Here is a 57671-nt window from a genome sequence, read left to right as displayed (position 1 = left end):
GACAGTTCCGCGAAGGACGTGGCGTCAGCACTCGAAGCCGGAGGCAAGGTGACGGTGTGGGCGTGGGAGCCCACCCTGAAGAAGGTCGCCGCCGACTTCGAGAAGAAGTATCCGAAGGTGGACATCGAGCTCGTCAACGCGGGCACGGGCGACAAGCAGTACACCGCGCTGCAGAACGCCATCGCCGCCGGCTCGGGAGCCCCCGATGTGGCCCAGGTCGAGTACTACGCCGTCGGCCAGTTCGCCATCGGCAAATCCCTGGAGGAGCTCTCCCCCTACGGCGCGTCCGCCCACGACCAGGCCTTCACCACCGGCCCCTGGAGCGCGGTGAAGTACGGCAAGGGGATCTACGCCCTCCCCATGGACTCCGGGCCCATGGCGCTGTTCTACAACAAGAAGGTCTTCGACCGGCACGGCGTCCCCGTGCCGACCACCTGGGACGAGTACGTCGAAGCGGCGCGCGCCCTGCACAAGGCGGACCCGAAGCTCTACATCACCAACGACACCGGGGACGCCGGCGCCACGACCAGCCTGATCTGGCAGGCGGGCGGGCGGCCGTACAAGGTGGAGGGCACCGATATCGGCATCGACTTCGGTGACACCGGGACGGCCCAGTACGCGGGTACCTGGCAGAAGCTCATCGACGAGCGACTGCTCGCCCCGGTGAGCTCCTGGAGCGACGAGTGGTACAAGGGCCTGTCGGACGGCAGCATCGCCACCCTGTCCATAGGCGCCTGGATGCCCGCCAACTTCGCCTCCGGCGCTCCCGCCGCCTCGGGGGACTGGCGCGTGGCACCGCTTCCCCAGTGGACCAAGGGCGCCAAGGCGGGTGCGGAGAACGGCGGCAGCTCCCTCGCCGTGCCGAAGGCCTCGAAGAACAAGACGCTGGCCTACGCCTTCATCGAGTACGCGACCACGGGAGCCGGCGCCACGGCCCGCGTCTCCGAGGGCGCCTTCCCCGCCACGCGGGCCGACCTGGAATCGCAGGCCTTCCTGGACACCCCGTTCCCCTACTTCGGGGGACAGCAGGCCAACCGGATCCTGGCCGACGCGGCTCGTGACGTCTCCGCGGGCTGGTCGTACCTGCCCTACCAGGTGTACGCGAACTCGGTCTTCAACGACACCGTGGGCAAGGCGTACGTCTCCTCGACGACGCTGGGCCAGGGACTGGAGGCCTGGCGGGCCACCAGTGCCAAGTACGGCACCGATCAGGGCTTCACCGTCGCCAAGTAGCAAGGCCCGCAGAGGATCGGCGGCCGGGCGGGGCCATGGAGCCCGCCCGGCCGCCGAGGCTCCTCCGGGTGCTGCTTCGGCTCACATGACCCGCATGATGTTTGGATATGTTGGTTCAGTTCCCTTTCTGATGGATTGCAGGCAGGATGTTCCACGTGAACTACCACGCCGCGCAGGGCCGTTACACCTCCATGACCTACCGTCGCGCCGGACACAGTGGTGTCCGGCTGCCTGCCGTGTCGCTGGGCCTGTGGCACAACTTCGGCGACACCGTGCCGCTGGAGGTGCAGCGGGCAGTGCTGCGCCGGGCCTTCGACCGGGGCGTGACGCACGTCGACCTGGCGAACAACTACGGCCCGCCGTACGGGAGCGCGGAGCGCAACTTCGGCTATCTGTTCGCGCAGGACTTCCGGCCGTACCGGGATGAGCTGTTCATCGCGTCCAAGGCGGGCTACGACATGTGGCCCGGGCCGTACGGGAACGGAGGCGGCCGCAAGTACCTGCTGGCGAGCCTGGACCAGTCGCTGCAGCGGATGGGTCTGGCGTACGTGGACGTGTTCTATTCGCACCGCCACGATCCCGAGACCCCGCTCGAGGAGACCATGGGGGCGCTGGACACGGCGGTGCGCTCCGGCAGGGCGCTGTACGCCGGCATCTCCAACTACCCGGCCGAGCGGCACCGCGAGGCGGTGGCGATCCTGCGCGAGCTGGGCACGCCGGTACTGCTGAACCAGGCCCGCTACTCGATCCTCGACCGCACCCCGGAGGACGGGCTGCTGGACGCGGTGGGCGACACCCGAACCAGCCTGATCGCCTACTCACCACTCGCGCAGGGCCTGCTGACGAACCGCTACCTCTCCGGCGAGGTGCCCGTCGGGTCACGGATGTCGGTCGGACACTTCCTCAAGGAAGAGGCGCTGACCGGCGCCAAGCTGGAGCGGCTGCGGACCCTGGCCAAGCTGGCCGAGCGTCGCGGACAGAGCCTGGCACAACTGGCGATCTCCTGGGTGCTGCGCGACCCCCGGGTGGTGTCGGTGATCATCGGCGCGAGCAGCGTGATCCAACTGGACCAGAACCTCGACGCGCTGCTCGGCGGGCCGCTGTCCGAGGAGGAGCTGGTGGAGATCGATCTGCTGAGCCGCTGACAGAGCCGTGTGGTCGCGGACGGGATCGGGCGGCTCACCCGCCGAGGAGTACCGTCGCCCGCTCCGTGCGCAGGTGGAGCGCCCCGCGGCCCGGGCGCTGCGTCGACACCAGTCCCGCGTTCCGTAGCGCGCCCAGACGCTGGGAGACCGCGCTCGGCGTGACACCGAGGCGGCTCGCGAGGGCCGGGGTCGTCAGAGGTTCGGCGAGGGCGGTCGGCAGCGCGGCGCGCGTGGGACCGAGGAGACCCGCGGCCACACCTCGGCGGACACCACCGCCTGCCAAGCGGCGAGGAGTACCCCGAGGGCCGCGATCCGCAGCACGCCCCAGCGGAACGCTTCGCGGAGGCGGCCGCGCCCGGGGGACGGGGGCTTCGGCCGGATCCGGGCCGGGCGGCGGGAGGTGGTCCGGCCCGGCCGGCGCGGTCGTGAGAGCGGTCACGCGGCGGCCGCCCGGTCAGGGCGCGCAGCCGCGGGGCCGCTTCCTCGCCGACCCGGAACACCTCTTCGAGGTGCGGGTAGCCGGAGAGCACGAACTCGTCGATGCCCAGGGCCCGGTACTCGGCGAGCCGCGCGGCCACCGCGTCGTGCGCGCCGACCAGCGCGGTCCCGGCGCCCTCACGGACCAGGCCGATGCCCGCCCACAGGTTCGGGGCGACCGTGAGACGGGCGGCGTCCGCGACCCCGCCGTGCAGTGCCGTCATCCGGGCCTGCCCGGTGGAGTCCATGCCGGCGAACCGCTCCCGGCTCGCCCGCACGGCCTCCGGCTCGATCCCGGCGAGGATCCGGTCCGCCTCCGACCAGGCCTCGGCGGGTTCCCGAATGTTGGCCCATTTCGTTCCGCATTCCGGGATCGCCGGTGAGCTCGAAGAACGTGCCGACCGTCAGCCGGAGCGGAGGCCGCGCCCCGGAACGCCGTGCCGAACCGCGGGCGGCGCCGGAATGCGGGCGGCTTCCGTCACCGCGCGGTGGTCACAGGAACCGGCGGATGGGGGTGACAGCAAGCTCTCGCAGGCGTTGCGCCGCAGAGCGGTGGTTCCAGCGCGCCGGATCCATCTGCTCGCTGACCTGCAAATCCTCGTCGAAGTGGCGATCGAGGGTCGCGGTGAAATCCTCGTCCAGGACCGCGAGCATGACCTCTTCGTCGTGGTCCAGGGAACGGCGGTTGAAATTGGTGGAGCCGATGAGTGCCGCGATCCGGTCGACGGTGATGACCTTGGCGTGCATCATCGTCGGCTGGTACTCGAATATCTTCACCCCGCAGGCGAGGAGGTCCGCGTAGAAGTTCTGACCGGCCAGCCGGCAGACCCGCTTGTCGGTGTGGGGGCCGGGCAGGAGTATCTCGACCTCGATGCCCCGACGTGCTGCTGCGCACAGCAGCTCGATGAAATAGGCGTCCGGGGCAAAGTAGGCGGTGGACAAGCGGAAGCGGTGCTGGGCGGATTCGATGGCGACCCGCATCAGGGTCTGCATGTCCTGCCAGCCGATGCTGGCCGAGCCCCGGACCACCTGCACCACTGCGTCGCCCTGGGGTGTGTGGCCGGTGAAGCGGTCCCGGTCGTCGAAGAGGGTGTCGTGGCACTCGGCCCAGTTCTGTGCGAAAGCGGCGGCGACGCCGTCCACGGCCGGGCCGCGTACCTGGACGTGGGTGTCGCGCCACTCGTTCTCGTTGCGGGCGTTGCCGCACCATTCCTCGGCGATGCCGACTCCGCCGGTGTAAGCCGTCTGTTCGTCGACGACGAGCACTTTGCGGTGGCAGCGGTGGTTCTGTTTGAGCGGGGACAGGTGGAGGGGCTTGCGGAACCACGCCACGTCGGCCCCGGCGTCCTCCATCAGATCGAGCAGGTCCTGCTCGATGAGCCGGCTGCCGAAGCCGTCCAGCAGCAGCCGTACGCGGACGCCCGCACGGGCCCGGTCCGCCAGCGCCTGGGCGAACTCCCGGGCTATCTCGCCGCGCCAGTACACGAACGTCATCATGTCGACGGTGTGTTCGGCGGCGCGGATGCTGTCCAGCATCGCCGTGAAGATCTCGTCCCCGTTGCGCAGGGCGAGCAACGAGTTTCCTTCGGTGGCGGCGATGCCGATCAGCCGCTCGAGGCGGCGCCGCATTCGCTGTTTGCGCTCGGCCACCGGCAGTACCGGGGCGATGGTCGTCGCGCCGGCCAGTGGCGCCCCGCTGGTTGCACTCGTCATGACTCCACCTGACCGGTCCGGAAGACGCCCCGCACGTCCGGCAACCGCCGGGGCGAGCCGACTGTACACAGCCACGGACCGGGTGCGGGCATGGGCCTCCTCTCCCACGCATCGTGCTCTTGCTGTGGTTGCCGGCCTGCCGATATCTGTCACCGCGGTACAAGGCTTTAGCGGCCCGGGTGAAGAGGGTTTTTGGTGCAGTGGTGAGGGCTAATCGCTTTACCATGCAAGCCGCTGCCCCATGGTATTGTCGATCTCGGTTGCAGTCGCGGTTCTCAAAATTCCAAAGCGCCTCCGGTCGGTCTCCGCCTGAAAACGGAATGTTTTGTATTCTCGGGCAATTTTCCGGGTGGGCATCATTCCGGCGACACTGTGGCCGTGCAGTGCGGATTCCGCTGCACCATATGCATGGTGCAACTGTGGCCCGCGTCCTTCGGGGTGCGGGCCACAGCTGCGGGGTGTCAGCGGATTTCGACCAGGGCGCCCCCCTGCTTACCCCGCCTCTTTGCAAGGCGTGAGCGCGCACCGCTCTATTCCGGCAGCAGCGCTGACGCTCCAGGCCAATGACAGGATGACCGGATGGATATTCTCCGCAGGAACAACGTGAAGGTGATCGGCTCACCCGGCAGGCCCGTGGTGATGCTGGCGCACGGGTTCGGCTGTGACCAGAATATGTGGGGTCTGGTGCCCCCCGCGCTGGCTGAGGAATTCCAGGTGGTCCTCTTCGACTACGTCGGATCGGGCGGCTCCGACCCGTCCGCTTGGAGCGCCGAACGCTACGGGTCCTTGGATGGTTATGCCCGCGACGTGGCCGAGGTGTGCGAAGCCCTGGACCTGAGGGACGTGGCCTTCGTCGGGCATTCGGTCAGCGCGATGATCGGCGTCCGCGCGGCGGCCACCGTCCCCGAGCGGTTTTCCTCCCTGGTCATGGTCGGCCCTTCCCCTTGCTACATCGACGACGACACCTACCGAGGCGGCTTCAGCGCCGAAGACATCGACGAACTGCTGGAATCGCTCGAGTCGAACTACCTCGGCTGGTCGGCCGCGATGGCGCCGGTGATCATGGGCAACCCCGAACGTCCGGAACTGGGGGAGGCGCTGACCAACAGCTTCTGCGCCACCGATCCGGCCATGGCCCGCGTCTTCGCCCGCACCACGTTCCTCTCCGACAGCCGCGACGAACTGAAGTCGGTGAAGGTACCGACGCTGGTACTGGAATGCGCCCAGGACGTGATCGCGCCGCGGGAGGTCGGCGCCTACGTCCACGCGGCCGTCCCCGGAAGCCGCCTGATCACCCTGGACGCAACGGGTCACTGCCCCCAGCTGAGCAATCCCGAGGCCACCACGTCAGCCATCCGCACGTTCCTGCGGGAGCTGCGGTGATGGGCTGCACCGCCCGGAACCCGGAGCGGCCGGAGGACGAAGAGTCGGCCACCGACGCGGTGTTCTCCTCCCTGCTGGAGGACAGCGCCGAGGAACTCTACGAATCGGCCCCCTGCGGCTACCTGTCCACCTTGATGGACGGCACCATCGCCAGGATCAACAGAACGCTCCTGGACTGGCTCGGCCTCACGCGCGAGCAAGTCGTGGGCCGCAAACGCTTCACCGACCTCCTCACGATCGGCGGCAAGCTCTACCACGAGACGCACTTCGCGCCGCTCCTGCGGATGCAGGGGAAGATCGGCGAGATTGCGCTGGAGCTCAAGGCGTCGGGCGGCGGGCGCCTCCCGGTCCTGGTCACCTCCAGCGTGAAGACGAGCGGCGACGGCGAGCCGATGCTGATCCGCACCACCGTCTTCGACGCCCGCCAGCGCCGCGCCTACGAAGGCGAACTGCTCCGGGAGCGTCAGGTGGCGGAGGAAGCCCGCCGACAGGCCGAAGCCGACCGGGAGCGACTGAGGGAAGCACTCGCGGTGCTCCAGCAGAGCCTGCTCCCCGCCGCCCTGCCCGTGGTGCCCGGCATGGAAGCGTCCTCCTACTACCACACCGCCTCCGTCGACCGGCTCGGCGGAGACTTCTACGACCTGTTCCCGCTGGACGACAAGCGCTGGGCGTTCTTCCTCGGAGACGTGTGCGGCAAGGGCCCCCAGGCGGCCGCGGTGACCTCCCTGACCCGCTACACCCTGCGCGCCGCAGCCCTCCACGATCCCGATCCCATAGCCGCGCTGTCCACCCTGAACACCGTGCTGCACGAGCGGTTCACGAGCGGGGACCCGCGCTACTGCACCGCGATCTTCGGTGTGATGGAACCCGACCCCGGCGCCGGAACCGTTGCCGTGCGCCTGGCGTCCGGCGGCCATCCCCCCGCGCTCGTCGTGCGTGCCGACGGCCGGGCCGACTACCTCCCCACCCCCGGCGGCCTCCTCATCGGAATCCTGCCCGCCCCGCACTTCACCCCCGCCGAGACCACGCTCGGCCCCGGCGACTCCCTCCTCCTCTACACCGACGGCCTCACCGAAGCCCGTGTCGGCGAAAACCGCGAACTCTACGGCGAAGACGCCCTGCGCACCTTCGCCGCCGGCCTCGCCCGTGCCGGGACGCACGGGTTGATCACCGGCCTCACCGGTCTCCTGGACGGCTTCGGTGAAGGCCTGGACGACGACACGGCTCTCCTGGCCCTCGGCGTGCCCCGTCCGGTCCCTGGTGCGCGAGAGCGCGATCTGACATGAGCGCCCTGACGATCACCACCCGAGACGCCACCACCGGCCCCGTACTGGAAATCGCCGGTGACCTCGACTACGACCAGGCCCCCCGCCTTCGACAGCTCGTGGCGACTCTCAGCCTGGAACCGGGACAATGCCTCGTCCTGGACCTCTCCCGCATACGGTTCTGCGACTCCAGCGGCATCACCGCCCTCCTCGTCGCCCGCAACCACGCTGTCGCCGCCCACGCCGACATTGCTCTGGTGGCCGTCCCCGACAACACGCTCCGCATCCTGCGCATCGTCGGCCTCGACCGGGTCTTCACCATCCACCCCGCCCTCGACACGGCCACAGCACACGGACCGGCGGCCAGAGGTACGTCAGAAGCCTGATGGTGTTCCATCCTGGCCGAAGCCGCACGTTCATGACGCCGTTCGGGGGTATGTGCCATGTGGGCACCTGCGGCTCCGGCGTACCTCCTTGGGTACGCGCCACCGCCCCTCACGTACGGAAAGTGACTCCTGATCATGAATTCCTCACAGACGGTGCGTCCCCCTCCCGCACCGGCGGAGCTGGGCAGCGACTTCGCCCGGCTCTCGAAGAAGATCCAGGCGGCAGGCCTCATGAGCCGCCGCCCCGGCTACTACGCCCTCCGCATCACCGCCGTCACAGCCCTCTACGCCGGGGGTTGGACGGCTTTCGTACTGATCGGCGACAGCTGGTGGACGCTCCTCGCCGCCGGACTCCTCTCCCTCGTGTTCGGGCAGGTCGCCCTTCTGGCACACGACATCGCGCACCGTCAGGTCTTCCGGCTCCGCAAGCCCAGTGAACTGTCCGGGCGCATCGCCGGGAACCTCGGCATCGGCATGGGATACGGCTGGTGGCAGGACAAGCACACTCGGCACCACGCCAACCCCAACCACGAGGACCTCGACCCCGACCTCGATCCGGACATCCTCGTCTGGACCCAGGACCAGGCCCGGGTCGCCACGGGACTGCCGCGGATCCTGGGCCGTCACCAAGCGCTCCTGTTCTTCCCGCTGCTCACGCTCGAGGGCTTCAATCTGCACGTGTCCGGGGTGCGGTCGCTGGCCGACCGTTCCCTCAAGAACCGTGCGTGGGAAGGTGTCCTTCTCCTCATGCACCTCTCGGCCTACCTCGGTGCGGTGTTCCTGGTGCTGTCGCCCGGGAGGGCGATCGTGTTCCTCGTCGTCCACCAATGCCTCTTCGGTGTCTACCTCGGCTCGATCTTCGCCCCGAACCACAAGGGCATGCCGGTCCTGCGGGGCACCGACCGCCCGGACTTCCTGCGCCGTCAGGTGACGACCTCCCGCGACGTACGGGGCGGCCGCTTCACCGACATGGTTCTCGGCGGCCTGAACTACCAGATCGAGCACCACCTCTTCCCGAGCATGCCGAGCCCGCACCTGCGCCGGGCCCAGGTCATCGTCCGCAGTCACTGCCGGGAACTGGGTGTCAGCTACCTGGAGACCAGCCTGATCGGCTCGTACCGGCAGACGCTCGCCAGCCTTCACGATGCCGGCGCCCCGATCCGGCAGCGTCGTCGCCGGGCTTGAAGGCGTGAAGAAGCCTTCATCCGAGGCATGACGGCCCGCCGGGCGCCTCCCGAACCGAAGGCCCGGCCGGCAGGCTTCCGTCAGCGGCGCGCGGTTCGGTGGCCGAACCAGTGGCCTCGACCGCGGGGGGCGTCGGCCACCGGGGCGCCGGTCTCGGCGCGGGCGTCGTCGGCCAGCGGGGCACCGGTCTCGGCGCGGGCGTCGTCGCGTTGCTTGATCAGGTCGTCGCGCTCGCGGTCTGCGACAGTGGCATCACGGCGTGAAGCGCCGAGCTCCCGTCGGGCCTGCGCCGAGCGACGGGCCGAGCGACGGGCCGAACGGCGAGCGCCCATCATGACCAGCGTCAGACCCAGGAGGGCGACGGCTCCCACGATGATTCCGGTCAGGAAGAGGGATCCGGTCGAACCAGTGGCGTGGTAGCCGAAGATCGAGAAGTCGCCGCCGACGCCGAGATCGTGTCCAGCGCCGGTGTTGCCGAACACTCCGGCCACGCCGACGACGATGGCGGCGATCAGAATGATGAGCCCGAGGATGAGGATCATGGAACTTCTCCTTGGATCCGCGCCCGGACACATCGCCGGACACGGCTGGCGGCTACCCAGGCTGTGAACCGTCAAGCCAAAACGGGGGACACCGAGTGGACCTCGACGGCCGCCGGCACCACTTGGCAGCGCCTTCAGGGAACGCGCAGCGCCAGTACCACGACGTCGTCCCCGGGCGCAGGGTCGGCCGGCCAACTGCTGATCCGGCGGAGCAGTTCGGCCGGCGGACGGTCACCGTGGGTGGCGAGCAGGGCGACGAGTTCTGCGATCGAGGCGTCGATGTCGCGGCCGCGGCGCTCGATGAGCCCGTCGGTGTAGAGCAACAGCGTCGAGCCCGCGGGGAGGTTTCGCCGGGCCTCGGTGCGGTGGAACGGCCCGAGGCCCCTGTGGAGGAGGATGTCGTGCTCCACCAGGAGGCTCACCCGGCCGTCGGGGGTACGCAGCAGCGGCGGCGGGTGGCCGGCGTTCGACCAGGTCAGCGTCCAGCCGGGACCGCCGTCGGCGAGGTCGAGGCGGGCGTGGACCAGCGTGCCGCTGGCGTCGATGGGCAGGACCGAGCAAGCGGCGTCGAGCGCGGTCAGCGCCGTGGCCGGGCTGTACGGCGGGTGGTCGAGGGTGGCCTGGCGCAGCATGCTGCGGATCTGGCCCATGATCGTGGCTGCGTGCATGTCGTGGCCGGTGATGTCGCCCACCGTGACCATGAGGGCTCCGGGCGCACCGCCGGGTGAGGCGGGCGGCAGTCGGTAGGCGTCGTACCAGTCCCCACCGATCATGTCGCCGACCGCGGCCGGCTGGTACAGGGCGCTGATCTCGACGTGATCGGTGAGGGGAAGATCGGTGAGCATGGCTTCCTGGAGCTCCCGGGCCACGGAGATCCGCTCGTCCAGGTACAGGGCGCGCTCCACCGCCTGCGCGACGTAGCCCGACGCTGCGGTGAGCGTGGCACGCTCCGTGACGCCCACCTCGTGCCGCGTGGCCCAGCAGACCGCGAGCACGCCGAGCAGGGCGCGGCTGCCCCAGAGCGGCAGACACAGCACGGTGGTGAAACCCATGCGGTCGAAGAAGCCGACCGCCTCTGGGCCGTACCCGGCGACGAGCGCCTCGCGGTCGGGCACGAAGACCGCCTGCCGTTCCCGCATGGCCCGAGTGCTCGGGAATGCCGCGCTCAGGGGCAGCGTGAGGACCTCCCGTTCCACAGAGTGGTCGACGTCCGGGTCGGCAACCAGGTGCAGCTCGTCCTTGTCGGCGACCAGCAGGCCGACGTACGAGGGCTTCCCGACGCCGACGAAAAGGTCCCGCACCCGGCGTCGGACGTCCTCCAGCCCGGACGTCTGGGCCAGCTCCTCCGAAGCTCGCAGCAGCAGCTCGGCATGGTCCAATGCGGCCTGGGCCACGTGCTCCAGGCGCTGCGCGTCGCTCCGGGCGCGCTCCGCGTCCCTCCGGGCGCGCTCGGCGGCGGCCCGTGCGGTCTCCAGCACCTTCTGTGCGGACCGGCTCTGCGCCGACAGGATGCGCAGGCACAGCTCGGCGGAGCAGGCCGCGGCCAGGTCCTTCAGGTCGGTCAGCTCGCCGCCACCCCACGTCCGGGCCTCGTGGTCGACGGCGCACAAGGAGCCCAGGACCAGCCCGTCGGTGTCGGTCAGCGGCATTCCGGCATACGCGATGAGTCCGAGATCCTCGATGGCCGGGTGGGTACGGAGCCGGTCGTCGGCGCGGGCGTCGGGCACGACCAGGGGCTGCCCGGAGGTCACCACGTACCGGCAGAGCGCATGCGCATGCGACAGCGGCAGCGCCCGGCGTCCCGCCCACGGCTCCGGCAGGCCGATCATGCCGGGCAGGATCTGCCGGTCCTCCTCGACCAGCGAAACGAAAGCGACCGGCACGCGCAGCAGTCGTGAAACCAGCCGGGCGAACCGGTCCATTCCGGTGTCCGATTCTGCCGAAAGACCGGCCAGCCTCAAGGCCCGTCGCTGTGCGCTGCCCGGGTCCGCTCCGGATAACCGCACCTGTTCCGGCATCTGTCCTCCGGTCGCGCTGTCCAGAAGCCCTCAACCGCATCCTAGAACAGCGGGGGGCTGCTTCGCCGTCATACGGTGACAGGGGTGAGGGACGCCGGGGAGCGGCTCCCGAGCAGTCGGGCAGGCGCGAGGTGCTGCGGGAGAGCCTGCTGCGGCCTGCTCCGTCCCGTTCGACGAAGGGCTCAGCGCTGACACGCCACAGCAGCCTGCGGGGCCTGCACGTTCTGCCGGGCCCGGAGGGCGCACCCCGAGCCGAGATACGTGCTGCGCCCTCCGGAGCCGACACGACCACTTCGGCGAACGGTGGGACGATGGCAGGACAGCGGTAGAGGCGCTCGTACCCGTGCGCCCGTCCCGAGAGAGACTGTAGGCCAGGCCATGACGAAGCAGCCGAAGCCGTCCCAGCCCGCCCACGGCAAGGGTCCGAGTCGCCACGAGGGCACCAAGCAGCACGGCTGGTCGCCGGACGTGGACGAGACCCGTCAGCAGGACAACCCGAGTGCCCACCGTTCCTTCCATCCGGACGAGTACGCCCCGGACGAGGGGCCCGGCCGGACGGTTTCCAAGGAAGAGGCCGGAAACCCCCACGGCAGACCGGTGAAGAGCAGGGGCGCACGCGGGGAGGACCAGGGCAAGGGCTCCGGGGAGAACGGCATGCACGACCTGGGCACCCGGGGCCGGTCGCAGCGGCCCAGCGGAACGAAGGACGCTTCCGCCTCGACTGGCGTGGATCCCCAGGACCCGCCCGGCAAGCGCGGCCGCGGGTAGCGCAGCGCAGCTCCCTGGCCGCAGTCCGACGCTTCGCGCCGGGCCGTCGCGAAGCGCGACGAGGAAGAGGCGAGGAAGAGGCGCCGAGCCCAGTGGCGTCCGGAGCACGGTGCGTCCGAGTACGAGCGCCGTATCGGGCCAACGAAGGGCCCCGGCCACCGATCCGGGTCGCCCAGATCCGGGTCGCCGGCCGATCCGGGTCGCCGGCCGCCGGTCAGGAGACCGCCGGGCGAGGGGCAAGCGCCCTCGGCCGGTGCACCGTTCAGTGCGCGCGGCCCCGGCACCTGTCCGTCTCCGGTAGGAGGACTTCTCTCATGGCCGTCCGAAACCAGCTGATCAACCGGTCCCCACAGGCCGTGTGGGCGGTGCTCGCCGATCCGGACCTGTACGGGGAGTGGGTGGTGGGCCCGTCCGAGTCCACACCGCTCGATCAGCTCTGGCCGAAGGTCGGATCCCGGCTCCGCTACACCGTGCGGCTCGGCCCCTGGTCGACCGCTGGGGTCACGACCGTACGTCACATGGAACGCGGCAGGGAGCTGGAGTTGGAGGCGTCGTTCAAGGCTCTGGGCACGGCGAGGATCTTCCTCCAGCTCCGGCCGTGGGGCGAGGAGACCCTCGTCGTCTGCGACGAGCACCCCCTGCGCGGCCTGGGCGGCACCCTTCACAACCCCGCCGTGGAAGCCCTGCTCCAGCTCCGGCACCGAGGGATGCTGGCCCGCCTGGCCAGGATCGTGGAAGAGCATCACGCAGAGGCCCGCCATGCCTGACGCGGTGGTGATCGGCTCGGGCCCCGACGGGCTCGTCGCCGCGAACCTCTTGGCCGACGCAGGCTGGAGCGTGGAAGTCCTGGAGGCGCAGCCGGAGCCCGGCGGGGCCGTGCGCAGCGACCGGGGTTGGTACTGGCCGACACGTCGGCGCCGGCCCTGTACCGGGAGCTCGTCGGCGAGGAGCACCTGCCCGCCCGGCTCGTGCGGGACCTGGAACGCTTCCAGTGGGACTTCGCCACGTTCAAGGTCGACTGGGCACTGACCGGCCCGGTGCCGTGGACGGTCCACGTGGCCGACGGCGTCGACGGCCTGACCCGGTTCGCCTCGCAGATCGCGATCAGATGACCACCGCGGATCCCAGCCGCTCACCGGCCGGCGCGGAGTCGGCCCGGGCCTACACCCACCTCCCCCAGCACATAGCCTCCGACGCCGGCCCCGACCGCATCACCGGCCACGCTACGGTCCGTAGTCGAAATGATGCGAAATGCGACCATATGTGTCAGCGTAGCGGAGGAGGCGTCCTTGCCTCCCCATTCCGAAGGAGTTGCCGTCATGGGCGGTACGCAGGACAAGCGCCAGGAGCCGGGCAAGGGCCGTGAGGAACAGCAGCGCCCGCAACGTCCCGGCCAGGACCCGGTGCACCCCGAGCCCGCCCGGCCGTCCCGTCAGCCGGGCCGCGAGGAGAAGACGCACCGTCGCGAGGACGACCTGCTGCGCGAAGAGGACCTGCGCGGCGAGAACGTCTGACCCGAGCGCCACCCCACGCACGCAGAGCCCGGCCGGAGCCCGTAGTCACCCCGGCCGGGCTCTGTCACGTCCCGGCCCGACGCGCTCCGCGTCACATTGCGAGGCTCCAGCGCCGAGCGCAGAAGCCCACTTGTGGGGGACGTTCCCGTCACCGGGTGGACGGGGCGTCAACACGGGGGAACGGCCGGGGCGGTGTCCTGCCGCGCTCCGCGGCGTGGATGTAGCAGGCCGTGTCACCCGGTGGAGCGGTTTTGCCATTGTCCACGGAGCGTGATGTCTTGATCACCATCAGTTGTTTCCGGCTGGGCGGCGGAAGGATCCACACATGCGCACGGTTCGAGAAGCGGTCCTGGATGTACTGAGGGCCCGCGGCATGACCACGGTGTTCGGCAATCCGGGCTCGACCGAACTGCCCATGCTCAAGCGGTTCCCGGAGGACTTCCGGTACGTACTCGGCCTCCAGGAGGCCGTCGTCGTCGGCATGGCCGACGGCTTCGCCCTCGCCTCCGGCACCACCGCCCTGGTGAACCTGCACACCGGCCCCGGCACCGGGAACGCCATGGGTGCCATCCTCAACGCCCGCGCCAACCGCACCCCCATGGTGGTCACCGCCGGCCAGCAGGTCCGCGCCATGCTCACCATGGAGGCCCTGCTCTCCAACCCCCAGGCGACGCTCCTCCCGCAGCCCGCCGTGAAATGGGCGTACGAGCCCCCGCGCCCCGCGGACGTGGCTCCCGCGCTCGCCCGCGCCGCCCACCTCGCCGAAACCCCGCCGCACGGGCCGGTGTTCGTCTCCCTCCCCATGGACGACTTCGACGCCGAGCTCACCGAGGCCGAGGACCGCGGCGCGCAGACCGCGGCCGCCCGCCGCGTCACCCACGCCACCGGCCCCGCCCCGGAGACGGTGCGGCACCTCGCCGACCGCATCGCGGGAGCCCGCTCAGCCGTCCTCGTCGTCGGAGACGACGTCGACGCGTCCGGCGCCTGGGACGCGGTCGTCGCACTCGCGGAACGCACCGGCCTGCCGGTCTGGGCGGCCCCGGTCTCCGCCCGAGTGGCCTTCCCCCGCAACCACCCGCAGTTCCGCGGTGAACTCGTCCCGGCCATCGGCCCGCTCACCCAGCAGCTGACCGGCCACGACCTCGTCGTGGTCATCGGCGCGCCCGTCTTCCGCTACTACCCCTACATTCCGGGCTCCTACCTGCCGGACGGCGCCGAGCTGATCCTGCTGACCCGGGACGCGGAAGAGGCGGCCAAGGCCCCCGTCGGGGACGCGGTCGTCGCCGATCTCGCGCTGTCCGCCCGGGCCCTCACCGACCGGCTCGCCGATGTGCTCCCGCCCCGCGGGCCGGCCCCCCGGCCCCACGAGCGGGTACGGATCCCCGAAGGCCCCGAGGGCGTGCTGACCCCCCTCGCAGCCATGACCGCCATCGCCCAGGGCGCCCCCGACAACACCCTCTGGGTCAACGAGTCGCCCTCCAACGTCCCGCAGTTCCACGAGGCCACCCGGATCAGCACCCCCGGCTCGTACCTCTTCTCCGCCGGCGGTGGCCTCGGATTCGGTGCGGCGGCCGCCGTCGGAGCACAGCTGGGCGCCCCCGACCGGCCCGTCGTCGCGGTCATCGGCGACGGTTCGATCCACTACGCCGTCCAGGCCCTGTGGACCGCCGCCACCTACAAGGTCCCCGTCACCTTCGTGGTCCTCAGCAACGCCCGCTACGCGATCCTCCAGTGGTTCGCGCAGATCGAGCACGCCCAGGGCGCCCCCGGCCTCGACATCCCGGGCCTCGACATCACGGCGATCGCCACCGGCTACGGCGTCCGCGCGCACACCGCCCACGGCGCCGGCGAACTCACCAAACTCGTCCGGGACTCGGCCGCCCAGCAGGACGGGCCGGTGCTCATCGACGTACCGATCACGACCGAGCTCCCCTCCCTCTGAGCACAGTCCTCCCCACCGTCAGCGCCAACGCCGTGGCCGGCACCGTCACGACCGCCGCCACGAGCACTGTCACGAGCACTGTCACGACTCCAGAAGGCCCGGTATGCCCACCGCCCCCACACCCTCCGCCCCCGGCAACCCCGCCACCGGCTCCGCCCTGCTCCTCGACCGGCTCCGCGCCGGGCTCCCCGCCGACGCCCTGCGCACCGACCCCGCGGCACTCGCCGCCCACACCCGCGACGCGGCACCCTTCTCCGAAGCGGGCACCCCCGCGGTCGTCGCCCTCCCGCACGACGCCGATCAGGTCGCGCACGTCCTGCGCACCACGTACGAACTCGGTGTCCCCGTCGTCCCGCAGGGCGCCCGTACCGGACTTGCCGGCGCCGCGAACGCCATCGACGGGTGCGTGGTCCTGTCCACCGCCCGGATGGACCGGATCATCGAAATCGACCCGGCCAACCGGCTCGTGCGCTGCGAGCCCGGAGTCGTCACCAAACACCTGAACGACGCCGTCGCCGAACACGGCCTGACCTACCCGCCCGACCCCGCCTCCTGGGAGCGCTGCACCATCGGCGGAAACATCGCCACCGGCGCGGGCGGCATCTGCTGCGTGAAGTACGGGGTCACGGCCGACTACGTGCTCGGCTTGGACCTCGTCCTGCCCGACGGCCGGCGTACGCGTACCGGACGCGACACCGCCAAGGGCGTCGCGGGCTACGATCTGACGCGGCTGATCGTCGGCTCGGAAGGCACCCTCGCGGTCGTCGTCGGCGCCACCCTCGCGCTGCGGCCCGCCCGCCCGGCCGCGCTCGCGCTGCTCGCGCAGTTCCCCAGCCTCACCGCCGCCGGGGACGCCGTCGCGGCGATCACCGCGGCCGGCCACATCCCCTCCGCGCTCGAACTCCTCGACCGGGCCACGTCCCAGGCCGTCGCCGACCACGGGCACGCCCTGCTGCGACCCGGCAGCGCCGCCACCCTCATCGTCGAGAGCGACACGACCGACCCCGCGGGCGACCTCCTCGCGATGGAACTCCTCTGCAAGGAGGCCGGAGCCGAGCACCTCCACACCGCCTCGACCCCCGAGGAGTCCCGACAGGTCATCGAGGCCAGGCGGCTGGTCACCCCGGCCCTCGGCGCCTTCGCCGCCACCCTCGGCGGCCAACCCACCGCGTTCATCGAGGACGTGGCCGTACCCCGCTCCGAACTCCCCAAGTTCATCGGCACGATCGAGGAGATCGCCCGCCGCAACCGGCTGCGGATCTTCACCCTCGGCCACGCCGGGGACGGCAACCTCCACCCGACCGTCGTCTTCGACGAGTCGGACCCGGAGGAGTTCCGCCGGGCCCAGGTCGCGTACGACGAGATCATGGGCGCCGGGCTCGCCCTCGGCGGCACCAGCACCGGCGAACACGGCATCGGCACCCTCAAGCGCGACTGGCTCGCCCGCGAACTCGACCCGGTGAGCCTGGAGTTGCAGCGCGGACTCAAGCGGCTCTTCGACCCGAAGAACCTGCTGAACCCCGGGAAGGTCGTCGAGGCGTGACCGGGACCGAGAGCCGGGTCGACACGGCGACCGGAAGCGCGAGCGGGAGCCCGACGGACGACCCGACCACCCCCGCGGCCCTTGGGGCCCCCACCGCCCCCGCGCCCTCCACCGCCCGCCAGGGCCGAGCCGGCATCGTCGAGACCGCCCGCTTCGTCGCCACCCACACCCTGCCCGTCTTCGTCCGAGGTGTCGTCAGCCCCCGGTTCAAGGTCGTGTCGGCGTACGCCGCCCTCGACCAGTACGGCTGGTCGGCGGCCACCCTGCGCGCCATGCGCGCGCGGCACGGCGGCGCCCCCGTCACCGTGCGCGGGCTCTCCGGGCGGATGCTGGTGCTGTTCGACCCGGCGGACATCCGGCAGTTCTTCGAGGAGCCCGTACGCACCCTCGCCATGGACGCCGAGGACAAGCTCAAGGGCCTGAACGGCGTCGAGCCCACCGGCGTCATCTGCTCCCACGGCGACCTCCGCGAGGACCGGCGGAAGGTCAACGACGAGGCCCTCGCCTGGGGGAGCCCCGTCCACCCCGCCTGCGCGCAGTACCAGACCGTCGTCGAGGAGGAGAGCCGGCCGCTCACCGGCCACCCCGTCCTCGACTTCGAGGCGGTGCGCCGCTGCCTCGGCCGGATCTCCCGCCGGGTGGTCCTCGGCGACCGGGCCGCGGACGACGGGGAGCTGGCCGGCTGGCTGCGCACCCTGCGCGACGAGGGCAACTGGATGGGCCTGCGCAAGAGCCGGGCCGAAGCCAACCGGGCGGTCTACGCCAAAGCCTCGGAGCGGATCGCGGCGTACGCGGCCGACGCACCCGCCCACGCCCTCGCCGCCCGGGCCCTCGCGCACCCCGCCCCCCAGGGCACCGACCCGCTCGGCCAGGTCCACCACTGGCTGCTGGCCATCGACGTCGCCGCCCCCGTCGTCGCCCGCACCCTGCTGCTGCTCGCCGGCCACCCGGCCGAGCAGGACGCCGCGCACGCGGACGCGGTCACCGCCTCGCCCGGTCTGCCCCGGCTGCGGGCCTGCGTACAGGAATCGGTGCGGCTCTATCCGATCGTCCCCGACCTGGTACGGGTCACCCGCGCCGAAACCGAATGGCGCGGGGTGCGCTACCCGGCCGGGACCTCCGTCCTGGTCCCCATCGGGTTCCACCAGCGGGACTCCGCCCGCGTACCGGCGGGCGACCTCTTCGTACCCGGCCGCTGGCTGGAGCCGGACGCCGACCGGGACACCCGGATGGCGCCCTTCGGCCACGGCGGCGGACGCTGCCCCGGCGACCAGCTCGCCCTGCTCCTGACCTCGGCCGTCTGCGCGCAGGTGCTGCGGAGCCACCGGATCACCGGGGGCCGCCCCGCCGTCGACCCGCACCGTCCGCTGCCCGGAACGCTGGACACGGCCGCGATGCGGCTGCGGCTGGCCCACCGCCGAGACCCGGAATGAGTCCCCCCGTGCCCGAACTCGTCACCGTCCCCTCCACCGCATCAGCCCCCGTCGGCGGGGAACCGGACATGGCCGGCCTGCACCGGCTCTGCCGCGACCTGGCCGAGGCCGCCGACGCCGTGCGCGAGGCCTCCCGGCACGCCTCCGAACTGGCCCTGGGCACCCGGCTGCCGCTGGCCGCGCTGGGCGCCTCCGGCCGCGCCCGTACCGCGCTGCGCACCCTGCTCCGTACGCTCAGGGACCCGAAGGGCCTGGGATGGGCCGCGGACGGCCGCGGGATCGCCCGCGCCGGCCGGCTCGCCGGAGTCCTCACCAGCCGGGAGAGCCTGGCGGTCAGCCTCGCCGTCACCGGTCTCAAGGCCCGCATCCGGGCGGCCGCCGTCGCGCATCCCGAGCTGCTCAGCGACCCCGACACCGCACACGTGCTCAGGGCCGTCGAGCAGGACCGGCAGCGCGAGGCGGTCCGTACCTTCAAGCGGATCATCGGCAGCCAGGGCGCCGAACGCGCCTTCGCGCTGCTCGCCCCGTCCTTCGCCGACATCCTGGCGTGGAACGCGCTGACCGACGAGAACCCCTTCAACGACGAGGCCGGCTGGGAGATCGCCACCGGCCGCACCCTGACCGCCGCGGAACCGGTCATGGGCGTCAGCAGCCGGGTCTGGGCCTTCCTGGACCGCGGGCCGGGCCGCGCCGAGCCCACGCCCCCGGAGCCGGCTCTGCTGGAGCGCCTCGACACCTCCGGCACCATCGGCGGGTACCTCCGCAACATCGGGACGGTCGGCACCAAGGGCATCCTGCTCGTCCAGCGCGTGACGGGCCCCGACGAGATGACGCGGTACGTGGTCCAGCTCGCCGGTATGTCCACGGACGGGGTGCGGAACGAGAGCCCGCAGGACCTGCTCGGCGCGGTCCACGCGGTGGCCAGGCCCAGCACCCCCTATTCCAGGGCCTCCGCACGGGCCCTGCGGCTGGCGATTCCCACGGGCACCGAGATCGCGCTGGTCGGCCACAGCCTGGGCGGGATCACCGCGATGAACCTGGCCGCGGACCGGGAGTTCTGCGCGCTGTACCGGGTCACGCACGTCGTCGCCGTCGGCTCGCCCATCGACGGGAAGCGGCCCGCGGACCCGGCAACCCGGGTCTGCTCGCTGATCAACGAGCACGATGTCGTGCCGAGCCTGGAGGGGCGCTCCTCGGTCTCCCCGTACGCCCTGCCCGCGCAGTTCACCGAATTCACCTGGACCGACGACACGCACGCCTTCCCGCTGTGCCACGCGGCCGAACGGTACGAGCACAACCTCCGGTTCGACGTGCCCGAGGTGAGCGCCCATGTCGACGCGGAACTCACCCGGTTCCGCGGCCGGGTCACCGACACCCGGCTCTTCCGGCTCTACGACCGCTGAGGACCTCACGATGACCGACACGACGGACACGACGGACACGACGGACACCGCGGGCAGGAAGGACGCAACCCGCACGACCCGCACGCCGCGAACGGCGGGGACCGCCGCGCGCCCGGCGCCCCTGCCCGCGCAGGCCGAACGCCCCGCCCCCGCCCCCTACGGCCCGCCCGGACTCCTGGAGCGCCTCGGCTCGGCCGCCTTCGACCGGATCAACCGCTCGCGCGACTGGTGGGAACTCCCCGGCCCGGTCGGCATGTTGAACCTCCGTGTGCTCCGCGACGACCTGCGCCGCAAGAACCTGTACGACACCTACGGCGCGGGCGGCGAACGCCCCCGCCGGGCCTCGCGCAGCCTCGCGCCCTACCGCTCGTACGACGGCTCCGGCTACGACCCGCACGACATCGACATGGGCAGGGCCGGAACGCGGCTCGACCGCAACGCGCCGCTGCACATGGTCTTCCCGGACTCCGACGAAGACCTCATGACGCCGAGCCCCCGCGAGATCAGCAGGCAACTGCTCGCCCGCTCCAACGGCTTCACCCCCGCCCCCAGCCTCAACCTGCTCGCCGCCGCGTGGATCCAGTTCCAGAACCACGGCTGGGCCAACCACGGGGACAACGAGGAGGCCGAGCCCTTCAGCGTCCCGCTCGCCGCCGCCGACGACTGGGCAGGCGGCGGGTGCCCGATGCGGGTGCACCGCACCCGCCCCGACCCGGTCGCCCACACCACCGCGGACGCGCCGCCGACGTACGAGAACACCGTCACGCACTGGTGGGACGGTTCGCAGATCTACGGCTCGGACGAAGCCCGCTGCCGCTCCCTGCGCACCGCCGAGCACGGACACCTCATCGTCCGGGACGGCCGGCTGCCCTCCGACCCCCGCCCCGACCTGGCCTGCCTCGACGCCACAGGGATGAACAGCGACTACTGGACCGGCCTCTCACTGCTCCACACGCTCTTCGCGAAGGAACACAACGCGATCTGCGACCAGATCCGTTCCCACCACCCCACGTGGGACGACGAGCGGCTCTTCCACACGGCGCGGCTGGTCAACACCGCCCTGATGGCGAAGATCCACACGGTGGAGTGGACCCCGGGCGTCCTCGACACCCCCGTACTGAAACGCGCGATGGACGCCAACTGGTACGGCGTGCTGCCCCGTTGGGTTTCCAAGCGGTTCGGCCGGATCGGCAGCGGCGAGATGCTCAGCGGCATCCTCGGCTCGCCGACCGACCACCACGCGGCGCCGTACTCGATGACGGAGGAGTTCGTCTCCGCCTACCGGCTGCACCCGCTCATCCCCGACGAGGTGACGGTGCGCGACCACACCCGGGGGGCCGTCCGCGAGGTCATCGGATTCGACGACATGCAGGGCGAGACCACCCGCAGCGCCATCGACGCGTACGGGATGAGCGACCTGCTCTACACCTTCGGCACCGAGCACCCCGGCGCCCTCGTCCTGCACAACCACCCCGACGCGCTGCGGGACCTCGCCCGGCTCTCCGGCGAGCGCATCGACCTCGGGACGGTCGACATCCTGCGCGACCGCGAGCGCGGCATCCCGCGCTACAACGCCTACCGGCAGATGCTGCGCAAGCGCCCGGTCGCCTCCTTCAAGGAGCTCACCGGAGGTCATCCGGGGGACACCCCGCTGCTCAGGGACCTGTACGAGGGACGGCTCGACCGGGTCGACACCCTGGTCGGGAACCTCGCGGAGCCCCGCCCCGCCGGGTTCGGCTTCAGTGACTCCCTCTTCCGGATCTTCATCCTGATGGCCAGCCGGCGGCTGAAGAGCGACCGCTTCTTCACCACCGACTACCGGCCCGAGGTCTACACGGCCGAGGGCCTGGAGTGGGTCGACCGCAACTCCATGGTCACCGTACTGCTGCGCCACCACCCCGAACTCGCCCCGGCCCTGGCCGGGGTCACCAACGCCTTCGCCCCCTGGAGGTCCCTGTGACCACGATCCCGGCCGCCCGATCCGAACACCGCCGCGACCCCGCGGCCGGCCTGCGCGCCCACTCCACGGCCCTGCGCGCCCACGCGGACCGCCTGCGCGCCTCGGCCGAGGCCCTCACCTGGCAGGGCCCGGAAGCGGAAGCCTTCCGCCGCCAGGTCGAAACCCTGGCCGCCCGCTGTACGACGGCGGCGGACGGCCTGACCCTCTCGGCGACCCACCTGGAGGCGTACGAGCGCCCTCGCTGAGGCCTCCTGCTCGAACCCGGCGGTCGGCGCATGTCGTCCGCCGGGGCGGGTACGGCCCCACCTGTACAGACGCACGAGAGGTGTCGACGTGATTCGAAAAGTGCAGGCGGTGGCGCTGGACTGCGGCGATCCGGTTCGGCTCGCGGAGTTCTGCGCGGGATTGCTCGGAGGCCGGGTCGTCGCGGACCCCAAGGATCCCGACTGGATCGAGGTGCACGGGTTCGAGGGAACACCGCTGGCCTGCCAGCGGGTGGACGGTTACCGACCGCCCGAATGGCCCGGCCGGCAGCACCCGCAGCAGCTCCACCTGGACTTCGACGTGGACGACCTCGACGGTGAGGAAGAGCGCGCGCTCGCTCTCGGCGCGACCGTCCTGGTGCGCACGGACCAGCTACGCCCGGAGGCCAACTGGCGGGTCTACGCGGACCCGGCCGGCCATCCCTTCTGCCTCTGCCTCCACTGACCCACCCGGGATACCCCACGCGATCACGTCCCGCGCACGTGTGGGGTGACCCGGTTCCGGGCCGGGCGTGCGCCGGACGGTCGTGAGCGGTCGAGTGCTCATGCGCTCCCGTGCAGTGCGGTCAGTACGCGGTCGGGCGTCAGGGGCAGTTCGCGCAGGCGGTGTCCCGTGGCATGGGCGACGGCGTTGCCGATGGCGGCGGCCGTGCCGACGATGCCGATCTCCCCGATTCCCTTGCTGCCCATCGGGTTGAGGTGCTTGTCGTGTTCGTCGATCCAGTGGGTCTCGATGTCCGGCACGTCGGCGTGCACGGGGACGTGATAAGCCGCCAGATCGCTCTCGGTGAAATCGCCGAATTCCGCGTCCATGGTGCTGTGTTCGGTCAGCGCCATGCCGATCCCCATGACCATGGCGCCCTTGAACTGCGAGCGCGCGGTATGCGGGTTCAGGATGCGGCCGGCGGCGAAGACGCCGAGCAGGCGTCGCACCCGTACCTCTCCGCTGACCGTGTCGACCGCGACCTCGGCGAAGTGCGCGCCGAACGCGTGCCGGGCATAGGGGGACTTCTGCTTGGCCGACTGCGTGGTGTCCGCCGACGCGGACAGGCCCTCGGCCGGCAGTGGCCCGCGGTGGCTCTCCAGCCGTGCGGTCAGGGCGGCGCAGGCGTCGTGGACGGCCCATCCCCAGGACGCCGTGCCGGAGGAGCCTCCGGCGAGAGACGCCGCGGGCAGCCCGGTGTGCCCGATGGCGACGGCGACACGGCCGACGGGGACCCGCAGGGCGTCGGCGGCCACTTGGGCCAGGACGGTACGGGCGCCGGTCCCGATGTCGGTGGCGTTGATCTCGACGAGGTAGCCGCCGTCGGGACGCGCGTGCGCGCGGGCGCTGGAGGGGGCGACCAGTACGGGATAGGTGGCGGAGGCCATCCCGGCGCCGATGAGGTACGGGCCCTCGTGCCGCGGGGCGCGCCCGTTCACCCAGCCGAACCGTTCGGCGCCCTCGCGCAGGCACTCCACGAGGTGGCGGCTGCTGAAGGGACGGCCGCTGTCGGGTTCGGACACGGGTTCGTTGCGTACCCGCAGCTCGATCGGGTCGATGCCGAGGGCGTCGGCCAGTTCGTCCATCGCCGATTCCAGGGCGTACATGCCGGGGGCCTCCCCGGGCGCGCGCATCCACGACGGGGTCGGCACGTCGAGGGCGACGGCGCGGTGCGTGGTGCGGATGTCCGGTACGGCGTACATGACGCGCGCGGGCACGGCTGCCTGCTCGACGAACTCGCGGACACGTGAGGTGTGGGTGGTGACCTCGTGGGTGAGGGCGGTGAGGCTTCCGTCGGCGCGGGCGCCCAGCGAGATCCGGTGCAGGGTGGGTGCGCGGTGGCCGACGGTCGCGGGCAGGTGGCCCCGGGGAAGTGCGAACTTGACGGGCCGGCCGTAGTGGCGCGCGGCCATCGCGGCCAGGACCACGTGGGGGCGCGGGGTGCCCTTGGAACCGAAACCGCCGCCCACGTGCTCGGATACGACCGTGATGTCGTCCTCCGGGAGCTTGAACAGGGAGGCCAGCGCGGCGCGGACGGGCCCCGCCCCCTGGCTGGAGTCGTGCACGGTCAAGTGGTGGCGGCCGGCGTCCCAGTCGGCGGTGGCGGCGTGCGGTTCCATGGGGTGGTTGTGCAGGGGCGGCACCGCGTACGCGCAGTCGACCCGCACGGGGGCGGTGGACAGGGCCGTGTCCGGGTCGCCCTGCTCCCGGTGGCCGGGGTGCCCCCCGTTGGCCTCCTCGGGGGTGTAGACGTCGGGGTGGTCCGCGCGGAGGGTGACGTCGTGCGGTTCGCTCGCGTACGTGACCCTCACCTCGGAGGCGGCGGCGCGCGCCCCTTCGAGGGTGTCGGCGACCGCGAGGGCCACGTACCAGCCGCGGTGGGGGACGCGGAGGTCCTGGAGCACTTGCAGCGTCGGGTCCTCGGAGGCGCCCAGGCGCGGCGCGTTGAACGGGGTCAGGACGCCGATGACGCCGGGCAGGGCGGCGGCCGCGGTGTCGTCGACGGCGGTGACGTGGCCGCTGGCGACGGTCGCGGGCACCGGCCAGGCGTAGGCACAGCCGGGCGGGGTGTGCTCGGCGGCGTAGCGGGCGGCACCCGTGACCTTCTCGCGTCCCTCCCGCCGGGGCGCGGGGCTGCCGAGGGCGTTCGTGGGGTGCATGACGCTCCCTGTCTGGTCGAATCGGTGCTGATCGGTGCCGGATCGGTGTGGATCCGTGCGGGCGGAGGCGGATGGCTACGGCAGGCGCGCGGGGGGCTGCCCACCGGAGGCGCGCGCCAGGGCCGTGAGCGCGTCACGGGCGAGGTTGCGGGCGAGCCCGACCTTGAACGCGTTGCCGCGCAGCGGCCGCGCCTGCGCCAGCTCGGCGTCCACCGCCCGGTCCACGTTCTCGTCGGTGAGCGGCGCACCCGCCAGCAGCTGTTCGGCGACGGTGGCGCGCCAGGGCCGGTGGGCGAGTCCGCCGAAGGCGAGGGCGACGTGCCGCACCCGGCCGTCGGCGAGTTCCAGTACGGCGGCCACCGACGCGAGGGCGAAGGCGTACGAGGCCCTGTCGCGGGCCTTGCGGTAGAGGGAGACGGCCTCGGGGGCCGCCGGGGGCAGGACCACGGCGGTGACGATCTCCCCGGGGTGGATGACGGTGTCCTGCTCGGGGCGGGCTCCGGGCAACCGGTGGAACGCGGTCGCCGCGACGTGCCGGCGTCCCTCCTCTGCGCCGTACAGCTCGATTCCGGCATCCAGCGCGGCCAGTGCCACCGCCATGTCGGAGGGGTGCGTGGCGACGCAGTGCTCGGAGTGGCCGAGGACGGCGAGGTCGCGGTGCATGCTGTCGAGGGCGCCGCAGCCGGTGCCCGGTTCGCGCTTGTTGCAGGGTTTGGACACGTCCTGGAAGTACGGGCACCGGGTGCGCTGGAGCAGGTTCCCGCCGGTGGTGGCCACGTTGCGCAGCTGCCCGGACGCACCGGCGAGCAGGGCCTGGGACAGGGCGGGATATCGGCCCCGTACGAGGGGGTGCGCGGCCAGATCGGCGTTGGGCACGGTGGCTCCGATCCGGAGTCCTCCCGTGGGCAGCTCCTCGACCTGGTTCAGCGGGAGCCGGGAGATGTCGATGAGGGCGGTCGGCGTTTCGACGTCGTGCTTCATGAGGTCGACGAGGTTGGTGCCGCCGCCGAGGTAGCGGGAGCCCGGGCGGCGGGCGTGGGCCTCCACGGCTTCCCGGAGGCTGGTGGCCCGGACGTAGGCGAAGGGCTTCACGCGATCACATCCGGACTCGGAGGGGTTGCCGGCGCGGAAGGGGCGGTGATGCGGGCGCCGTTCATCTCGGCGCCCACCTCGGCGACGGCTTCGACGATCCCGTTGTAGGCACCGCAGCGGCAGAGGTTTCCGCTGAGCCGCTCACGGATCTCCTCGGCGGTCAGGGTGACGGGGCCGACCGGTGCCGTCGGGCCGGTGACGTGCGAGGGGTGTCCGTCGGCGGCCTCCCCGAGGAGGCCGACGGCGGAGCAGAGCTGCCCCGGTGTGCAGTAGCCGCACTGGAAGGCGTCGTGTGCGAGGAAGGCCCGCTGGAGAGGGTGCAGCGTTCCGTCCGCGTCGGCGAGACCTTCGACGGTGGTGACCTCGGCCCCGTCCTGGGCCACGGCGAGCAGCAGGCAGCTGTTCGCGCGCCGGCCGTCCACGAGGACGGTGCAGGCGCCGCACTGGCCGTGGTCGCAGCCCTTCTTGGTCCCGGTCAGCTCCAGGGTCTCGCGCAGGGCGTCGAGCAGGGTGACGCGGTGGTCCACGTCGAGGTTGCGGTCCGTGCCGTTGACGCGGAGCGCGATCCTCGAACGGTGACCGCCGTCCGGGTCGGGTCCGGAATCGGCCTGATGCATGGGATGTGCTCCGCTGGCAGCCACGACTGTCCTTCATGTCCGTTACGGGTGGATATCCTCTCGGCTGCCCAGCCTCGGACATTCCACACGCTCCGGCATCCTGGGCGCGCCGTCGCGCGCCGTCCGTCCCCTCGGTGGGGGATCGGTACCCCCGTACCGCCGTACCGCCGTCCCTCGTACGCCGTACCGCCGCGAAGGGCGACCCGGGGCGCCCGCCGACACGGTCGGCGCGTGATCCGATCCCCGTACCGATGTCCGATGTCCGGCGGCGGCCCCGGCTCAGCCCACGAGATCCGGCGCCCGCAGCACGGCGGACGGGATGCCCCACGCGTCGACGAGGTCGACCGCGAGGGGACGTACCTTGCGGCAGAGATCGTTCACCTCGCGGCTGATCGCCTTGGAACGCTGGACGGTCAGCCGCCCGTGCTCCATGAACCAGGCCCGGTCCGCCTCGATCGTGGACAGGGCGAACAGATCGCACAGGAGGGCCAGTGCCGCCTTCTCGCCCCCTTCGGGCAGCGTGCGCACCTTGTCGACGAAGGCCTCCGTCACGAGCCGCTCGACGTGTGCGCGCGCGAGCGCGATGACGTGGTCCTGCACCTGCGAGAAGACGGCGCCGGGAGAGCGCTTCTGGTCGATCCCGCGTTTGATCCGCCGGGCCAGGCCGGCGAGCATGTGTTCCTCACGGAAGCGGACCATGGCGAGCTGGTACTCCGAGTCGAGCAGGCCGGCCTCCCGGTCCCACTCGTCGCCGCCGGGCAGCAGGTCGCGTACCCGCTCGAGCAGTTTGTGGGCCGACGTCCGCTCGAGGACCGTCTCCACGGCGAGGTTGGTGACGTAGCGGACCATGCCGAGCTGGTCGAGGTCCTCGAACTCGCTCGCGTGATCGGTGAGCAGCCCCTTCGCCACGAGCTGCAACAGGACGTGGTTGTCGCCTTCGAAGGTGGTGAAGACGTCGCTGTCGCTCTTGAGTGCGGCGAACCGGTTGACGGCGAGATAGCCGGCGCCGCCGCACGCCTCGCGGCACTCCTGGACGACCCGGGTGGCGTGCCAGGTGCCGAGCGCCTTGATGCCCGCGGCCCGTGACTCGAGCCGGCGCCGCGCCCGCGCCTCGTCCTCGGTGCCCGAGAAGACCTCGTGCAGCTGCGTGCGCACGACGTCCTGCGCGACGTGCAAGGCGTACGTCCGGGCGATGAGCGGCAGCAGGCGGCGCTGGTGCAGACCGTAGTCGAGGAGCACCTGCTCCTCGGTGTCCGGGGCCGCCTCGAACTGCCGGCGCCGCACGGCGTACTTCGTGGCGATGGCCAGGGCGACCTTGGCGACGTTGATCCCGGCTCCGGCGACGCTGACCCGGCCCTGCACCAGGGTGCCGAGCATGGTGAAGAAGCGCCGGTTGGGGTTGTCGATCGCGCTCTCGTAGACGCCCTCGGGGGTGACGTCGGCGAATCTGTTGAGCAGTGCCTCGCGCGGCACCCGTACACCGTCGAACCAGATGCGGCCGTTGTCCACGCCGTTGAGCCCCATCTTGCGGCCGTCGTCCTCGATCCGGACGCCGGGCGCCGTCGTTCCGCCCACCCGGAGGGGGACGACGAAGGCGTGCACGCCATGGGACCGGCCGTCCACCTCCAGCTGGGCGAAGACGACGGCCAGTTCGGCGTGGCGGGCGGCGTTGCCGATGTAGTCCTTGCGCGCGGAGTCGTCGGGCGTGGTGATGACGAACTCCCGGCCCGCGGCGTCGTACCGCGCGAGGGTACCGAGCGCCTGGACGTTGGAGCCGTGCCCGGTCTCGGTCATCGCGAAGCAGCCCATGAGCTCCCCGGTGATCAGGTCCGGGAGGTAGGCCTCGTGGTGGCGCTCGGTGCCCAGATGAAGGATCGCGCCGCCGAAGAGTCCGAACTGCACGCCGATCTTCACCAGGACCGACAGGTCGCCGAAGGCCAGCGTCTCGAACGCGGCGATCGAGGCCCCGACGTCACCGCCCCCGCCGTACTCGGGGGGAAAGCCCATGCCGGTCTGGCCCGTCGCGGCCATCCCGACGACGACCTCGCGCACCCGCTCGCGAAACGCGTCGATGCCGAGCTCGTCAGCCTCCTCGAGGACGGAGGAGTACGCCGCAAGGTTGGCACGGACAAGGCTGCGGATCCCGGCGTACTCGCCGTCCAGCACCTCGGTGAGCGCCGGGACGTCGATATCGGGCTGTACGTAGCCGGTCGCGGGGGCGGAAGCGTTCTCGATGGCCATGCCGCTCCGCTACCCCGCCCGGGGGCGATCAACCGGGGACGAACGAGTGGCGGGGACATGAGGGGGCGCCGTGGGTGCGGCACGTGCCGCCGCCCTCCCCACGACCGGAGGGGTCGGGCGGGCCGCGCCCCGGCCCACCCGGCCCGGGTCTGCCCACCCCTCACTATTGGTCCAGACCTATTGACGGGCCCTGTTGTCGCTCCTACGATCCGGTCCGGCACAGCCCCACATGTCCCCACCTCACCCGAGCCGAGCGTCACGCCCCCACGCGCCGGTCATGACCCATGGCGCTCGGCGGGAAGGGAGCACAGCATGTTCCGTCGGAGGTCGCGTACTCCACATCAGTCCGGTGACACGGGCCGACCCCGCCACGCCGGGCAGGGACCAACCATCCTGATGCGTTCCCTCGCCGGGCTGAGCGCCGCCGCCGTCATCGGTGCCGGTATCGCCGTGACCGGCTCCGTCACGGCCGGGGCCGCCACCGCCGAGTTGGTGGCCAACTCCGGATTCGAGAACGGGCTCTCCGACTGGACCTGCTCCAGCGGATCCGGCACGACCGTCACCAGCCCGGTTCGCTCCGGCGCCTCTGCGCTCAAGGCCACGCCGACCGGCCTGGACAACGCCCAGTGCACCCAGACCGTCAGCGTGCAGCCCAACTCCCCGTACACGCTGAGCGCCCACGTCCAGGGCAGCTACGTCTACCTGGGCGCCACCGGCACCGGCATCACCGGTACGCCGTCCACCTGGACGCCGGACACCCCGTCGTACGGCCGGCTCAGCGTCGGCTTCACCACCGGGCCGACCACCACCTCGGTGACCGTCCACCTGCACGGCTGGTACGGGCAGCCCGCGTACTACGCGGACGACGTGTCGCTCGCGGGCCCCGGCGGAGCCAGCCCCTCGCCTACGCCGACGCCGACGCCCACACCGACGCCCACACCCACACCGACGCCTACGCCGACCACGCCCCCACCCGGTGACACCTGCCCCACGAAGCCCAAGCCGTCGGGCAAGGTCCTGCAGGGGTACTGGGAGAACTGGGACGGCGCCCTGAACGGCGTCCACCCCGGCATGGGGTGGATCCCCATCACGGACAGCCGGATCGCGGTGCACGGCTACAACGTCGTCAACGCCGCCTTCCCGGTGATCCTCTCGGACGGCACCGTCCTGTGGCAGGACGGCATGGACGCCAACGTCAAGGTCTCGACCCCCGCCGAGATGTGCCAGGCCAAGGCGGCCGGGGCGACGATCCTGATGTCGATCGGCGGCGCCGCCGCAGGCATCGACCTGAGCTCCAGCACGGTCGCCGACCGGTTCGTGGCGACCGTCGTCCCGATCCTCAAGAAGTACAACTTCGACGGAATCGACATCGACATCGAGACCGGCCTCTCCGGAAGCGGCAACATCAACACGCTGTCCGCCTCCCAGGCCAACCTCGTGCGCATCATCGACGGCGTGCTGGCTCAGATGCCCGCCGGCTTCGGCCTGACCATGGCCCCCGAAACCGCGTACGTGACCGGCGGAAGCGTCACGTACGGATCGATCTGGGGCTCCTACCTGCCGATCATCAAGAAGTACGCCGACAACGGGCGCCTGTGGTGGCTGAACATGCAGTACTACAACGGCAGCATGTACGGCTGCTCCGGCGACTCCTACCAGGCCGGTACCGTCCAGGGCTTCACCGCGCAGACCACATGCCTGAACAACGGGCTGGTCATCCAGGGCACCACCATCAAGGTGCCCTACGACAAGCAGGTGCCCGGCCTGCCGGCCCAGCCCGGCGCGGGCGGTGGCTTCATGGCGCCGAGCCTCGTCAGCCAGTCGTGGAACGCCTTCGGCGGTTCGCTGAAGGGGCTCATGACCTGGTCGGTCAACTGGGACGGCTCAAAGGGCTGGACCTTCGGCGACAACGTCAAGTCGATCCAAGGTCGTTGAAGTCGGCCGGCGAGGCGGTGTCTTCGGTGAGCACAGGGGTGTCGCCGCTGTAGTCGGAAGGGACCTTGACCGAGCTGATGATGTTCTGGTCGTCACGCCCACCTCGCCTTCGCCGCCCGCCGCCCGCCCGCCGCCCGCCCGCCGCCCGCCCGCCGGTCGCTCCGCTGCGCTCTGCGCGGGGCGCCGGTGTCCGCTGGCCGAACCGTGTGCATCGCCACCGCACGGCGGGTGGCGGGGTGGGTTTCGCCCGTCGGGAAAGGGGCAGCGGCCACCATGAGGCCGATCAAGGAGATGCCCGAGCTCGACGGGACGAAGCACTCCGGCGAGCCCGGCTACTCCAGACAGTCGTCTCGCTACTACCGGCAACCGCATCTTCACAACGCCCCGCCTGTGCGGGACACTCCCCGGAGGTCCGTCATGACGCAGCGCGCCACCGTAGAGGACCTGCTGGCGGAGCACGGGCGGACCCATGCCGAGGAGGCGGGCATCCGCCTGGGGAACACGCCCATGCCGCTCTACCAACTGCTGACGCTGTGCCTGCTGTTCTCGGTCCGTATCAAGGCCGACATCGCGGTGGCGGCCGCCCGCGAGCTGTATGCCGCGGGGTGGCGCACGCCCCGGGCGATGGCGGCTTCCTCCTGGCGGGACAGGGTGGACGCGCTGGGCCGCGCACACTACCGCCGCTACGACGAAGGCACGGCGACGGCCCTGGGAGAGGCCGCCGACCTGGTTCTCGACCGGTACGGAGGGGACCTGCGCCGACTGCGCAGCGCGGCCGGTGAGGACCCGGGCCGCATCCGCGAACTGCTCCAGGAGGTCCCGCGGATCGGGCCCGTGGGCGCCGACATCTTCTGCCGCGAGGCCCAGGGCGTGTGGCCCGAGCTGCGCCCCGCGTTCGACCGCAGGGCTCGCCGGGCCGCGGCGGGGCTCGGACTCCCACGGACCCCCGGGGGCCTGGCGGGTCTTGTGGGCACCGAGGACCTGCCCAGGCTGGCGGCCGCCCTGGTCCGCGCCGAACTCTCCTCCCCGCGGTCCCGACGGCATCCATCCGGCGAGGCCCCCGAATCGCACGGGGGCGATCCGTCGTAGGACGCCCCGGCAGACGGCGGCCCGCTACGGGGCCGGACGCCTCACCACCCCCACCCCGGTCAGAGGCGCAGGCGGCTGTTGCCCTCCTCGTGCCCGTCGGCGTCCGCCTCGTCGAACCAGTGGTCCCCGGCCCCCAGGTAGCGGAAACTGTGCGTGCTTCTGGCGGGCAGAGCCACGGTCACGGCCCGCTTGCCGTCGCTCCGGGGTACGAGGACGTGCGCGCCCGGACGCCAGTCGTTGAAGGTGCCCACGACGCTCACCGGCCCCGGCGGAATGTCCTCGGGGAGGACGAAGGTGACATCGGTCGTGCTCTTCCGGCGCTTGCGCTCCAGCACGGCCTGCTCCTTTCCGTAGGGCGGGCGGTGCCCGCCGACCAGGGTCAGCCTGACGGCCTCTGCCCGGCCCGGCTCACGACCCGCCGTACGGTGGCCCGCATCACCCGTCCGGACGCCCGTCCGGCGGTTCCGGGCCGAGCCGCTCGGGCAGAAGCCGACTGCCGTTCGGTGGTGCGACCACGGAACCGACCGGAGCGGCCGACGACGCGAGTGCCGCTTCGGCCTCGGAAAGCGGCCAGGGGTACGACGCGACTCCCTACCTGCCCTCCCGCGACGGGCCGGCGGCTCTGCGTTCGGCAAGGGCCTGCGAGTGTCGTCGTGCACGAACGCCGACGGCTTCCCGATCCGGTCTGAAACGCGGTGGGCTTCATCCACGACGATCCGGTCCAGCTGGCTCGTGCTCTGCGCGTGAACGGCCTGCACCTGCCGTGTGGTCGGCTGCGGAAGATCAGCCGGGCGCTCCGTCGAGGAGCGCGTCCCGGATACGGCGGGCTACGATCGGATCGCCGAGATAGCCGCTGATGCCGTGCTTGTTCGGGGTCGGGTTCTTCACCTGGTCATAGTTCTCGATGCCGGGGGTCACCGGGAAGTACACGTCGTCCAATGGGTGAAGGGCCACGACATCCTGGTTGTCGTATGCGTTGTACCAGTCGCCCAGGCAGTCGGGCCGGCCGATCGGCGAGAGGAGCCGATGGATGGCATTGATACCGAGCGGTGAGCCAACGGTGATGAGTGCGGGCACCTTCCACTGGTGCATCTTCCCCTCCCGCTTCAGCATGCTGTAGGCGATCACAGAACCCAGCGAGTGAGCCACCACAACGCTCTCTTCCACTTCTCTTCTCGCGGTGAAAGCCTGGCGGACCCCGTCCTCGATGACCACTTGGATGCCGGGGTTTCGTACGTACCGGTAGACATCGCGGGTGGCTAGGGCGATGCTCACGGCGCTCAGGCCCGGGACGCGGTCGATGGCGCGCAGGGCGGCCAGCACCCATGGCAGGTTCTGGACGTCTTTGGAGATCTGGGAGGGATCCTCCGCAGCGGCCAGGATGTCCTCCTCGGAGATGCCCGCGCTCGCCACCACGTCATTGAGGGCAGCGCCGATGAAGTCCTGCTCAACGGAACTGACATTCCCTTTGACCACCACATCAGCTGCCTTGACGGTGGAGTTCGTCACCAGTTCGTAGAGGGTCTGACCGTAGTAGGGGAAGCGGATCTGCTCGTCTGGTATGTCCAGATCGGCGTCAGCGCTCCGCAGTCCGGCGTGGAGCGCGTCCACCCATTCCTGCTTCAGCTTCGCTGCGTCCTTCAACTGCTGCGAGCGGCCATGGATCAGTACGAGCTTGCGCATCACATCGCTCCTTCCTTGGCGAGAAGCTCTCGGAGCTGAGGCAGCCTTCCTGCTGGGAAGAGCGTCCAGTGCGAGGGCAGTGGCGAGGGCGAGCGCTTCGCCTCAGCAGGCTTGAGCAGTGCCCAGCCACGAGCCAGGAGCGGTATGGGAGGCACGACGGGCCGGTCGGTCCGCTCGCGCGCGAGCAGCAGGACGTCGTACAGAGAGGGGATCTGGTCTTTCCCGAGGAGCAGGCTCACCAGGTCGCGGCGGCCACGGTCGGCCAGGGCGTGGGCGAGGTACACGTCGAGCGAGGGGTCGGCAGCACCGTACCGTTCGTGCCACTTCATCAGTTCCCCCACGTTGATCTCCTCCTCCCACGAGAGGCCGTACCGCGAGGCTGCGGCCATCCATGCGCGACGGCGGCGGTATCCCGTATCCGTGCCGGGCCAGCCGGACGACACGTCCACGTATGAGACGTCGACCAGTCGGTTGTTCTCGACGGTAAGGGTGCCCAGCCGGTCTGGGAACGCAGGTACGAGCGTGCAGTGGCCGGAGCCGAGCCGGACGAGGACGGTGACGGGGCCGGACCCGCCGGGGAACACCCGCACGACATCCGCGTGAACCGAAAGCACCTCACCGTGTGACACCTCCGCTCCCTTGAACTTCGTTCCGCATACGCGTAGGGCGGCCGGCGCTCCTTCGGCCCCCGCCAGATTCGGCGGTCGGTCGAGAAGGAGGACCGCGCGTTCGGCATCATCGCGCGCCGGGTCGCGCGGGGGGCGATCCGTGGTGTCGCCGCTGCCACCCTCGCCCCACACAACCGGGGGGAAGTCAGGCAGACGCCATCGCCACCAACGCAGCTGAACCGATCGCCACCAGCTTTCCTTGTGGTGGGTGGGGTTGGGAAGGCGGGGGTCCGGCGGCGGGGCACTGGGGGGAGGAGAGCCGCCGCGGCCGGAGAGCGGTCCGGAAGGAGGGCCGGGAGGGCCATCGGGAAGAGGGACGGAGAGCCGGGAGAGCCAGGCCGCATCCGGGTCGGAACAGACCTTGCTATCGGGCTCCTGCATGAGGGTCGTCGTCGCCTTCAGGTCGATGATGCGGCGGTTGACGAGGTCTGGCAGGGCTTTCCGCAAAGGGTAGGGGCGAACCACGTCGTACGCCTCGGCGTCGTCGGTGACGCGCTCACGCAGGTACCCGTACGCGCCGTCGAGGGCTTCCGCAAGGACTTCCGTGTAGAGGGCTCGGTAGGAACGGCTCGACTCTGCAGGGTCGGCGATCTCATAGGAGGGCTCGCCGAGCCGGCAGGCGTAGAAGATGTCCACGTCACCGTTCACAGCGACGGCGCCCACCGGAAGGTTGGGAAAGATGGCTGAGCCGGTCACGTCGTCTGCCTGAATGCTGGCCGGCGCCGTCCGGCAGGCATCCGACACCAGCACGACGTGAGGGATGCCGCATCGCTCGGCGAGCCGCATACTGCGCGCGACGTTGACGGCTTCGTTCGGGTTGCCCGGCGCATCGGAGAGCAGCCAGTACTCGCTGCCGTTGTTGTTCACTCCATGACCACTGAAATATATGATCAGCTGCTCGATCGTGTGAAGCTCCACGTACCTCTTCACGGCATCGAACACGTCGGACTCGTGTACTGGGATGCCGTCCTCGTCGGAGAGGACTTGGCAGCGCTCCGTGGGTATGCTCTGCCGTTTCACCCACATATGCATGGCGTCCAGGCCCTTGGCGACAGCCTGTAACGCGGGCAACCCTCCCGATCTGCTCACGCCGATCAGCACCACTGCACGGTCCATCGCCACTCTGTCCACCATTCGGTGGTAGCACCCGGTCTCCGGCGTCCTCCAGCATCGGATCAACGCATGGATGGGAGAGACGCGCACGACGCACTCACCGCATGCATTCGCCGTCTTGCCGGGACAGCGGCACATGGTTGCGCGGTCACCAACACCTTCCGCTCACCTTCCAGTTCACACCTGGCAAGCCGTGATCGCATCCTCGAGAGCCGCAACTACGGGAAGCACGTCGCGGAAGCCCAACGGGCCACCATGTCTGGCTGGGACTTCAGTTGGCTGAAGGGCCGGGTGCACGGTGAGGGTCCTTCCTGGGACGACGAACGGCATGCCCGCGCCTCACCCAGCAGGTGGGCAGCCGCAACCAGTTGCAACTGAACGAGACCCTCGGCATCCCCTCACCAGTCGATCCCGACCGTTGGACCCTGGGCGTCGCGGCACAGGCGCCGGAAGAGGTGGGCCTTCGCGTGACCACGGCGCGAGAGGAGACGATCCCCTGCACCTTCCACGACATCGGCGCGGTGATCTTTCAAGTGCCCGCCGTCCCCCGGCAGTTCCCGGAATTCGAGCCCTCTGCGCAGGAAGCGGAGCTGCGCCGACTCGATCAGCACATCGGAAACGCAGGCGGATTCACGGTGTTCGACCGCCGCGGTTCCTGATCGAAGCACAAGCGCGGAGCTGAGAACCACGCTCAGCGGAGGGCCCGGCTGTGGTGCTCACCAGAACCGTGTCCCCGCCGCCGCGCCCGCCTTCGTGGCGTCCCGCTGACTGCTCCCTGGCTGCCTCCGTTCACCCACGGATGAGCCGGCGCCCGGTGGCCCGGCCGTCGGCCCCTCCGTGCAGAATGCGCGGTCAGCAGTCGTCGTCGTGGCCTCCGCCCCAGCGGTCATCGTTGTCGTAGTTGCCGTGGCCGTGGCCGCCGTACCCGTGGCCGCCGTACCCGCCGTGGCCGCCGTACCCGCCGTGGCCGCCGTACCCGCGGCCGCCGTACCCGTGGTCGTCGTCGTCCCAGCTGCCGCCGGTGACGTAGGTGGCCGAGTGGGTGGGGGTTGCCGCCGAGGCCGTACCTGCAGCTCCGAGGGCGGCGCCACCTGCCATCAGAACACCGATGGCGGACACCGCGAAGAGTCGCTTCACTCTCAGTGCTTGCATGATTTCGAACCCTTCTTGTCGTTGTCGTGCCACGCATTCGGGGGCGTCATGGGAACCGCCCTCTCGCGCAAGGGGTGCAGCGCGGGTTGCGTGGCTGACCGCATGGATGCGTATGCGCGTTCCCCCTGTGTCAACGCCGCCCGTTCGGGCTGCGGGCCTCCGGGCCGACGCGCCATTCCTCAAGCCTGGTGCTTGGGCGCACCTACTGCGGGCTGAGTGTGTTCCCCGCAGTTGCGGTTCTCACTTAGCGACGCTAGTACCGAATCCGGTGCTGGGCATCTCGGGCAGGAAACCGGTGGGGCGCGAGGAAGCACTGCGTGAGGTGCACATGCCTTTCGGTGACGGAGCGCGGCCCGCGCCGTTCGTTTTTGAAACCGGGCTCCGGCGCGGCGATGAGTTTGTGGACATCCGCAGGTCTATCTCTATGACGGAGACAACCCACATCATCGGGAGCAAGCCATGGGCCTCATCCACATCGAGATGTTCGCGACCCTCGACCTCGTCGGGCAGGCGCCCGGCGGTCCCGACGAGGACCCGGTGGGGTTTCCGTTCGGCGGCTGGCAGGCGCCGCTGCTGGACGAGGTCGCCGGGGCGCAGGTCGGTGCCGCGTACGAGGGCACGGACGCCCTCCTGCTCGGCCGGCGGACGTACGACATCTTCGCGGCCTACTGGCCTCACCAGGAAGGCGGCGAGGACAACGAGATCGCCACGCTCTTCAACAGCGTCCCGAAGTACGTGGCCTCCCGCGGCAAGCCGGACCTCTCGTGGGCCGGGTCCACCCAGCTCGGCCCGGACCTCGCCGACGCGGTGCGTGAGATCCGCGACCGGCACGAGCACGTGAAGGTCGTCGGCAGCCTGAACTTCGTGCAGAGCCTCCTGCGCGAGAAGCTCTTCGACCGTCTCGACCTCTGGCTGCACCCGATCGTGCTCGGTGTCGGGAAGAAGGTGTTCGACGACGGCGCGGTGCCCACCAACCTCACGCTCCTCGCGCCCCCGGCAGCCGGCCCGAAGGGCGCCGTGTACCTGCGCTACGGCCTCGCCGACGGCACGCCCGCCACGGGGGACATGAGCGCACCCGACCGCGGTGCCGGAAGCGGCGACTGAAGCCACCCCGCGCCCGGGCCCTGCCGACTGGCGGCCGGGCCGCCCCCGGAGGTCATACGACGGGTTCGCCGATACCCAGCAGGTTCCCCTCGCTGTCACGGAACCATGCGGCGCGCTCGCCCCGCGCGCCCTTGCTCGGGTAGTTCCCCTGGATGTCGGCGATCCCGTCCTCGTTCGTCCGGAAGCCGGGTACGTCGACCTCCTCGAAGGCCACGCCGCGCCGCCTGAGTTCGGTCACGACGGCCTGGAGGTCGTCGACCTCCCACCCCATCTGCGTGAAGGTGCCGGCCGAGGCCCCCGTCGACGCGAACAGGGCGAAGTCAGTGCCTCCACACCGGTACAGCAGCCCACCCGGCCGCTCGTCCACGGGTTCCAGCCCGAGCGTCTCGGCATAGAAACGCCGCGCCCGATCCAGATCCCGCGCCGGCAGCCGGGTCGCCACGCGCCCCCGGGCCAGAATGTTCCTGTCGTCTGCGTTCATGCCCCCACTCTGGCGCGCGCCCCGCCCGAACGCGGCGCCGACAGGCGGGGGCGCAGGCCGAGACTGCTCAGTCGCCGCCCGCTCGCGGGGGTGCTCGGTCACCTCGTCCCCGGCCGTCGGTGCCCCGTCCTCGTCCTTGGTCAGGTGAGCCGCAGGAGCGGGGTGTCCGCGGTGAGGACGGCTCGGAGGGCCGGGATGTCCGTCCAGGTGAGGCCGAGGGTACGGGCGGCGTGGCGGAGGGTGATGTGATCGGCTCCGTCGGCCGCTTCGCGGAGCGTCTTCATGGCCACGTCCCGGTCGAGGAGGGCGATGCCCCCGGCGGGCGGTTCCTGCCGGGGCGTTCGGGTGCGTTCGCTCTCCAGTCCGGGAATGCCGGTGAGCCGGTGGGAGAGGTCGGCGGCGGCAGCCAGGGTTGCCGGTTGCTCGTCGACGAGGGCCCGGGCGACCGGGTTGTGGCCGATGGCCTCCCCGAGCGGCAGGGGGTACAGCCGGGGGGAGACATCCGTGAGGTGGACGACGTTGTTGACGGCGCGTACGGTGCCGCGGGCGCCATGGATGGCGGCGGCCCACAGGGCGGACGCCTCGGAAGGGTGCCAGGCCAGTGCACGGCCGGCCGCCGCTGCCGCGTCCCGGTCCGGGACGAGGGGGACGCTCGTGGCGAGGCGTTCGAGGAGGGGCCGTTCACCGATCTCTCCGTCGAGGCCGGGCCCCGCGATGTGGACGGTGGTGGGGATGCCGGTGAGCTGGCAGGCGGCGAGGCTGAGGGCGTCCCCGAACGGGCTGCACAGCCCGGGCTCGTTCCCGTGGGTCAGGATGTCGCCGCCGATGTCGACGATGTGGATCCGGCCGCCTGCGGCCTTGGCCATGGATTCGATCTGCCGTGACAGGGAGGAGAGTCCCTGGGCGGGGTCGAGGAGCAGCAGCCGGGCCGGCAGGTCCCTGGCGAGGGCGGGCATGGTGGATCCTGCCGGCAGGCGGGCGCGGGTGGCCGGCGCGAAGGCTGCGAAGCCGCCGCCCCTGCTACCCCCGCCCCTGCTACCCCCGTCCCCGCTGCCCCCGCCCTCGTGAACGAGCCCGTCGAAGTCCCGTTCCCCGAGGGGGCTGGAGGTCGGGTCGACCTCGGGGCGCTCCCACGCGTAGGTGGCGATCAGCGCCGGGTGTGCCGGGTCATCCGGGTGGGCCGGGCCCGCCGGATGACCCGGGTCCGCCGGATGCGCCGGGTCCGCCGTGAGGGCGCGGGCGGCGATGAGGGTCCCGACGGGGTCTCCTCCGCCGCCCGCCGCGAGGTACAGATCGCTCACGCGGCTCCCTCGCGCTCGCGCAGGTCGATGCCGGTGATCCGTACCGGTGTCGCCCCCATGTTCTTCCGGGCGCGCTTGTTCGCCGCGTGCAGGTTCTCGTAGTACTCGCGGTCGAGCTCCTTGACGGACCCGGAGTAGAACATCCAGGACAGCACGTCGCGGTACTTGAAGCCCTTGGGGGTCAGCTGGACGCGCCGGCCGAGGCGGTGGACGAGCCCGTTCGACTCGGCCGCATCGAGGACGGGTTCGAACTCGGCGGCGTGCTTCTGGTAGCCGAAGCGGTCGAGCTCCGTGAGGTCGAGGTCGAACGTGTCGAGGACGAGGCGCTTGCGGACGATCTCCTCGCCGGTCAGTTCGAAGCCGGTGACGGGCGCGAGCTCGTGGTTCTTGGCCCTCGTGATGTAGTCGGCGACCTCGGCCGCCGAGGGCTTCACGCTGCCGCACATGTAGTCGAGCACGCTGGTGTACGAGCGGGCGCCGACACCGAGGCCGAGCAGCGGCACGCCGTGGAAGGTGAGCACCTTCTGGGCGTAGCCGCCGCGACCGGGCTTCTTGTACCGGACGGAGCCCTCCTGGACGTAGCCGTGGTCCAGGAAGACCTTGCGGGCGTAGTCGTAGCGCTCGTACAGCTCGGGCTGCCACATGTACTGGTACGCGCCGGTCTTGGAGAACCAGGCGTCCGGCCGCACCGTGAGGAAGTAGGTGCTGATGGTGGTGGGCCGGAGTGCGGCCAGCTCGTCCACGCTCTGGCGCCAGGTCTCGGGGGTCTGTCCCGCGAAGCCCATGATCAGGTCGGTGGACAGGTCCGGCAGGCCGAGCTCGTGGGCGGTGCGGACGGCGCGGCGGATGACGTCCTCGTCCTCGCCGCCGCGGCCGGCTTCGCGGATCTCGCGCGGGACGAGGGACTGGATGCCTACGTTGGCGCGGGTGAGGCCCATGTCGATGAGGGCCTTGAACTCGTCGGGCGCGTCGGCGATCGAGGACGGGGTGGCTTCCACGGCGACTTCCTCGGCCGTGGAGCGCCAGTTGGGGTAGATCTCGCCGATGGTGGTGAAGATCTGCTCGAAGTGGCGGGGTTTGAGCAGGGCGGGGGTGCCGCCGCCGATGTAGATGGTGCGTAAACGCCGGGCCTGGATGATCTCCGCGTGATCGCGGATCTGCGTACAGAGGGCGTCGGTGTAGGCGTCGTAGACGTCCTCGTCCGTGCTGATGATGGTGTAGAGGTTGCAGAAGCCGCATTTGCGGTCGCAGAAGGGGACGTGCAGGTAGAGGTTGAGCTCGGGGACCTGGTAGTTGGCGAGATCCATCGCCCACACGTCGGGGACGGTCCACTTGCCCTCCGGGAGGGGACGGTACGTGGAGCGGGGCGGGTACGAGTACTGGTAGGGCGGAATGACGCCCTGGTCAATGTGGTCGGCGAGCTGCCGGTGCAGGCTGCTGGTCACGGTGTGGCCTTCCCGTACGGGTTCCGGGCGCGGGTTTACCTAGCCTGGCGATCCGACCACGGGACGCTTGTCCGATTCCATCGGGTGGGCGCACCAAATATCCACTGCTTACTGGTCAGTTCATTGGTGATTGCTCCAAAGAGACATGCTGTGCGGCGAGTTGTTTTCGTTTGTCAGGCCGATAGCCGCCACGCCCGTCCCACGGCTTTGCTGGGGGAATGACAATCGGGGCGGGCCCGCGCGGGCCGGGAGTGCTGGTGATCGAGCCGATGGGGAACGCGGGACGTTTCCTCGTCGAGGCAGCCGACCGGCTGGGTGTGCGCCTGTACGCGGCCACCCACAAGGACGTCCACGACGGCTACCCGGACTGGCTGCGGGCCGCCCTCGCCGGGGTGTGCGCGACAGATCTGACCGACACCCCGAGGGCCCTGGGGGACATGGACGCCTTCTGCCGGCAGCACGCCATCGCCGGTGTCGCCCCCTGCTTCGAGCTGTTCACCCCGCTCGCCGCGCTGCTCGCCGAGCGGATCGGCCTGCCCGGAAACGACCCCCGGCTCGCGCGGGCGGCCAGGAACAAGATCCTGATGGGTGAGGCGTTCGCGGACGCCGGGATCCCCGCCCCCCGCTGGGCTGTCGCGCACGATGCCGCCGAGGCGCACCGAGCGGCACAGGCGCGCGAACTGGGGTGGCCGCTGGTGGTGAAGCCCGCGGAGCAGGGCGGCTCGTGGGGCGTGTCCGTGGTCGACGGCCCGGACCGGCTCGCCGACGCGGTCGGTGCGGCCCAGCAGTACACGCACGCCCACCCGCACGGCCTGAAGCTCGACACGCGGGCCCTGCTGCAGGAGTACATCCCAGGGGGGGAGTACTCCTGCGACACGGTGGTCGTGGGCGGGGTGGCCTATCCCCTGCCCGTCGTCGCGAAGGACACCACCGAGGGCCGGTACCGCGTCGAGACCGGGCACACCTGCCCCTCCGGTCTGCCCGCGCCGCTGGTCAGGAAGGTGCAGCACACCGCGGCGCGGGCGGCGCTCGCCGTCGGCGTCCGCCACGGGATCGCGCATACGGAGGTGAAGATCCCGCCGGGCACGCAGACGCCGTACGTGATCGAGACCGGCGCCCGCCTGCCGGGGGACAACCTCTGCGAGATCGTCGAGGCCGCGACGGGCGTCAGCGAAGCCGTGGCCCACCTCCAGGCCGTGCTCGGCCTGGTGCCCGACACCGTCCCCTCCCGTACGGACGCGGCGTCGATCCGCTTCCTGCTGCCGGAGCACGGCGGGGTGCTGCGACGGGTGGCCATCCCGGACCTGCCCGGTACCCACAGCGAGGTGCATCTGCGGCCCGGGGAGGCGGTGCCGGAGCCGGCGGATTCGACCTGCCGGATCGGGCACGTCGTGGCCCGTGCGGAAACGGCTGACCAGGCGCGCGGGCTGGCCGACCGGGTGGTCGCCCGGTCCCGAGTGGAAGTGGGCTGAAGCCGGTGCGGAAGATCGCGTTCTTACGGTCGGTACGCATCCAGCGCGCCGACCCCTACATCCAGCAGGCCGTACGCGGGCTCGCGGCCGACGGGATCGAGGCCGGGCTGTTCCACACCAGCGGCACCGCCGGTGACGACGACTTCCCCGGCTACCGGGAACGACTCGATCGCGGGGTGACGCCGCGGGAGCTCGCGGACGCCGTCGCCGCCTGGGGGGCGGATGCGGCGGTGTCGATCTCACTGCCGTGCGAGAACGCGTTGCGTGACGCCGCGGCCAGGGCCTTCCTGGACGCCGTGGGCATCCCGACGGTCATGACTTCCCTCGCGGCGACGATGCTGCTGGTGGACAAGTGGGAGACCAAGCAACTCTGCAGGCACGCCGGGCTGCTGGTGCCCGACGGGTTCCGTGTCGACTCCGATCTGCTGGCGGGGCGGGGTCTTGCGGTGCCCGGCTACCGGGATGCGCTGCGCGTGCGGGCCGAACGGATCGGCTACCCGCTGATGTCGAAGCCCGTATGGGACTCGACCAGCATGGGGATCCGCGCCCTGCGCTCACCCGCCGACCTCGATGCCTACCTCGATGGCCCCCTCGACGCCGATCTCGGACCCGGCCCGAAGACGACCCCGGCAGCGGTGTCCGCGGTGGTGGAACAGGTCGTCGAAGGCGACCTGTGCAGCGTGGACATCGTCGGGCGCCCCGGCTCCTACCAGGTCCTTCCCCTGTGCTGGACCGGACGCGCCGGGGCGGAGCCGGTGTTCACCTTCGCCGACCTGCGCTGGTGCGGACCCCACGAGGAGGCGGACGCCGCGTTCGCAGAAGTGGCCCGCGCCCTGGTGGACTTCTGCGGCGGCCTGGGAGTACACGGGTCGGTGAACGTCGACATGATCTACACCGGCGGCCGGTTCGTGGTCCTGGAGGTCAACCCGCGCGTCGGCGGCGCCACCACCCTCTCGTGCGCCGCGTCCGGCACCAACACCTACACCTCCCTCGCCCGCATGGCCCGCGGCCTCCCCGTCACCGGAGGCACGGCACAACGGACCGGCTGGGCGATCGAATTCCTCGCCGGGGACGGCATGCCGCCGGCGGTGGTGGCCGAACTCCGCCGACGCGTCCGGGTGGTCACCGCGCACGAGTTGGTCATCGACGGCGCCTCCCACGGAGACATCGTCGTGATCACCCTCGCCGAAGGCGAGGAGGACCGGACCGTGAAAGCCCTGACGGAGCTGCACGAGGCGACCGGCTTCCCCGCGGCCGATGTCATGGGCAAGATCAGCTCCCTGCTGAAACGGTGAGCGCGGCCCCCGGCACCCGCCGCCCGCGCACCGCGGCGGACCGCCTCGGCCTGCCCGTACTGCGCGGGCACGGCCTCTTCATCACCGGCAACCTGATCGACTCCGTCGGCAACGGCATGCTCCTGCCGCTGGGGCTGCTGTACTTCACCGACGTCCAGGGCCTGCCCCTGGCGCAGGTGGGCGCGGCGATGACGGTGGGACAGGCCCTCGCCCTGCCCGTCACGTTCCTCGCCGGACGCCTCATGGACCGCGTCGGCCCGAAACGCGTCGTGGTGTGGGCGAACATCCTCTCCGCCGCCGGGTTCGCGCTGTTCCTGCTCGCCCGCGAGCCGTGGCACATCGCCGGTGTGTACGTGCTCGTACAGGCCGGCATCAACATGTACTTCACCGCGCAGCGCACCCTGATCACGCACGTCACCCGAGCCGGCGAACGCCGATCATGGTTCGCGTTCACCGGCTCGCTGCGCAACATCGGGCTCGCCGCCGGGTCCGCCGCCGCGGCGGGTGCCCTGACCGTGTTCGGGAACGGCTCGCTGCGCTGGATGCTCGCGGTCGATGCGGCCACCTACCTCCTGGCCGCGGCCTGCTTCGCCGCCCTCACCACCACCCCACCGGAACCGGACGGCACACCGCCGGGTGGCCTGGTGACCCGGGCCGACCACACCCGCCGCTACCTCCTGCTCGTGGCGGTCAACCTCCCCTACGTCCTGGCGCAGGCCGTCCTCGCCGTCCTCGTCGCCGTCTACACCACCCGCGCGCTGGGGCTCCCCGCCTCGGCGGCGAGCATGCTGTTCGTCATCAACACCGTGATCGTCTCCGCGTGTTCGACGGTCATCACCGCGCATGTGGCGCCCAAGGCCCCCCGCCGCGCCGTGGCCGCCGGATACCTGATCATGACCGTGGGGATGGGGACGTTCGCGCTGCCCGCGCTGCCCGTGGCCGCCTCCACCGCCTGGGCGGCCCTCATCGTGGCGATCGCCCTGTTCAGCGTGGCGGAGATCCTCCTCGGCCCGGCGCTCAGCGAACTGTCCGTGAGCCTCACCCCCCAGGCGGCCGGGGGCTTCACACAGGGCCTGTACCAGTTCTCGTGGGCCGTCGGCATGGTCGCCGCTCCCGCCCTGTTCACCCTGCTGCTGGAGGCCGGCCCCCTCCTCCCGTGGGGAGTCGAAGCCGCCGCCTGCCTGATCGCCGTACTCGCCGCGCCCGCCCTCAGAGCCCCCAACCGCCACCGCCGAAGGAATCCCCGTTGATCACGCGCATCATCGAGTCCATCCACGAGGTCCCCGCCGCCGCGTGGGAGCACCTGGCCCGGCCGGCCGGCCTCTACCTCTCCCACCGATGGCTCGCCGGCGAAGAGGAAGACCCCACCGCCACCTGTGCGTACGCGCTCGTACGGGACCTCGAAGGCACCTTGCTCGCCGCCGCCCCCCTCTACCTGGTGCGGGACGAACCGAACGACAGCTACCAGCCCGAAACCGTACTGCCCCCGCACCTGCGGCCCCGCGTGATCGCGGGCGCGCGGCGCGGCTACCACAACACCCCGCTCACCGCCCCCGGCCTGGGCCCCGGCCGGCGGGACGCCTGCCTCCCCCTCCTCCGGGACGCCGCCCGCCGCTTCGCCGAGCACCACGACACGACGCACTGGTGGCCCTACCTCACCGCCCCGGTCGCCACCCGGCTCGCCCCCCTCTACCCGGAGCCCGCCCTCCGGCTGGAGGACGACGCCCTCATCCCCCTCCCCGGGACGGGCATCGACGACTACGTCTCCTCCCTGCCCTCGCAGCGCCGCGTCGGCGTACGCCGCGAACGCCGCGACTTCGCCGCGGCCGCCCTCGACGTACGCCGACAGGTACTCGCGGACTGCTTCGAGGACGCCGGAGTCCTCCTCGCCGGACACCAGCAGGGCCACGGGCACGACCGGGACGGCATCGACGCGATGACCGGTCTGCTGAAACGGCAGGCCACGGCGATGGGCAGCGAAGCGCGTGTGGTGGCCGCCTACGACGACCACCGGATGATCGGCTTCTGCCTCTACTACCACTACGGGACCACGACGTGGATCCGCGCGGTCGCCCTCGACCGCCGGCACCCGGCGCCCCACCTGTACTTCAACCTCATGTACTACCTGCCCGTCGAGGACGCCTACGCCCACGGCACGACCGCCCTGCACGCGGGCATGACGGCCATCGAGGCCAAGCGCCGCCGCGGCGCCGAGGTGTCAGGCCTCTACGCCCTGGTCGACCACAGCAGTCCATGAGCAGTGTCCGGCACGCGTTCGCGCCGCCGAGGCCGGCACGATCACCCGGCCGATATCGAGCGGAGCTCGCCCGGCGCCACCGAGTAGCATCCCGGGATGCCGAAGACGATCAAGATGCTGAGCCCGGAAGCAGGGCGGACCGACACCGCGGGCCTGCGTGCGTACGACGCGGACGCCCTCGTGACCTGCGCGGCCGACGCGGCACAGCCGTGGTGGCGCCGCCGGGCCTGCGTGGAGGCGCTGGCCGGACGGGTGCCGGAGCGGCGCGTGGCCGAGTTGATCGCCTGCGTCCACGACACCGGTGATGTGAGCGAAGTGCGCAAGGCACTGCTCGCCCTGCTCGCGGACCGCCCCGAGCTGCTGCCCTGGCTGCGGCACGAGGACCGGCAGCAGGACAGCGCGTACGGCATGGCCGAGGCGGTCCTGGGAGCCCGCGGCGCGCTCGGCGACCTGACGGCGGCGGGTGCTTTGGCCACGCTCGCCTTCGGTCCGTGGCGCCACCGGCGGGAGATCGGCGAGGCGGCGCTGGACGGACTGGCCGCACGGTACGGGTTCGAGGCGGTGCTGGCCGAACTCGGCGCGGACCGCCCCGAGGACCGCTCCATCAGCGTCCGGATGCGGGACCGCGCCGGCGAGGACGTCACCGGTGCGCTCGCGGACCCCGACCGGGGAGTCGCGTACCGCGCCCAGGAGCTCCTGACCGACCCCGAACGGCTCCGCGGCTACCTCGCCGGGGCGCCGACCGAGGAGGCGAAGCTGTGGGCCCTGTACGCGCTGCATCGTTCGACCGATGACGTCGCCGAGACCCGGCGGCTGTACGAGGAGCTGGGGCGGCCCCGCGTCGAGGTGACCGGCCTCGACGAGGAGCTGCGCGCGGCGATCGTCCACGAGTACGGGCCCTGGTGCCAGGAGCGGAGCGATCCGCGGTGGCGGATCGAAGCACTGTGCACGGAGCCGCCCTCGGCTTCCGACCCGGCCGAGCGGCTGCTCCGGGCCACGGCCGCGCTCACCGCCGCGGGCCTCGCGCCACGGCCGCCGGTCTCCTGCGGAGACGCCCACCGGCAGGGGGACGGTACGTACGACGTGATCGGATACGGCGACAGCGGCGGCGAGGTGCACATCAGCACGCTCGGCCGGTTCGCCGCCGACCACGACGACCATCCGCAGGTGCGCCGCGCCCTCGAATCGGCCGGCTTCCGCTGGATCGACGACGCCGTCGGCTCGATCCGGGTCACCGGCCTCGGGGTGTACTACTTCGGCAGCCGCGACCCGTTGGACGTCCACACACTGCTGTTCTACTGGCAGGACTAGGCAGGACGGCTCGGTATGCGCCCTGCCGTCACGGTGGTGTTCCGCCCTATGATCGCTATTCCGCGTACGAGGGGGCTCGGCATGGGGACAGGCGGGGCGGCATCGCAGCGGGCGCAGAATGCGCGGCGGCAGGAGCGGTTACTCCGGGAGCAGTGGCAGGCCGCCCGCCGGCAGGCCCTGCGGTGGGACGCGGTCGGCGCGGGCGAACAGCGGGTCCTCGCCCAGCTGTTGGTACTGACCGCGCGCGGCTGGCGGTTGCTCGTCGACCGGCGATGGTCCGGGACGAGCACCGCGGACGCGGACATGCTGCTGGTGGGGCCCGGCGGTGTCTTCGTCGTCGACGTCACGGACGGCGCAGAACCGAGGGACGGACACGAGGCCAGGCTGCTCGCCGCCACGAAGGCCGCCGAGAGCGCAGTGGCGTCGCTCGGGATGTCACCCGTGGCGGTCCAGCCGCTCATGGTGTTCCCCGGGCGGAGTTCCGACGCGAGCCTCGGCCGGATACGGCTCCTGGGCGAACAGGAGATCGGCCCCGTGCTGCTGTCGCAGCCGCACAGGCTGCGCGGGGAGTCGGTCCGGGCGATCGCCGATCATCTCGAGCGGGTGTTCCCGGACTACGCGGGGTCGGCGGTCGACCAGCAGGTGCCGTCGGCGCCCGAGCACCACCGACAGAGCCTCTCGGACGGGCTGTTCGACCTGGAGGGGCTGCGTGACGCGGCCGTGAAGGGGGCGATGCGGGCGCCGATCGAGCAGTGGATGACCTTCCTCCACCCCGATCAGGTGGCACTGGTGCGGCGCAACTGGTCGGGTCCGGCCCGCATCAGCGGACCGGCGGGTACCGGCAAGACGGTCGTCGCCCTGCACCGTGCGGCCCACCTGGCCCGGCGGACGACCGGCCGCATCCTGTACGTCACCTTCGCCAACAACCTGCCCCGTGTGCAGAGCACCTTCCTCAGGACCATGGCCCCCGGCCGTCGCCGACCGAGTGGACTTCCGCAGCCTCCACTCCTGGGCACAGGAATTCCTTCAGGAGCGGGGAGTACCGGTACGGCTGCACGGTGACACGGCCGAGACAGCCTTCAGCCTCGCCTGGAAGAACGTCGGCCGCGAGAGCCGACTGGCCGAGCTCGACCCGGCCCCCACCTACTGGCACGAGGAGATCGACTACGTCATCAAGGGGCGGGGCCTCACCCGCTTCGAGGAGTACGCGACCCTCCCCAGGCGGCGGCGGAAGGCGAGCCTGAACCGTACGCACCGACAGTCGGTGTGGGAGCTGTACGAGGCGTACGAAGCACTGCGCGGCGAGCGCGGCGTCCACGACTTCAACGACGTCCTCTCCCTCGCCCTGGCCGAAGCGTCACGCCGGCGCGAGCGGCCGCCGTACGCGGCCGTCATCGTGGACGAGGTCCAGGACCTCACGCTCGTCGGCGTGCGCCTCCTGCACGCGCTCGTCGGTGATGTCCCCAACGGTCTGCTCCTCGTCGGCGACGGCCAGCAGACCGTGTACCCGGGCGGATTCCGGCTCACCGACGCGGGCATCGACATCCGCGGCGACCGCGGACAGGTGCTGCGCACCAACTACCGGAACAGCAAGCAGATCCTGGACGCGGCGCTCACCGTCGTGGCCGACGACGCCTTCGAGGACCTCGACGGCATGCGCACCCCGGGGCGCCGCGACGTCGACCTCACCTACCACGACGGGGACGTCGTACGCGTCACCAGGCCCACGGTGGAGGCCCACGACGGGGAACTTCTGGACGCCCTGCGGTCCCTGCCCGAGGGCGCGCTCGCCGACACCGCCCTGCTGTGCCCTTCCCTGCGCGCCATCGGCCACTACCAGCGGCTGCTCACCCAAGTGGGCATCCGGGTGTGCCAGTTGGAGCACTACGACGGCCGTGCGGTCGACGCGGTGAAGCTGGGCACCTATCGCAGGGCCAAGGGCCTGGAGTTCAAGAACGTCTTCCTGCCCCAGCACGACGCGGTTTTCCCGTCCGGGACGCCGGCCGGTACGGGAACGCCGGAGACGGCCCGGGAGCGTGCGGAACTGCTGCGCAGCCGGCTCTTCGTGGCGATGACCCGGGCCCGTGACCTGCTGTGGCTCGGCAGCGTGTCCGTGGTCTTCACCGGACAGCCCCACGACGGCATCTGAGAAGGCATTCCTAGGGCGTGGGGAGGCGCGCTGCCAGGGTGTGACGCGTCCTGGTTGGCCGGCTGCGGTTCGCCCAGACTCGGTGGGGCGGAAGTCATCCGCTTCCAACGAGGAGCAGGGCAGGTATGAGGAACGAATCCAAGGTCGTGGCCATCACCGGAGCGAGCAGCGGGATCGGGGAGGAGACGGCTCGGCGGCTCGCTGCCCACGGCCACCGGGTGTTCCTGGGCGCGCGGCGCACCGATCGGCTCGACGCGCTCAGCCGGGAGATCAACGAGGCAGGCGGCGCCGCGGCCTTCCAGCGGCTGGACGTCACCGACGCCGCCGACGTACGGGCCTTCGTGGCCGCGGCCCGGGAGCACTACGGCCGCATGGACGTGATGGTCAACAACGCCGGGGTGATGCCGCTCTCGCCGCTGGACGCGCTGAAGGTCGACGAGTGGGACCGCATGATCGACGTGAACGTGCGGGGCGTGCTGCACGGGATCGCCGCCGCCCTGCCCGTGATGCGGCTCCAGGGCGGCGGGCACTTCGTGACCGTCGCCTCCGTCGGTGCGTACGAGGTGTCGCCCACCGCGGCTGTCTACTGCGCCACCAAGTTCGCCGTCCGCGCCATATCCGAAGGGCTGCGCCAGGAGTCGGACGGCTCGGTCCGGGTCACCGTGGTCTCTCCGGGCGTGACCGAGTCCGAGCTGGCCGAAGGGATCTCGGATCCTGCCGCCAGGGAGGCCATGAAGGCCTATCGCGCCGTGGCGCTGCCGGCGTCCGCGATCGCCGAGGCCATCGCGTACGCCGTCGCACAGCCGGCCGAGGTCGACGTCAACGAGATCGTCGTACGTCCTGCCGCGAGTGCGCAGTGACCGCCGGGACGTACGAGGACCTGCTGCGCCGACTGCGGGTCCTGGAGGACAAGGAGGCGCTGCGGCGGCTCATGATCCGCGGTTGGCGGGCGCTCGACCGCAAGGACTGGCGGACCTGGATCGAGTGCTGGGCCGAGGACGCGGTGCTGGAGTTCGGGCCGTGGGGAGAGACCCACGGGAGGGAGGCGGTCCGGGCGAGGGTGGAGGCGGCGGAGGCGCACTTCCCGAGCATGCAGCACCACATCCTGAACATGGACTTCCAGGTGGAGGAGGACCGGGCGACGGGCGTCGGGTACATGTGGTTCGTCGCCGTGACGGGGAGCGGGCAGAGCTCTTCGCCCCATTCCATGGGCGGTCCGTACGACTGGGACTTCCGCCGGGACCCCGAGGGGGGCTGGCTCCTGGTCCGCCAGCGGCTGGGCGTCTGGTGGACCGCGGGGGAGGAGACGCCGGCGGGCCTCGGCTAAGGCCCCGTCGGTCAGCGCAGCTGGCGGCGGACCAGGGCGTGGAAGAGGCCGGTCGGGTCGGCGAGGAGTTCGGCCGGGGGGCCCTGCTGGACGACCCGGCCGTCCGACATGACGATCACGCGGTCGGCGTCCATGACCGTGGAGAGACGGTGGGCGATCACGAGGCGGGTGGCCCGCAGGGCGCGGGTGGATTCGGTGACCATGCGCTGGGCCTGGTTGTCCAGCGCGCTGGTGGCCTCGTCGAAGAACAGGATGCGCGGTTTGCGGATGAGGGCCTGGGCGATCATCAGCCGCTGGCGCTGGCCACCCGAGACGGTGCCGCCGCCGTCGGACAGGATGGTGTGCATGCCCATCGGCATGGCCTTGATGTCCTCCGCCAGGCCCGCCATCGCGGCGGCCTCCCACGCCTCCTCGAGCGAGAACGTCCCGGCTCCGCGGATGCAGTCGAGGATCGAGCCGGTGAGGGGCGCGGCGTTCTGCAGGACGACGCCGCACTGGCGGCGCACGGCCGTCTGGTCGAGCGCCGCCAGGTCCTGGCCGTCGTAGAGCACGCTGCCCGAGACGGGCCTGTCGAAGCCGATGAGCATCCGCAGCAGTGTCGACTTGCCACAGCCGCTGGCTCCGACGATCGCGACGAACTCGCCCGGCCCGACCCGGAGGCTGACGTCTTCGAGCACGAGCGGGCCGTCGTCGGCATAGCGGTAGGACAGGTTCTTGGCTTCGAGGGCACCGGTCAGCTCACCGGGTTGGGTACTGGAACCGCCCACCTCGGGGGTGGCCCGCAGTACCGGTTCGATCTGCTCGAACATCGGCAGCACCGCGGCGGCGGAGATGAGCGCCCCGGTCAGCTGCGTGACCGAAGACAGCAGCATCGTCAGCGCGGTGCTGAAGGTGAGGAACTCACTGGCGGCCATGGTGCCGCGTGCGGGACCGGCCAGCAGAACGAACATCACGAGCGTGCACAGCGGCAGGTAGACGGCCCCGAGGACCGTGATGACGTTCTGTATCCGGCCGATGCGCTGCTGCAGGTCGCGGGTACGGGCGAACTCCCGTGCCCAGGCTGCGTACGCGAAGCTCTCGGCCGCGGCGACGCGGAGCTTGGGCAGACCGCGCAGGGTCTGGAAGGCCTGGTTGCCCAGCCGGAGGCCGAGTTTGTTCAGCCGGCGCTCGTAGCGGAGCTGCCACAGCCCCAGACCCAGGAAGACCCCCGCGATGACGACCAGCATGGCCAGCGCCGCCAGCGCCAGCGGCACGCTGTAGAAGAGCAGCAGCACGAGGTTCACCACGCCGACCGTGCACGCCTGGACGCAGACCGGGCCGATACCGGACAGCACGCGCCGGATGGCGCTGATGCCCATGGCCGCGCCGGCCAGTTCGCCGGTCGAGCGGCCTGCGAAGAACTTCGTCGGCAGCCGCAGCAGCCGGTCCCACACCGCCGGCTGCAAGGTGGCCTCGATACGGCCCTCCATGCGCAGCAGGGAGGTGTTCTGCAGCAGCATGAACACGGCCGACACGATGCCGGCCGCGATCAGTGCCAGCCCGGTCTGCACGATGAGGCCGTTCTCGGCCTGCGGGACGTACCGGCCGAGGACCTGGCCGGTACCGATCGGCACCAGTGCGGCCAGGACCACCGAGACCAGCCCGCCCAGCATCAGGCTGCGCAGCTCGGGGAAGGTGCCGCGCACGCTGAAGCGGAGCAGCGCGGGCAGGCCCACCCGCCCGTCGGGCAGGGGGCGGTAGAGCATGACGGCGCGCGGTTCGAAGGCGGCCTCGTTGGACCTCCCGACGCGCTCGCGCCCGCCGGTGCCGGGGTCGACCGCCTCGTAGCCGCCGCGCCGCCACAGCAGGGCGACCGGCGTGCCGTCCTTCTCTCGGCGGCCCACCAACGGCCCGCTGTTCTCCCGCCACCAGCGCCCGCTGAGCCTGACCACGCGGGTGCGGATCCGCGAGGCGAGCGCGATGCGTTCGACGGGATCCAGCTGCCCGGACGGGGTGCCGGCCTCGGCCGGTGGGGACAGGGCGATGCCGGCCGCTCCGGCGACGACGCGGCACGCGGCGAAGGTCGCGTCGGCGTTCCCGCTCCGGTGGGGACCCCGACCGGAACGGACGATGGACGCCAGCAGTGTCCGGTCCGCCTGGGTACGGGCCTCCCGGCCCGCCTCGATCCCGGCGGCCGTGCGGTCCTCGTGCGCGCGCTCGAGCTGCTCGATCCAGCCGTCCAGGGCGTACAGCAGCCGGTACTGCTGGTCGACCATGCCCTGCCACATCGCCGCGTCGACGAGGAGGGTGCCCACCGCCTCCGCCTCGTACACGGCGCCGTACTGCACGCTGCCGGGAGTGATCTGCATCCACAGGATGTCGTCGTCGGCTCCGCCGTGCCCGGTGGTGGCGACGCCGTCCAGCGGAGCCTGGTAGAGCACGCGCAGACCGCGGCCGATGCCGCGCGCGAAGGCGTCCTCGAGAGGGCTCGGCCGTCCTGCGGCGTCGGCGCCGTACTGCCCTTCACCGGCGTACCACGGTCCGCCGTGGAACCGGTCTGCGTACTCCGGGTACTCGGGGTGCTCCGGGTACTCCGGGCGGTACAGCTCCCGCAGTGCGATGCGGCGCAGCCGGCACCCCTGCAGGGGCCTGCCGACCAGGGTGTGATCGGGGCCCTCGGCCGGACCGAGCAGCAGCGTGCCCGGCTCCAGCCGGCCCAGGAAGTGCCAGTGCCCGGCCTGCGCGGCGTCCACGGCGAACAGGTCCAGCTCGCCCTGTACGACCAGCCACAGGACGAGCGGGCCTTCCAGGGACAGGCTGCGTACGCCCGTGCAGTCGACGGGCGTACCCAGTGCCCCGAGGGCCGCGACGACCGGGTCGGCGGGGCTCGCGGCGGCGCTCGCAGCGGTCGCGGCGGCGGTGGTGGCAGTGGTGTGGTGCGCTCGTGTCACCTCAATGCTCCTTGACCAACGAGGCGTACGGGCCCTGCGCGGCGACCAGGTGCTCGTGCCGACCGCGTTCCACCACCGTGCCCCGGTCGAGCACGACGATCTCGTCGCTGTCGCGCACGGTGCTCAGCCGGTGGGCGATGACCACGCAGGCACAGCCGCGGCGGCGCAGGTTGTCGATGATGATCTGTTCGGTCACCGCGTCCAGGGCGCTGGTCACCTCGTCGAGCACCATGACGCTGGGGCGGCGCACCAGCGCCCGTGCGATCTCCAGGCGCTGGCGCTGGCCGCCGGAGAAGTTGCGGCCGTCCTGCTCGACGCGGCTGTGGATGCCGCCGGGGCGGCGGGCCACCACCTCGTGCACGGCGGCGTCCTCGAGGGCGGCGACGACGGCCTCGTCGGGAATGGAGGGGTCCCACAGCGCGACGTTGTCGCGGACGGTGCCTTCGAAGAGGAAGACGTCCTGGTCGACGAAGGAGACGGAAGCGGCCAGCGCGCCGCGCGGGATGTCCTCCAGCCGCATCCCGTCGATGCGGATGGCCCCGGCCCAGGGGGTGTGCAGGCCGGAGATCAGCCGGGAGACGGTGGACTTGCCGCTCCCGGATCCGCCGACGAGCGCGACCTGCTGCCCGGGCCCGACCGAGAGCGAGAAGTCCTCGAACAGCGGGGCGTCCAGCGGGCTGTAGCCGAAGGTGATGCGGTCCAGCTCCACGTGCCCCTTGAGGCGCCGGGTGGAGGCGGCGGGCTCGCGCCGGGCGTAGACCGGGTCGACCGGAAAGTTCTCTACGTCTCCCAGGCGGGCGACGTCGGCCGCGAAGTCCTGGATCCTGCCGGCGACCCCGCCCAGCCGGGAGATCGGCGCGGTGAAGCTGGTCACCAGGGCCTGGAAGGCGACGAGCAGGCCCACGGTGAGGTGGCCCTCGACCGCCCGCAGGCCGCCGATCGTCAGGATCAGCGCGCTGTTGAACGCCGCCAGCGTGGGCGCGACGATCGCCAGCCACGCGCTGGGCACGCCGAGCCGCTGCTGTACGTCGAGGGTGACCGCGTGCTGTCCGGCCCAGCGGCGGAAGAAGCCGTTCTCGCCGCCCGTGGCCTTCATCGTCTCCATGAGCTGGAGTCCGCTGTACGACGTGTTGGTCAGCCGGGCGCTCTCGGCGCGCAGCTTCTGGGTACCGGTGGCCCTCAGCCGGATCGCGATCCGCAGGGCGATCACGTTGAGCAGCGCCACCGCCACGCCGACGAGCGTGAGCTGTGGATCGTAGGTCCACAGCAGCACGGCGTAGAGCACGACCACCACGGCGTCGACGCCCGCGGCGGACAGGTCACGGGCGAGGGTCTCGGCGACCGCGTCGTTGGACTGCAGGCGCTGGACCAGGTCGGCCGGGTTGCGCTGGGAGTAGAAGGCGACCGGAAGCCTGAGCAGGTGCCGGAAGAAGCGGGCACTGCCCAGGGTCGACGCGATGATGCGCCCGCGCAGCAGATTGGCCTGCAGCAGCGCGGTGAGGGTCGCGGTGAGTACGAGGGCGACGGCCATCGAGGCGAACAGCACGCCCAGCAGGGACGTCTGCTCCCCGATGAGAAACATGTCGATGTACGTACGGCTCAGGGCCGGCACCGACGCACCGACCGCGACCAGCAGGAGGCTGGAGACCACGGCGGCGGCCATGGTGCCCGAAGTGCCCCGCAGTCGTGACGGCATGGTGCCGAGGATGCCCGGCCTGCGGCCACCGCAGCGGAAGCCGTCACCGGGCTCGAAGGTGAGGACGACACCGGTGAAGCTGGTGTCGAACTCGTCCATGGGGACGAACCGGCGGCCCTTGCCGGGGTCGTTGACGTACACGCCCCTGCGGCCGAACCGCCGCGCCATGCCCTCGTAGACGACGTAGTGGTTGAACTCCCAGAAGAGGACGGCCGGGCCGCGCACACCGGCGAGCGCGGCCAGGTCCATCTGCATGCCCTTGGCCTTCAGCCCGTACCCACGGGCCGCCTTGAGGAGGTTGCTGGCGCGGGAGCCGTCGCGGGAGACGCCGCACGCGATGCGCAGTTCTTCGAGCGGGACGAAGCGGCCGTGGTGGCCGAGCACCATGGCCAGGGCGGCGGCGCCGCACTCCACCGCCTCCATCTGCAGCACGGTGGGGGTGCGTACGGGGCGGGGGGTTCGGCCCCTGGGCAATGATGTGGACGTGGGTACGGGCCTGCGGCGAGTGCCGCCCTTCGGCTCGGGGCGGTGGCGCCGGCGTCCGGCGGGCGGGAGGTGCGGTACCTGCTGCGGTGCCCCGGTCTTCGGCGCGGTCACGGCAGCAGCCAGTCGACCGGGCGCTGCGCGGCGAGGTGGACGGCTCCGGTCACCGGCGTCCTGGAGTCGACGGCGTACGGAGGCCCGTCCGCGGAGGACCACCGGTAGCCGGACGGGGTGGAGGCGGAGCGCTCGAGCCGTACGACCACGGCCACCGGGCTGCCGTGGCGGGAGAACTGTTCGGCGAGCCCGCCGTCGCCGAGGAAGCCGCCGATCTGCGCCTGCGTCAGGGGTGCACGGCCGACCTCCGTGACGCGCCCGCGCAGCATGCCGAACCGGTGCTGCGGGACGGACTGGAGGCTCAGGTCGACCGCGGCGCCCACGGGGATCGCCGAGCCACTGCCGCCCGGCACGTACAGCACGGCCACCAGCGGGTCCTCCGGATCCTTCACACGTTCCACGGTGGCCACGTCCGCACCCGTGGCGACGACCGAACCCACCTTGGCCACCAGCGTCGTCAACCGGCCGCCGGTCACCACGCGCACGGGCCGTTCCCCCTGCTCCGTACGGACGTTGAGCAGGGGCGCACCGGCGGCCAGCAACTGGCCCTCCTCGGCAAGGACTCCGGTCACCTGTCCCGCGACCGGCGTCTGCAGCACGTAACTGCCCCCGGCCCGGGTGAGGATGCCGGGTGCGCTCAGCTTGGACGACACGGTGCCCGTGAAGGCCCAGAAGCCCGCGGCTGCCATGACGATGACCGTGACGGCCAGGACGAGTCGCCCCTGCGGGCGGGCAAAGCGAACGGGCAGGTCGAGTTCTTCGGGCGATTGCAGCTTGGAAAGAGCCTTTTGGCGAAACTGCACGGACTATTCCTTCAACTGCATTCGTATCGGTGGGGCACGGGGACAGCCGAGAACCCCGGAGCCGTGGGGGACGCTCCGGGGTTCACCGGGATATCCGGATCAGAGACCGGCGCGACCGGCGTTCACCGAGACGCCGGTGATGCCCGTGACGAGGCCGGGGACGTGGGACACGATGCCCGTCGCGGCCTGGACGGTGTGGAGGGAGCCCACGACGCCCACGACGTTGTTGACGTCGCTGGTCACGGCGCCGGCCAGGCCGCCGGACACGCTGATGATGCCGCCGGAGACGGCGTCCAGCTCGGTGTCGTCGATCTCACGGGTCTCGATGTCGTTACGCATGGCGCGCACCTTTCATTGGGGGGAGGAATTCACCGCTGCGGCAGCCGGCGGCCCGAATGTCGGCCGCGGTGCCTGATTGCTGCGATGCGCTCGATGAAAGCACGTGAACGGGGCACGCACCCAATCCCGTTGACTCCCCATCACGGGCGGATGGGCGCCTCCGGCGAGGGACGTGCAGCTTGATTCACCGAATAGTGGCGACTTCTTCACGAGATCGAGTAACAGATACGGCCCGTGCGTTGCTTACACGGAACTAAACGGGACAAACCATCAAAAAATGGATGGGACATACCCGTCATTTTGAGGAGTGGGGGAGGTCGCCTGTCGAGATCGCGGACACGATGTGCAGATTTGCGGAGGGCGCGAGGGGTGACGAGGCCGTCACGCCTGGTGCCGGCCCAAGGGCTGTCCCGTAATCCCCGGTGGATCAGCGCACGGCGTCAGATGCGGTGCATCGCAAGGCGGAGGAGCGTCCTCGTACTGTGCGTATTCGGGCGTTCCGACAACGCAGCGAGGTGCCGTAGCTGTCGTCGTGGGCCCGCCGGGGATTACGGGACAGCCCTGAGAGGTACGGCGAGCACCGCCGCGGAGGCCTGTCAGGCCGAAGCGGTCGATACCCGTGTGTGTGCGAACCCTTCGCGTCATCCGAGGCCGTACCGGCCCGGGGGGGGGCGCCCCCGCGGGCGGGGGCGGGGGGGCCCGCGCCCCCCCCCCCGCCGCAGAGCCCAGCCCTAAACGAGGAACCCCGGGACACCCCG

47 protein-coding genes and 4 pseudogenes (1 of these 51 running past the window's edge) are annotated in these 57671 nt (G+C 71.3%); 31 read left to right on the top strand and 20 right to left on the bottom strand.

Going from position 1 to position 57671, the window contains the following annotated elements:
- Both ACGFZK_RS03160 and ACGFZK_RS03155 read left to right on the top strand, forming a co-directional pair.
- A protein-coding gene (locus ACGFZK_RS03160; protein WP_393847080.1) for an ABC transporter substrate-binding protein crosses the window boundary here: on the top strand, positions 1-1233 show its 3' portion. It extends 99 nt beyond the left edge of the window; only the last 1233 of its 1332 coding nucleotides appear in the window; the start codon falls outside the window, past its left edge; the stop codon is at positions 1231-1233.
- Positions 1234-1379: 146 nt separating this feature from the next.
- Positions 1380-2378 carry an aldo/keto reductase gene (locus ACGFZK_RS03155; protein WP_393847079.1) on the top strand — a complete coding sequence of 333 codons (999 nt, stop codon included), beginning with the start codon at positions 1380-1382 and terminating at the stop codon, positions 2376-2378.
- A gap of 34 nt (positions 2379-2412) precedes the next feature.
- Here the strand turns inward: ACGFZK_RS03155 and ACGFZK_RS03150 are convergent, their stop codons facing one another.
- The 3 genes and pseudogenes from ACGFZK_RS03150 to ACGFZK_RS03140 all read right to left on the bottom strand — a co-directional run bounded on the left by ACGFZK_RS03150 (position 2413) and on the right by ACGFZK_RS03140 (position 4568).
- On the bottom strand, positions 2413-2634 hold the full coding sequence (locus ACGFZK_RS03150; RefSeq protein ID WP_393847078.1) for a winged helix-turn-helix domain-containing protein: 222 nt from the start codon (positions 2632-2634) through the stop codon (positions 2413-2415).
- Positions 2635-2833: 199 nt separating this feature from the next.
- A pseudogene (locus tag ACGFZK_RS03145) lies at positions 2834-3187 on the bottom strand (alkanesulfonate monooxygenase); the annotation flags it as partial.
- 160 nt (positions 3188-3347) lie between these two features.
- Positions 3348-4568: a phosphatidylserine/phosphatidylglycerophosphate/cardiolipin synthase family protein gene (locus ACGFZK_RS03140; protein WP_393847077.1), complete on the bottom strand. Its 1221-nt coding sequence runs from the start codon at positions 4566-4568 to the stop codon at positions 3348-3350.
- 579 nt (positions 4569-5147) lie between these two features.
- On the opposite strand from ACGFZK_RS03140, the gene ACGFZK_RS03135 reads away from it, so the two are divergent.
- The 4 genes from ACGFZK_RS03135 to ACGFZK_RS03120 all read left to right on the top strand — a co-directional run bounded on the left by ACGFZK_RS03135 (position 5148) and on the right by ACGFZK_RS03120 (position 8787).
- Positions 5148-5951 (top strand): alpha/beta fold hydrolase, encoded by an 804-nt coding sequence (locus ACGFZK_RS03135; protein ID WP_393847076.1) that lies wholly within the window; start codon positions 5148-5150, stop codon positions 5949-5951.
- Positions 5951-7237 (top strand): PP2C family protein-serine/threonine phosphatase, encoded by a 1287-nt coding sequence (locus tag ACGFZK_RS03130; protein WP_393847075.1) that lies wholly within the window; start codon positions 5951-5953, stop codon positions 7235-7237. Before ACGFZK_RS03135 ends, ACGFZK_RS03130 begins: the two co-directional genes overlap by 1 nt.
- Positions 7234-7602, top strand: coding sequence for an STAS domain-containing protein (locus ACGFZK_RS03125; RefSeq protein WP_393847074.1), 369 nt, complete (start codon positions 7234-7236; stop codon positions 7600-7602). The genes ACGFZK_RS03130 and ACGFZK_RS03125 overlap by 4 nt, the downstream gene beginning before the upstream one ends.
- Positions 7603-7737: 135 nt before the next feature.
- On the top strand, positions 7738-8787 hold the full coding sequence (locus ACGFZK_RS03120; RefSeq protein ID WP_393847073.1) for a fatty acid desaturase family protein: 1050 nt from the start codon (positions 7738-7740) through the stop codon (positions 8785-8787).
- Positions 8788-8867: 80 nt separating this feature from the next.
- On the opposite strand, the gene ACGFZK_RS03115 is transcribed toward ACGFZK_RS03120, so the two are convergent.
- Positions 8868-9329 (bottom strand): hypothetical protein, encoded by a 462-nt coding sequence (locus ACGFZK_RS03115; protein ID WP_393847072.1) that lies wholly within the window; start codon positions 9327-9329, stop codon positions 8868-8870.
- A 134-nt stretch (positions 9330-9463) separates the two neighbouring features.
- Positions 9464-11251 (bottom strand): GAF domain-containing SpoIIE family protein phosphatase, encoded by a 1788-nt coding sequence (locus tag ACGFZK_RS03110; RefSeq protein WP_393847071.1) that lies wholly within the window; start codon positions 11249-11251, stop codon positions 9464-9466.
- A gap of 474 nt (positions 11252-11725) precedes the next feature.
- Here ACGFZK_RS03110 and ACGFZK_RS03105 point away from each other — a divergent pair, with 474 nt between their 5' ends.
- The 11 genes and pseudogenes from ACGFZK_RS03105 (at position 11726) to ACGFZK_RS03055 (ending at position 22618) form a co-directional block, all read left to right on the top strand.
- Positions 11726-12115: a hypothetical protein gene (locus ACGFZK_RS03105; RefSeq protein WP_393847070.1), complete on the top strand. Its 390-nt coding sequence runs from the start codon at positions 11726-11728 to the stop codon at positions 12113-12115.
- Positions 12116-12429: 314 nt separating this feature from the next.
- Complete coding sequence (locus ACGFZK_RS03100) at positions 12430-12882, top strand: SRPBCC family protein (RefSeq protein WP_393847069.1); 453 nt, start codon at positions 12430-12432, stop codon at positions 12880-12882.
- A pseudogene (locus tag ACGFZK_RS03095) lies at positions 12875-13355 on the top strand (NAD(P)-binding protein); the annotation flags it as partial. The gene ACGFZK_RS03100 and the pseudogene ACGFZK_RS03095, both read left to right, overlap by 8 nt.
- A gap of 79 nt (positions 13356-13434) precedes the next feature.
- Positions 13435-13629 carry a hypothetical protein gene (locus ACGFZK_RS03090; RefSeq protein WP_393847068.1) on the top strand — a complete coding sequence of 65 codons (195 nt, stop codon included), beginning with the start codon at positions 13435-13437 and terminating at the stop codon, positions 13627-13629.
- Positions 13630-13954: 325 nt separating this feature from the next.
- Complete coding sequence (gene mdlC / locus ACGFZK_RS03085; protein ID WP_393847067.1) at positions 13955-15571, top strand: benzoylformate decarboxylase; 1617 nt, start codon at positions 13955-13957, stop codon at positions 15569-15571.
- Positions 15572-15674: 103 nt separating this feature from the next.
- Positions 15675-17114 carry an FAD-binding oxidoreductase gene (locus ACGFZK_RS03080; RefSeq protein WP_393847066.1) on the top strand — a complete coding sequence of 480 codons (1440 nt, stop codon included), beginning with the start codon at positions 15675-15677 and terminating at the stop codon, positions 17112-17114.
- A complete protein-coding gene (locus ACGFZK_RS03075) occupies positions 17111-18547 on the top strand; it encodes a cytochrome P450 (RefSeq protein ID WP_393847065.1) in 1437 nt (478 codons plus the stop codon). The genes ACGFZK_RS03080 and ACGFZK_RS03075 overlap by 4 nt, the downstream gene beginning before the upstream one ends.
- Before the next feature lie 8 nt (positions 18548-18555).
- On the top strand, positions 18556-19950 hold the full coding sequence (locus ACGFZK_RS03070; protein ID WP_393847064.1) for a hypothetical protein: 1395 nt from the start codon (positions 18556-18558) through the stop codon (positions 19948-19950).
- Positions 19951-19960: 10 nt separating this feature from the next.
- The gene (locus ACGFZK_RS03065) at positions 19961-21910 is read left to right on the top strand and encodes a peroxidase family protein (RefSeq protein WP_393847063.1); all 1950 of its coding nucleotides are present in this window, start codon (positions 19961-19963) and stop codon (positions 21908-21910) included.
- The gene (locus ACGFZK_RS03060) at positions 21907-22155 is read left to right on the top strand and encodes a hypothetical protein (RefSeq protein ID WP_393847062.1); all 249 of its coding nucleotides are present in this window, start codon (positions 21907-21909) and stop codon (positions 22153-22155) included. Before ACGFZK_RS03065 ends, ACGFZK_RS03060 begins: the two co-directional genes overlap by 4 nt.
- An 88-nt stretch (positions 22156-22243) precedes the next feature.
- Entirely contained in the window at positions 22244-22618 is a 375-nt protein-coding gene (locus tag ACGFZK_RS03055) for a VOC family protein (RefSeq protein WP_393847061.1), read from the top strand.
- Between the two features lie 98 nt (positions 22619-22716).
- On the opposite strand, the gene ACGFZK_RS03050 is transcribed toward ACGFZK_RS03055, so the two are convergent.
- From ACGFZK_RS03050 to ACGFZK_RS03035, 4 genes are all read right to left on the bottom strand, one after another.
- Positions 22717-24816 (bottom strand): xanthine dehydrogenase family protein molybdopterin-binding subunit, encoded by a 2100-nt coding sequence (locus ACGFZK_RS03050; RefSeq protein ID WP_393847060.1) that lies wholly within the window; start codon positions 24814-24816, stop codon positions 22717-22719.
- A gap of 75 nt (positions 24817-24891) precedes the next feature.
- Positions 24892-25908 (bottom strand): FAD binding domain-containing protein, encoded by a 1017-nt coding sequence (locus tag ACGFZK_RS03045; protein WP_393847059.1) that lies wholly within the window; start codon positions 25906-25908, stop codon positions 24892-24894.
- The gene (locus ACGFZK_RS03040; protein WP_393847058.1) at positions 25905-26525 is read right to left on the bottom strand and encodes a 2Fe-2S iron-sulfur cluster-binding protein; all 621 of its coding nucleotides are present in this window, start codon (positions 26523-26525) and stop codon (positions 25905-25907) included. The genes ACGFZK_RS03045 and ACGFZK_RS03040 overlap by 4 nt, the downstream gene beginning before the upstream one ends.
- A 279-nt stretch (positions 26526-26804) precedes the next feature.
- Complete coding sequence (locus tag ACGFZK_RS03035) at positions 26805-28766, bottom strand: acyl-CoA dehydrogenase (protein WP_393847057.1); 1962 nt, start codon at positions 28764-28766, stop codon at positions 26805-26807.
- A 57-nt stretch (positions 28767-28823) separates the two neighbouring features.
- Here ACGFZK_RS03035 and ACGFZK_RS03030 point away from each other — a divergent pair.
- From ACGFZK_RS03030 to ACGFZK_RS03020, 3 genes and pseudogenes are all read left to right on the top strand, one after another.
- Positions 28824-29591: pseudogene (locus ACGFZK_RS03030) on the top strand (carbohydrate binding domain-containing protein); the annotation flags it as partial.
- Between the two features lie 156 nt (positions 29592-29747).
- Positions 29748-30701, top strand: a pseudogene (locus tag ACGFZK_RS03025) (chitinase); the annotation flags it as partial.
- A 417-nt stretch (positions 30702-31118) separates the two neighbouring features.
- Positions 31119-31790, top strand: a complete 672-nt coding sequence (locus ACGFZK_RS03020) for an endonuclease (RefSeq protein ID WP_393847056.1) — start codon at positions 31119-31121, stop codon at positions 31788-31790.
- Between the two features lie 59 nt (positions 31791-31849).
- Here the strand turns inward: ACGFZK_RS03020 and ACGFZK_RS03015 are convergent, their stop codons facing one another.
- From ACGFZK_RS03015 to ACGFZK_RS03005, 3 genes are all read right to left on the bottom strand, one after another.
- On the bottom strand, positions 31850-32125 hold the full coding sequence (locus ACGFZK_RS03015; RefSeq protein ID WP_393847055.1) for a hypothetical protein: 276 nt from the start codon (positions 32123-32125) through the stop codon (positions 31850-31852).
- Between the two features lie 448 nt (positions 32126-32573).
- A complete protein-coding gene (locus ACGFZK_RS03010) occupies positions 32574-33473 on the bottom strand; it encodes a hypothetical protein (RefSeq protein WP_393847054.1) in 900 nt (299 codons plus the stop codon).
- On the bottom strand, positions 33473-35275 hold the full coding sequence (locus ACGFZK_RS03005) for a caspase family protein (protein ID WP_393847053.1): 1803 nt from the start codon (positions 35273-35275) through the stop codon (positions 33473-33475). Before ACGFZK_RS03005 ends, ACGFZK_RS03010 begins: the two co-directional genes overlap by 1 nt.
- Positions 35276-35604: 329 nt before the next feature.
- On the opposite strand from ACGFZK_RS03005, the gene ACGFZK_RS03000 reads away from it, so the two are divergent.
- Positions 35605-35913, top strand: a complete 309-nt coding sequence (locus ACGFZK_RS03000; protein ID WP_393847052.1) for a hypothetical protein — start codon at positions 35605-35607, stop codon at positions 35911-35913.
- A 193-nt stretch (positions 35914-36106) separates the two neighbouring features.
- On the opposite strand, the gene ACGFZK_RS02995 is transcribed toward ACGFZK_RS03000, so the two are convergent.
- Entirely contained in the window at positions 36107-36406 is a 300-nt protein-coding gene (locus ACGFZK_RS02995) for a hypothetical protein (RefSeq protein ID WP_393847051.1), read from the bottom strand.
- Positions 36407-36865: 459 nt separating this feature from the next.
- Here ACGFZK_RS02995 and ACGFZK_RS02990 point away from each other — a divergent pair, with 459 nt between their 5' ends.
- Complete coding sequence (locus ACGFZK_RS02990; RefSeq protein ID WP_393847050.1) at positions 36866-37510, top strand: dihydrofolate reductase family protein; 645 nt, start codon at positions 36866-36868, stop codon at positions 37508-37510.
- Between the two features lie 52 nt (positions 37511-37562).
- Here the strand turns inward: ACGFZK_RS02990 and ACGFZK_RS02985 are convergent, their stop codons facing one another.
- From ACGFZK_RS02985 to ACGFZK_RS02975, 3 genes are all read right to left on the bottom strand, one after another.
- On the bottom strand, positions 37563-37991 hold the full coding sequence (locus ACGFZK_RS02985) for a VOC family protein (protein WP_393847049.1): 429 nt from the start codon (positions 37989-37991) through the stop codon (positions 37563-37565).
- Positions 37992-38131: 140 nt separating this feature from the next.
- Positions 38132-39292 (bottom strand): DUF1152 domain-containing protein, encoded by a 1161-nt coding sequence (locus ACGFZK_RS02980; RefSeq protein ID WP_393847048.1) that lies wholly within the window; start codon positions 39290-39292, stop codon positions 38132-38134.
- Positions 39289-40737 carry a coproporphyrinogen-III oxidase family protein gene (locus ACGFZK_RS02975; RefSeq protein WP_393847047.1) on the bottom strand — a complete coding sequence of 483 codons (1449 nt, stop codon included), beginning with the start codon at positions 40735-40737 and terminating at the stop codon, positions 39289-39291. The genes ACGFZK_RS02980 and ACGFZK_RS02975 overlap by 4 nt, the downstream gene beginning before the upstream one ends.
- A 218-nt stretch (positions 40738-40955) precedes the next feature.
- On the opposite strand from ACGFZK_RS02975, the gene ACGFZK_RS02970 reads away from it, so the two are divergent.
- The 9 genes from ACGFZK_RS02970 to ACGFZK_RS02930 all read left to right on the top strand — a co-directional run bounded on the left by ACGFZK_RS02970 (position 40956) and on the right by ACGFZK_RS02930 (position 50548).
- Positions 40956-42209, top strand: coding sequence for an ATP-grasp domain-containing protein (locus tag ACGFZK_RS02970; RefSeq protein WP_393847046.1), 1254 nt, complete (start codon positions 40956-40958; stop codon positions 42207-42209).
- A 5-nt stretch (positions 42210-42214) separates the two neighbouring features.
- Entirely contained in the window at positions 42215-43504 is a 1290-nt protein-coding gene (locus tag ACGFZK_RS02965) for an acetyl-CoA carboxylase biotin carboxylase subunit family protein (RefSeq protein ID WP_393847045.1), read from the top strand.
- Positions 43501-44754, top strand: a complete 1254-nt coding sequence (locus tag ACGFZK_RS02960) for an MFS transporter (protein ID WP_393847044.1) — start codon at positions 43501-43503, stop codon at positions 44752-44754. Before ACGFZK_RS02965 ends, ACGFZK_RS02960 begins: the two co-directional genes overlap by 4 nt.
- Entirely contained in the window at positions 44751-45761 is a 1011-nt protein-coding gene (locus tag ACGFZK_RS02955; protein ID WP_393847043.1) for a peptidogalycan biosysnthesis protein, read from the top strand. Before ACGFZK_RS02960 ends, ACGFZK_RS02955 begins: the two co-directional genes overlap by 4 nt.
- 96 nt (positions 45762-45857) lie before the next feature.
- Positions 45858-47072, top strand: coding sequence for a hypothetical protein (locus tag ACGFZK_RS02950; RefSeq protein ID WP_393847042.1), 1215 nt, complete (start codon positions 45858-45860; stop codon positions 47070-47072).
- 81 nt (positions 47073-47153) lie between these two features.
- Positions 47154-48134, top strand: a complete 981-nt coding sequence (locus ACGFZK_RS02945) for an NERD domain-containing protein (protein ID WP_393847041.1) — start codon at positions 47154-47156, stop codon at positions 48132-48134.
- A complete protein-coding gene (locus ACGFZK_RS02940) occupies positions 48058-49221 on the top strand; it encodes a 3'-5' exonuclease (protein ID WP_393847040.1) in 1164 nt (387 codons plus the stop codon). Before ACGFZK_RS02945 ends, ACGFZK_RS02940 begins: the two co-directional genes overlap by 77 nt.
- Positions 49222-49346: 125 nt before the next feature.
- Complete coding sequence (locus ACGFZK_RS02935; protein ID WP_393847039.1) at positions 49347-50081, top strand: SDR family oxidoreductase; 735 nt, start codon at positions 49347-49349, stop codon at positions 50079-50081.
- A complete protein-coding gene (locus tag ACGFZK_RS02930) occupies positions 50078-50548 on the top strand; it encodes a nuclear transport factor 2 family protein (RefSeq protein ID WP_393847038.1) in 471 nt (156 codons plus the stop codon). The genes ACGFZK_RS02935 and ACGFZK_RS02930 overlap by 4 nt, the downstream gene beginning before the upstream one ends.
- Before the next feature lie 11 nt (positions 50549-50559).
- Here ACGFZK_RS02930 and ACGFZK_RS02925 read toward each other — a convergent pair whose 3' ends face one another.
- The 4 genes from ACGFZK_RS02925 to ACGFZK_RS02910 form a co-directional block, all read right to left on the bottom strand.
- Positions 50560-53379: an NHLP bacteriocin export ABC transporter permease/ATPase subunit gene (locus tag ACGFZK_RS02925; protein ID WP_393847266.1), complete on the bottom strand. Its 2820-nt coding sequence runs from the start codon at positions 53377-53379 to the stop codon at positions 50560-50562.
- Positions 53380-53479: 100 nt separating this feature from the next.
- Positions 53480-55771 (bottom strand): NHLP family bacteriocin export ABC transporter peptidase/permease/ATPase subunit, encoded by a 2292-nt coding sequence (locus ACGFZK_RS02920; protein ID WP_393847037.1) that lies wholly within the window; start codon positions 55769-55771, stop codon positions 53480-53482.
- Positions 55768-56574: a hypothetical protein gene (locus ACGFZK_RS02915; protein ID WP_393847036.1), complete on the bottom strand. Its 807-nt coding sequence runs from the start codon at positions 56572-56574 to the stop codon at positions 55768-55770. The genes ACGFZK_RS02920 and ACGFZK_RS02915 overlap by 4 nt, the downstream gene beginning before the upstream one ends.
- Positions 56575-56673: 99 nt before the next feature.
- Positions 56674-56913 carry a hypothetical protein gene (locus ACGFZK_RS02910; protein ID WP_393847035.1) on the bottom strand — a complete coding sequence of 80 codons (240 nt, stop codon included), beginning with the start codon at positions 56911-56913 and terminating at the stop codon, positions 56674-56676.
- Between the last annotated feature and the right edge of the window lie 758 nt (positions 56914-57671).

The sequence above is a fragment of the Streptomyces sp. NPDC048257 genome (assembly GCF_043201855.1).
GTDB lineage: Bacteria > Actinomycetota > Actinomycetes > Streptomycetales > Streptomycetaceae > Streptomyces.
This window is presented reverse-complemented; position numbering and strand designations above follow the sequence as displayed.

Bases quoted from the DNA above. Each gene is read 5' to 3' on its own strand.
- ACGFZK_RS03155 (WP_393847079.1), top strand. From the start codon at position 1,380: ATGTTCCACGTGAACTACCACGCCGCGCAGGGCCGTTACACCTCCATG.
- ACGFZK_RS03140 (WP_393847077.1), bottom strand. From the start codon at position 4,568: ATGACGAGTGCAACCAGCGGGGCGCCACTGGCCGGCGCGACGACCATC.
- ACGFZK_RS03135 (WP_393847076.1), top strand. From the start codon at position 5,148: ATGGATATTCTCCGCAGGAACAACGTGAAGGTGATCGGCTCACCCGGC.
- ACGFZK_RS03130 (WP_393847075.1), top strand. From the start codon at position 5,951: ATGGGCTGCACCGCCCGGAACCCGGAGCGGCCGGAGGACGAAGAGTCG.
- ACGFZK_RS03125 (WP_393847074.1), top strand. From the start codon at position 7,234: ATGAGCGCCCTGACGATCACCACCCGAGACGCCACCACCGGCCCCGTA.
- ACGFZK_RS03120 (WP_393847073.1), top strand. From the start codon at position 7,738: ATGAATTCCTCACAGACGGTGCGTCCCCCTCCCGCACCGGCGGAGCTG.
- ACGFZK_RS03115 (WP_393847072.1), bottom strand. From the start codon at position 9,329: ATGATCCTCATCCTCGGGCTCATCATTCTGATCGCCGCCATCGTCGTC.
- ACGFZK_RS03110 (WP_393847071.1), bottom strand. From the start codon at position 11,251: ATGGACCGGTTCGCCCGGCTGGTTTCACGACTGCTGCGCGTGCCGGTC.
- ACGFZK_RS03105 (WP_393847070.1), top strand. From the start codon at position 11,726: ATGACGAAGCAGCCGAAGCCGTCCCAGCCCGCCCACGGCAAGGGTCCG.
- ACGFZK_RS03100 (WP_393847069.1), top strand. From the start codon at position 12,430: ATGGCCGTCCGAAACCAGCTGATCAACCGGTCCCCACAGGCCGTGTGG.
- ACGFZK_RS03090 (WP_393847068.1), top strand. From the start codon at position 13,435: ATGGGCGGTACGCAGGACAAGCGCCAGGAGCCGGGCAAGGGCCGTGAG.
- mdlC (WP_393847067.1), top strand. From the start codon at position 13,955: ATGCGCACGGTTCGAGAAGCGGTCCTGGATGTACTGAGGGCCCGCGGC.
- ACGFZK_RS03080 (WP_393847066.1), top strand. From the start codon at position 15,675: ATGCCCACCGCCCCCACACCCTCCGCCCCCGGCAACCCCGCCACCGGC.
- ACGFZK_RS03065 (WP_393847063.1), top strand. From the start codon at position 19,961: ATGACCGACACGACGGACACGACGGACACGACGGACACCGCGGGCAGG.
- ACGFZK_RS03050 (WP_393847060.1), bottom strand. From the start codon at position 24,816: ATGCACCCCACGAACGCCCTCGGCAGCCCCGCGCCCCGGCGGGAGGGA.
- ACGFZK_RS03040 (WP_393847058.1), bottom strand. From the start codon at position 26,525: ATGCATCAGGCCGATTCCGGACCCGACCCGGACGGCGGTCACCGTTCG.
- ACGFZK_RS03035 (WP_393847057.1), bottom strand. From the start codon at position 28,766: ATGGCCATCGAGAACGCTTCCGCCCCCGCGACCGGCTACGTACAGCCC.
- ACGFZK_RS03020 (WP_393847056.1), top strand. From the start codon at position 31,119: ATGACGCAGCGCGCCACCGTAGAGGACCTGCTGGCGGAGCACGGGCGG.
- ACGFZK_RS03010 (WP_393847054.1), bottom strand. From the start codon at position 33,473: ATGCGCAAGCTCGTACTGATCCATGGCCGCTCGCAGCAGTTGAAGGAC.
- ACGFZK_RS03005 (WP_393847053.1), bottom strand. From the start codon at position 35,275: ATGGTGGACAGAGTGGCGATGGACCGTGCAGTGGTGCTGATCGGCGTG.
- ACGFZK_RS02995 (WP_393847051.1), bottom strand. From the start codon at position 36,406: ATGCAAGCACTGAGAGTGAAGCGACTCTTCGCGGTGTCCGCCATCGGT.
- ACGFZK_RS02990 (WP_393847050.1), top strand. From the start codon at position 36,866: ATGGGCCTCATCCACATCGAGATGTTCGCGACCCTCGACCTCGTCGGG.
- ACGFZK_RS02985 (WP_393847049.1), bottom strand. From the start codon at position 37,991: ATGAACGCAGACGACAGGAACATTCTGGCCCGGGGGCGCGTGGCGACC.
- ACGFZK_RS02970 (WP_393847046.1), top strand. From the start codon at position 40,956: ATGACAATCGGGGCGGGCCCGCGCGGGCCGGGAGTGCTGGTGATCGAG.
- ACGFZK_RS02950 (WP_393847042.1), top strand. From the start codon at position 45,858: ATGCCGAAGACGATCAAGATGCTGAGCCCGGAAGCAGGGCGGACCGAC.
- ACGFZK_RS02945 (WP_393847041.1), top strand. From the start codon at position 47,154: ATGGGGACAGGCGGGGCGGCATCGCAGCGGGCGCAGAATGCGCGGCGG.
- ACGFZK_RS02935 (WP_393847039.1), top strand. From the start codon at position 49,347: ATGAGGAACGAATCCAAGGTCGTGGCCATCACCGGAGCGAGCAGCGGG.
- ACGFZK_RS02910 (WP_393847035.1), bottom strand. From the start codon at position 56,913: ATGCGTAACGACATCGAGACCCGTGAGATCGACGACACCGAGCTGGAC.